Origin of the sequence: Gracilibacillus alcaliphilus, from assembly GCF_016909015.1 — a bacterium.
GTDB classification, from domain to species: Bacteria; Bacillota; Bacilli; order Bacillales; family Amphibacillaceae; genus Gracilibacillus; species Gracilibacillus alcaliphilus.
On sequence record NZ_JAFBFA010000031.1, the window covers coordinates 1 to 57,671 of the forward strand.

The 57,671-nt window shown below is 40.9% G+C and carries 53 protein-coding genes and 2 pseudogenes (1 of these 55 running past the window's edge); 8 read left to right on the plus strand and 47 right to left on the minus strand.

Features of this window, described 5'->3' with window-relative positions:
- A partial coding sequence (locus JOD18_RS18355; RefSeq protein WP_204670580.1) for a hypothetical protein occupies positions 1-308 on the plus strand: 308 nt, incomplete at its 5' end.
- Positions 309-611: 303 nt separating this feature from the next.
- Here the strand turns inward: JOD18_RS18355 and rlmH are convergent.
- Positions 612-1,091: a 23S rRNA (pseudouridine(1915)-N(3))-methyltransferase RlmH gene (rlmH, locus tag JOD18_RS18365; RefSeq protein WP_204670582.1), complete on the minus strand. Its 480-nt coding sequence runs from the start codon at positions 1,089-1,091 to the stop codon at positions 612-614.
- A 142-nt stretch (positions 1,092-1,233) separates the two neighbouring features.
- On the opposite strand from rlmH, the gene JOD18_RS18370 reads away from it, so the two are divergent.
- Positions 1,234-1,593 (plus strand): Lin0512 family protein, encoded by a 360-nt coding sequence (locus JOD18_RS18370; protein ID WP_204670583.1) that lies wholly within the window; start codon positions 1,234-1,236, stop codon positions 1,591-1,593.
- Positions 1,594-1,617: 24 nt separating this feature from the next.
- Entirely contained in the window at positions 1,618-2,610 is a 993-nt protein-coding gene (mgrA, locus tag JOD18_RS18375; protein WP_204670584.1) for an L-glyceraldehyde 3-phosphate reductase, read from the plus strand.
- Between the two features lie 51 nt (positions 2,611-2,661).
- Here the strand turns inward: mgrA and JOD18_RS18380 are convergent, their stop codons facing one another.
- The 17 genes from JOD18_RS18380 to JOD18_RS18460 form a co-directional block, all read right to left on the minus strand.
- Positions 2,662-3,840, minus strand: coding sequence for a Gfo/Idh/MocA family protein (locus JOD18_RS18380; protein ID WP_239588214.1), 1,179 nt, complete (start codon positions 3,838-3,840; stop codon positions 2,662-2,664).
- Positions 3,828-4,796, minus strand: a complete 969-nt coding sequence (locus JOD18_RS18385; RefSeq protein WP_204670585.1) for a sugar phosphate isomerase/epimerase family protein — start codon at positions 4,794-4,796, stop codon at positions 3,828-3,830. The genes JOD18_RS18380 and JOD18_RS18385 overlap by 13 nt, the downstream gene beginning before the upstream one ends.
- 220 nt (positions 4,797-5,016) lie before the next feature.
- On the minus strand, positions 5,017-6,117 hold the full coding sequence (locus JOD18_RS18390) for a Gfo/Idh/MocA family protein (protein WP_204670586.1): 1,101 nt from the start codon (positions 6,115-6,117) through the stop codon (positions 5,017-5,019).
- Between the two features lie 22 nt (positions 6,118-6,139).
- Positions 6,140-6,790: a ThuA domain-containing protein gene (locus JOD18_RS18395; RefSeq protein WP_204670587.1), complete on the minus strand. Its 651-nt coding sequence runs from the start codon at positions 6,788-6,790 to the stop codon at positions 6,140-6,142.
- A 136-nt stretch (positions 6,791-6,926) separates the two neighbouring features.
- Positions 6,927-7,580, minus strand: coding sequence for a YesL family protein (locus JOD18_RS18400; protein WP_204670588.1), 654 nt, complete (start codon positions 7,578-7,580; stop codon positions 6,927-6,929).
- Positions 7,581-7,634: 54 nt separating this feature from the next.
- Positions 7,635-8,504 carry a carbohydrate ABC transporter permease gene (locus JOD18_RS18405; protein WP_204670589.1) on the minus strand — a complete coding sequence of 290 codons (870 nt, stop codon included), beginning with the start codon at positions 8,502-8,504 and terminating at the stop codon, positions 7,635-7,637.
- A 14-nt stretch (positions 8,505-8,518) separates the two neighbouring features.
- Complete coding sequence (locus tag JOD18_RS18410) at positions 8,519-9,418, minus strand: carbohydrate ABC transporter permease (protein ID WP_204670590.1); 900 nt, start codon at positions 9,416-9,418, stop codon at positions 8,519-8,521.
- 38 nt (positions 9,419-9,456) lie between these two features.
- Positions 9,457-10,731: an ABC transporter substrate-binding protein gene (locus JOD18_RS18415; RefSeq protein ID WP_239588215.1), complete on the minus strand. Its 1,275-nt coding sequence runs from the start codon at positions 10,729-10,731 to the stop codon at positions 9,457-9,459.
- An 833-nt stretch (positions 10,732-11,564) separates the two neighbouring features.
- Entirely contained in the window at positions 11,565-12,521 is a 957-nt protein-coding gene (manA, locus tag JOD18_RS18420; RefSeq protein WP_204670591.1) for a mannose-6-phosphate isomerase, class I, read from the minus strand.
- A 338-nt stretch (positions 12,522-12,859) separates the two neighbouring features.
- Positions 12,860-14,089 (minus strand): S1C family serine protease, encoded by a 1,230-nt coding sequence (locus JOD18_RS18425; protein ID WP_204670592.1) that lies wholly within the window; start codon positions 14,087-14,089, stop codon positions 12,860-12,862.
- A gap of 336 nt (positions 14,090-14,425) precedes the next feature.
- Positions 14,426-15,223 carry an MBL fold metallo-hydrolase gene (locus JOD18_RS18430; protein WP_204670593.1) on the minus strand — a complete coding sequence of 266 codons (798 nt, stop codon included), beginning with the start codon at positions 15,221-15,223 and terminating at the stop codon, positions 14,426-14,428.
- A 2-nt stretch (positions 15,224-15,225) separates the two neighbouring features.
- Complete coding sequence (gene yycI / locus JOD18_RS18435) at positions 15,226-16,161, minus strand: two-component system regulatory protein YycI (RefSeq protein ID WP_204670594.1); 936 nt, start codon at positions 16,159-16,161, stop codon at positions 15,226-15,228.
- Positions 16,142-17,506 carry a YycH family regulatory protein gene (locus JOD18_RS18440; RefSeq protein WP_204670595.1) on the minus strand — a complete coding sequence of 455 codons (1,365 nt, stop codon included), beginning with the start codon at positions 17,504-17,506 and terminating at the stop codon, positions 16,142-16,144. The genes yycI and JOD18_RS18440 overlap by 20 nt, the downstream gene beginning before the upstream one ends.
- The gene (walK, locus tag JOD18_RS18445; protein WP_204670596.1) at positions 17,503-19,332 is read right to left on the minus strand and encodes a cell wall metabolism sensor histidine kinase WalK; all 1,830 of its coding nucleotides are present in this window, start codon (positions 19,330-19,332) and stop codon (positions 17,503-17,505) included. Before walK ends, JOD18_RS18440 begins: the two co-directional genes overlap by 4 nt.
- 5 nt (positions 19,333-19,337) lie before the next feature.
- On the minus strand, positions 19,338-20,042 hold the full coding sequence (yycF, locus tag JOD18_RS18450) for a response regulator YycF (RefSeq protein ID WP_204670597.1): 705 nt from the start codon (positions 20,040-20,042) through the stop codon (positions 19,338-19,340).
- 312 nt (positions 20,043-20,354) lie between these two features.
- Positions 20,355-21,758 (minus strand): peptidoglycan DD-metalloendopeptidase family protein, encoded by a 1,404-nt coding sequence (locus JOD18_RS18455; protein ID WP_204670598.1) that lies wholly within the window; start codon positions 21,756-21,758, stop codon positions 20,355-20,357.
- A 448-nt stretch (positions 21,759-22,206) separates the two neighbouring features.
- Positions 22,207-23,121, minus strand: a complete 915-nt coding sequence (locus JOD18_RS18460) for an SDR family oxidoreductase (protein WP_204670599.1) — start codon at positions 23,119-23,121, stop codon at positions 22,207-22,209.
- A 101-nt stretch (positions 23,122-23,222) separates the two neighbouring features.
- Between JOD18_RS18460 and JOD18_RS18465 the strand changes: the two genes are divergently transcribed.
- Together JOD18_RS18465 and JOD18_RS24370 are read left to right on the plus strand one after the other, a co-directional pair.
- Positions 23,223-23,723, plus strand: coding sequence for a helix-turn-helix transcriptional regulator (locus tag JOD18_RS18465; RefSeq protein WP_239588216.1), 501 nt, complete (start codon positions 23,223-23,225; stop codon positions 23,721-23,723).
- Between the two features lie 387 nt (positions 23,724-24,110).
- Positions 24,111-24,218: pseudogene (locus JOD18_RS24370) on the plus strand (recombinase family protein); the annotation flags it as partial.
- A 154-nt stretch (positions 24,219-24,372) separates the two neighbouring features.
- On the opposite strand, the gene ade reads toward JOD18_RS24370, so the two are convergent.
- Together ade and JOD18_RS18475 are read right to left on the minus strand one after the other, a co-directional pair.
- Positions 24,373-26,139: an adenine deaminase gene (gene ade, locus JOD18_RS18470; protein ID WP_204670600.1), complete on the minus strand. Its 1,767-nt coding sequence runs from the start codon at positions 26,137-26,139 to the stop codon at positions 24,373-24,375.
- 19 nt (positions 26,140-26,158) lie between these two features.
- Entirely contained in the window at positions 26,159-27,472 is a 1,314-nt protein-coding gene (locus JOD18_RS18475) for an NCS2 family permease (protein WP_204670601.1), read from the minus strand.
- A 428-nt stretch (positions 27,473-27,900) separates the two neighbouring features.
- Here JOD18_RS18475 and JOD18_RS18480 point away from each other — a divergent pair, with 428 nt between their 5' ends.
- A complete protein-coding gene (locus tag JOD18_RS18480; protein WP_204670602.1) occupies positions 27,901-28,176 on the plus strand; it encodes a hypothetical protein in 276 nt (91 codons plus the stop codon).
- Positions 28,177-28,304: 128 nt separating this feature from the next.
- Here JOD18_RS18480 and JOD18_RS18485 read toward each other — a convergent pair whose 3' ends face one another.
- The 5 genes from JOD18_RS18485 to JOD18_RS18505 all read right to left on the minus strand — a co-directional run bounded on the left by JOD18_RS18485 (position 28,305) and on the right by JOD18_RS18505 (position 34,595).
- Positions 28,305-29,594, minus strand: coding sequence for an adenylosuccinate synthase (locus JOD18_RS18485; protein WP_204670603.1), 1,290 nt, complete (start codon positions 29,592-29,594; stop codon positions 28,305-28,307).
- 152 nt (positions 29,595-29,746) lie between these two features.
- Positions 29,747-31,108: a replicative DNA helicase gene (dnaB, locus tag JOD18_RS18490; RefSeq protein ID WP_204670604.1), complete on the minus strand. Its 1,362-nt coding sequence runs from the start codon at positions 31,106-31,108 to the stop codon at positions 29,747-29,749.
- A gap of 86 nt (positions 31,109-31,194) precedes the next feature.
- The gene (gene rplI / locus JOD18_RS18495; protein WP_204670605.1) at positions 31,195-31,641 is read right to left on the minus strand and encodes a 50S ribosomal protein L9; all 447 of its coding nucleotides are present in this window, start codon (positions 31,639-31,641) and stop codon (positions 31,195-31,197) included.
- Positions 31,638-33,617, minus strand: a complete 1,980-nt coding sequence (locus JOD18_RS18500) for a DHH family phosphoesterase (protein WP_204670606.1) — start codon at positions 33,615-33,617, stop codon at positions 31,638-31,640. The genes rplI and JOD18_RS18500 overlap by 4 nt, the downstream gene beginning before the upstream one ends.
- Before the next feature lie 42 nt (positions 33,618-33,659).
- Positions 33,660-34,595 carry a YybS family protein gene (locus JOD18_RS18505; protein ID WP_204670607.1) on the minus strand — a complete coding sequence of 312 codons (936 nt, stop codon included), beginning with the start codon at positions 34,593-34,595 and terminating at the stop codon, positions 33,660-33,662.
- Between the two features lie 245 nt (positions 34,596-34,840).
- Here JOD18_RS18505 and JOD18_RS18510 point away from each other — a divergent pair, with 245 nt between their 5' ends.
- Complete coding sequence (locus JOD18_RS18510; protein WP_204670608.1) at positions 34,841-35,620, plus strand: HAD family hydrolase; 780 nt, start codon at positions 34,841-34,843, stop codon at positions 35,618-35,620.
- Between the two features lie 219 nt (positions 35,621-35,839).
- Here the strand turns inward: JOD18_RS18510 and serA are convergent, their stop codons facing one another.
- The 17 genes from serA to JOD18_RS18595 all read right to left on the minus strand — a co-directional run bounded on the left by serA (position 35,840) and on the right by JOD18_RS18595 (position 53,860).
- On the minus strand, positions 35,840-37,426 hold the full coding sequence (gene serA, locus JOD18_RS18515) for a phosphoglycerate dehydrogenase (RefSeq protein WP_204670609.1): 1,587 nt from the start codon (positions 37,424-37,426) through the stop codon (positions 35,840-35,842).
- Between the two features lie 210 nt (positions 37,427-37,636).
- On the minus strand, positions 37,637-38,059 hold the full coding sequence (locus tag JOD18_RS18520; RefSeq protein ID WP_204670610.1) for an NUDIX domain-containing protein: 423 nt from the start codon (positions 38,057-38,059) through the stop codon (positions 37,637-37,639).
- A gap of 273 nt (positions 38,060-38,332) precedes the next feature.
- On the minus strand, positions 38,333-38,563 hold the full coding sequence (rpsR, locus tag JOD18_RS18525) for a 30S ribosomal protein S18 (RefSeq protein WP_054788569.1): 231 nt from the start codon (positions 38,561-38,563) through the stop codon (positions 38,333-38,335).
- A gap of 20 nt (positions 38,564-38,583) precedes the next feature.
- Positions 38,584-39,111, minus strand: a complete 528-nt coding sequence (gene ssb, locus JOD18_RS18530; protein ID WP_204670611.1) for a single-stranded DNA-binding protein — start codon at positions 39,109-39,111, stop codon at positions 38,584-38,586.
- Positions 39,112-39,126: 15 nt separating this feature from the next.
- Positions 39,127-39,417 (minus strand): 30S ribosomal protein S6, encoded by a 291-nt coding sequence (gene rpsF / locus JOD18_RS18535; protein WP_204670612.1) that lies wholly within the window; start codon positions 39,415-39,417, stop codon positions 39,127-39,129.
- A 293-nt stretch (positions 39,418-39,710) separates the two neighbouring features.
- Positions 39,711-40,811 carry a redox-regulated ATPase YchF gene (gene ychF / locus JOD18_RS18540; RefSeq protein ID WP_204670613.1) on the minus strand — a complete coding sequence of 367 codons (1,101 nt, stop codon included), beginning with the start codon at positions 40,809-40,811 and terminating at the stop codon, positions 39,711-39,713.
- A 205-nt stretch (positions 40,812-41,016) separates the two neighbouring features.
- Positions 41,017-41,211, minus strand: a complete 195-nt coding sequence (locus JOD18_RS18545; RefSeq protein ID WP_204670614.1) for a DUF951 domain-containing protein — start codon at positions 41,209-41,211, stop codon at positions 41,017-41,019.
- A gap of 41 nt (positions 41,212-41,252) precedes the next feature.
- Positions 41,253-42,263: a YkvI family membrane protein gene (locus tag JOD18_RS18550; protein ID WP_204670615.1), complete on the minus strand. Its 1,011-nt coding sequence runs from the start codon at positions 42,261-42,263 to the stop codon at positions 41,253-41,255.
- Between the two features lie 100 nt (positions 42,264-42,363).
- The gene (locus JOD18_RS18555) at positions 42,364-43,071 is read right to left on the minus strand and encodes a DUF554 domain-containing protein (RefSeq protein ID WP_204670616.1); all 708 of its coding nucleotides are present in this window, start codon (positions 43,069-43,071) and stop codon (positions 42,364-42,366) included.
- A 361-nt stretch (positions 43,072-43,432) separates the two neighbouring features.
- Positions 43,433-44,266, minus strand: a complete 834-nt coding sequence (locus JOD18_RS18560) for a ParB/RepB/Spo0J family partition protein (RefSeq protein ID WP_204670617.1) — start codon at positions 44,264-44,266, stop codon at positions 43,433-43,435.
- Positions 44,259-45,020 (minus strand): ParA family protein, encoded by a 762-nt coding sequence (locus tag JOD18_RS18565; protein WP_204670618.1) that lies wholly within the window; start codon positions 45,018-45,020, stop codon positions 44,259-44,261. Before JOD18_RS18565 ends, JOD18_RS18560 begins: the two co-directional genes overlap by 8 nt.
- 251 nt (positions 45,021-45,271) lie before the next feature.
- Positions 45,272-46,132 (minus strand): nucleoid occlusion protein, encoded by an 861-nt coding sequence (gene noc, locus JOD18_RS18570; RefSeq protein ID WP_204670619.1) that lies wholly within the window; start codon positions 46,130-46,132, stop codon positions 45,272-45,274.
- A gap of 510 nt (positions 46,133-46,642) precedes the next feature.
- Positions 46,643-47,356 (minus strand): 16S rRNA (guanine(527)-N(7))-methyltransferase RsmG, encoded by a 714-nt coding sequence (gene rsmG, locus JOD18_RS18575; RefSeq protein WP_204670620.1) that lies wholly within the window; start codon positions 47,354-47,356, stop codon positions 46,643-46,645.
- A 16-nt stretch (positions 47,357-47,372) separates the two neighbouring features.
- Positions 47,373-49,265 carry a tRNA uridine-5-carboxymethylaminomethyl(34) synthesis enzyme MnmG gene (gene mnmG / locus JOD18_RS18580; RefSeq protein WP_204670621.1) on the minus strand — a complete coding sequence of 631 codons (1,893 nt, stop codon included), beginning with the start codon at positions 49,263-49,265 and terminating at the stop codon, positions 47,373-47,375.
- Positions 49,266-49,300: 35 nt separating this feature from the next.
- On the minus strand, positions 49,301-50,677 hold the full coding sequence (gene mnmE, locus JOD18_RS18585) for a tRNA uridine-5-carboxymethylaminomethyl(34) synthesis GTPase MnmE (protein ID WP_204670622.1): 1,377 nt from the start codon (positions 50,675-50,677) through the stop codon (positions 49,301-49,303).
- A 504-nt stretch (positions 50,678-51,181) separates the two neighbouring features.
- Positions 51,182-53,482 (minus strand): glycoside hydrolase family 3 N-terminal domain-containing protein, encoded by a 2,301-nt coding sequence (locus JOD18_RS18590; RefSeq protein ID WP_204670623.1) that lies wholly within the window; start codon positions 53,480-53,482, stop codon positions 51,182-51,184.
- An 81-nt stretch (positions 53,483-53,563) separates the two neighbouring features.
- Positions 53,564-53,860 (minus strand): DUF3502 domain-containing protein, encoded by a 297-nt coding sequence (locus JOD18_RS18595; protein WP_204670624.1) that lies wholly within the window; start codon positions 53,858-53,860, stop codon positions 53,564-53,566.
- Between JOD18_RS18595 and JOD18_RS18600 the strand changes: the two are divergent.
- A pseudogene (locus JOD18_RS18600) lies at positions 53,853-54,308 on the plus strand (carbohydrate ABC transporter permease); the annotation flags it as partial. The gene JOD18_RS18595 and the pseudogene JOD18_RS18600 overlap by 8 nt on opposite strands.
- Positions 54,309-54,831: 523 nt before the next feature.
- Here the strand turns inward: JOD18_RS18600 and JOD18_RS18605 are convergent.
- From JOD18_RS18605 to rpmH, 5 genes are all read right to left on the minus strand, one after another.
- The gene (locus JOD18_RS18605) at positions 54,832-55,470 is read right to left on the minus strand and encodes a sugar O-acetyltransferase (protein WP_204670625.1); all 639 of its coding nucleotides are present in this window, start codon (positions 55,468-55,470) and stop codon (positions 54,832-54,834) included.
- A 180-nt stretch (positions 55,471-55,650) separates the two neighbouring features.
- Positions 55,651-56,268 carry an RNA-binding cell elongation regulator Jag/EloR gene (gene jag, locus JOD18_RS18610; RefSeq protein ID WP_204670626.1) on the minus strand — a complete coding sequence of 206 codons (618 nt, stop codon included), beginning with the start codon at positions 56,266-56,268 and terminating at the stop codon, positions 55,651-55,653.
- A complete protein-coding gene (gene spoIIIJ, locus JOD18_RS18615) occupies positions 56,268-57,056 on the minus strand; it encodes a YidC family membrane integrase SpoIIIJ (protein WP_204670627.1) in 789 nt (262 codons plus the stop codon). The genes jag and spoIIIJ overlap by 1 nt, the downstream gene beginning before the upstream one ends.
- Before the next feature lie 150 nt (positions 57,057-57,206).
- Entirely contained in the window at positions 57,207-57,551 is a 345-nt protein-coding gene (gene rnpA / locus JOD18_RS18620) for a ribonuclease P protein component (RefSeq protein WP_204670628.1), read from the minus strand.
- An 89-nt stretch (positions 57,552-57,640) separates the two neighbouring features.
- Positions 57,641-57,671 carry the 3' portion of a 50S ribosomal protein L34 gene (rpmH, locus tag JOD18_RS18625; protein WP_114353920.1) on the minus strand. The gene runs 104 nt beyond the window's last position, so only the last 31 of its 135 coding nucleotides appear in the window; the start codon falls outside the window, past its right edge — the gene reads right to left on this strand; its stop codon occupies positions 57,641-57,643.

Genomic DNA, 57,671 nt, shown 5'->3' on the forward strand with positions numbered 1-57,671 from the left:
TTGAAACAGCATTTAACTTCCTTATCCCCCCTAACAAACTTTCATCATATAATGTTGATATAGAAGAAATGCTGGGTTCCATTGATCGTATACCCTCCATAATACTTTCTGTTGAAACAGCATTTAACTTCCTTATCCCCCCTAACAAACTTTCATCATATAATGTTGATATAGAAGAAATGCTGGGTTCCATTGATCGTATACCCCTCATAATATTTTCTGTTGGATCAATATTTAACTTTCTTATCCCCCCTAGCAAACTTTCATCATATAATGTTGATATAGCTTGGAAATTGGGTTTTATATAATTTAAATGTTTTATTTCATACCATCTTGAAAAATTAGTAACCGATTCAATAGTAAGAGGAAACATCAGCCCACTTTTAGTTTTTTTTATTCAAATTATGTTTCATTCCTTTCATATGCTTAAGATTGAACCTAAGTTGACAGGTTCATTGTAAAATCTCACCTAGACACCTAAATAGCGCGAATTTATGTATCTAGGTGAGAACTTACACGATAGCCAATAGCGATAATCATTGCGAGATTGTAATGCTTTGTTTTATAAATCTTTCCATCGCTAGCATTTTCATTATTTATCCTGATTACCCTCACTTATGATACGGTTCCCCCTTAACAATCCTAAACCCCCGATAAACCTGCTCCACCAACACCAGCCGCATTAACTGATGCGGAAACGTCATCTTAGAAAACGACAACGCATAATCACTCCGCTCCATCACCTCTTTACTCAATCCCAACGACCCGCCAATCACAAAGGCGATCTTGCTCTTGCCATGGATCATTAAATTCTCTATTTTTTTGGCAAATTTCTCGGAGCTGATCATTTCGCCCATTATTTCCAGGGAAATAACGTAGGTGTCTGGGGAAATTTTCGACAGGATTCGTTCGCCTTCTTTTCGCCTTACCTCCTCTTGTTCGGCTTCACTCATATTCTCTGGCGCCTTCTCATCAGGCAGTTCGATAATCTCCATATTAGCGTAGGCGCTTAGGCGTTTCATATATTCCTGTATACCTTGCTTTAAATATTTCTCTTTTAATTTCCCGACTGCTATAATCGAAATTTTCACGGTGTTTGTCATCCTTCCTGCAACCCTCATACTAACTATTATACCAAATTCTTCATTTTTCGATAAGTCTTTTACAATTGATTTTAGCGCTTTATTCCAGTAATCTATTAAAGAGAGCAGTCATCTGATTGGAGGTGAGCAGATGGAGAAAATCATCTTCATTGAAACAGGAACAGGGATTGATGTACACGGCCAGAATATTACCAAGGCTTGTCAGCGGGCGGTTGAGAATGCGATTCACTATAACTCGATGCCGGGAATCAAAGATTACTTGCCAGAGCAAGATTTACATAATATGAAAGTCAACGTCAAACTGGCGGTACCTACAGATAAAGAACAGGTAGATATCGAACTGGTAAAACAGGAGATTCCCTATGGCACGGTTACGGTCGAGATCATTGACGGCGGGATGGCGACTACCTCTGGTATTATTCTCGAAGAAAAAGATGATAAGAATGACTTGATGTACATCGTCAATGCGGCTGTGGAAGTAGGCTATTAAACCATTTTTTGAGGAGGAATCAGTATGACTTATCAAGCAAGTTCAAATCGTTATGACAGTATGGTATTTAACCGTTGCGGCAATTCTGGTATTCAGTTACCTGCAATTTCTTTTGGTCTGTGGAACAATTTCGGGGATGAGGATACACTGAATAACCAGCGCAGGATGTTAATGAAAGCGTTCGATCTGGGTATTACACACTTTGACCTTGCCAATAATTATGGCCCGCCTGCTGGGGCAGCTGAATCGAATTTCGGACGTATCCTGAAGGAGAGCTTTGCCCACTATCGTGATGAATTAATTATCTCCACGAAGGCTGGTTTTCGTATGTGGGACGGTCCTTATGGCGACTGGGGATCTCGTAAGTATCTGATTTCCAGCTTGGATCAAAGCCTTAAACGCATGGGCTTGGACTATGTTGATATTTTCTATCATCATCGTGCAGATCCAAATACACCTCTGGAAGAAACGATGGGAGCCTTAGATCAAGTAGTACGCCAAGGGAAGGCGCTTTATGTTGGTATTTCTAACTATGATGCCGAACAAACTCAGCAGGCTGCGGAAATCTTGCAGAAGCAGGGGACACCGTTTATTATTCATCAGGCAGCCTATTCGATGCTGGATCGTAAGGTGGAAGAAGGATTAAGCGATGTTTTAGTGGACAATGGGGTTGGCTGTATTGCCTATGTGCCGTTAGCACAAGGGCTGTTGACTAATAAATATTTAAATGGGATTCCTAAGGATTCTCGTGCGGCAAAAGAGTTTATCCCATTCCTTAATGAGCGGGATATTACGTCTGATAAGCTACAGAAGCTTAAGGTGCTTAATGAAGTGGCTTTTGAGCGTGGACAGTCGCTTGCACAGATGGCGCTTGCTTGGGTGCTGCAGGAAAAATCCGTTGTCTCTGCCTTGATCGGTGCCAGCCGTGTCAGCCAGATTGAAGAGAATGTAAAGGCATTGGATAATCTCGAGTTTAGTGAGGACGAATTAAAGGCGATTAATAATATTTTGAAGTAATCAACACAGAGAAGGCAGTACGCTAGCTATCAGCGTCTGCCTTCCTTTACTCTATTCTAGCTCCTGCTCAATCGTCACCCATGACTTCGCTTCGGCTGATTTCTCAACAGCGTCCAGCAATATTTGATTTCTTACACCATCCTCAAAATCCGGTTTCGGCTGATAATCCTCGGCAATCGCACGGAAAAATTCATCAACTAGATTGATAAAGGTATGCTCATAGCCGATAATATGCCCTGCTGGCCAATAAGCACCGGCATAAGGGTGAACTTCCTCTGTACAATTAATCAGGTGGAAGCCTTGTTCTCCTGGTGCATCATCGCTTAGATAGAGCTCCAGGTTATTCATATCTTCCATATCCCAGCGGATCGAGCCTTTTTCACCGTTGATCTCAAATTTGTTCTTATTGCGGTTACCATTGGCAAAGCGAGTTGCTTCGAATGTACCTAAGGCGCCGTTTTCAAAGCGGGCAATAATTGCCACAGCATCGTCAACCGTTACTTCGCCTTTTTGGTCGGAACTGCCTTTGGCGCTTAAACCGCCGGACATTTCGCCTAGTGGGCGTTCTTTAATAAAAGTTTCCATCGTGCTGGTTAATTCGGTAAACTCGCCGATTAAGAAGCGGGCCAAGTCTAAGCTATGTGCGCCGATATCGCCTAAGGCGCCGGATCCAGCAATTTCCTTCTTGAGGCGCCAGACTAATGGAAAGTCGGGATCGATAATAAAGTCTTGTAAATAGTTGGCGCGATAATGGAATACCCGTCCGATTTTGCCTTGATCAATTAATTGTTTGGCAAATTGAATCGCAGGGGCAAAGCGGTAATTATGGCAGATCATATGCTTAACTCCGCTTGCTTTGGCGGCCTGATACATCTCTTTGGCGTCCTCCACTGTTAAGGCCAGTGGTTTTTCAATAATAATATGTTTACCTGCCTTGATTGCGGCAAGGGCAATCTCCTTATGGGTGTGATTTGGTGTGACGATATCAATCACATCAATATCATCGCGTTCAATCACTTTACGCCAGTCTGTTTCATAGGCTTCAAAACCAAATCTTTCTTGTGCCTCTTTGACAGCCTCCTCATCCCGGCCTGCAATTACTTTTAGCTCCGGCTTTAACGGAGTGTCAAAGTAAAACGGCAGATCACGGTAGGCATGGCTGTGTGCCTTGCCCATAAACTGATAACCGATCATTCCGATACGAATCGGCTTTTGCTTTACGCCCACCATACATCACCTACTTTCTCTTTAATTAAGGCTTCTTGCAATAGATCGACGGCTTTCTGGAAGCCTTCTTCAACTGACATTAAGCTGTCTTCATGCTCAATGCTGACGGCGCCTTCATAGCCAACCAGCTGCAGGGCACTGATAATTCGTTTCCACTCTTCGATGCCATGGCCAAAACCGACTGTACGGAAAATCCATGAACGGTTTAATTCATCGGTATATGGCTTGGTATCAAGGACACCATTTGCTTCGGTATTCTGCTTGTCGATCGCGGTATCTTTGGCATGGAAGTGGAATAGTGCTCCTTCTCTACCTAATTCCTTAATACTGACAACAGGGTCCATCTGCTGCCAGAACAGGTGGCTTGGGTCAAAGTTAACACCGATTTGCTCGCCGCACGCTCGTCTCAGCTTTAAGGCTGTTTCATTGTTATAGACGACAAATCCCGGATGCGGTTCAATCGCTACACGTACATTATGTTTTGCCAAAAAGTCATTCTGCTCTTTCCAATATGGAATCACCCGCTCCTGCCACTGCCATGCTAAAATCTCAGGATGGTCTTCCGGCCATGCCGCCGTAACCCAAACTGGATATTTGGAATGTTCTGATTCTCCCGGACAGCCGGAAAAGGTAACCACGGTATCTACGCCCAGCTTCTCTGCCAGCAATACCGTTTGTTCAAATTGATGGTGATGCTGTTGTGAAATTTCCGGATTCGGGTGAATCGGGTTTCCATGACAGCTGAGTGCACTGATCGTTAAACCGCGGGAATCAATTGCCTGTTTAAAGGCGTTCAGCTTTGCCTCATCCGCTAACAGCTCTTCTGGGTTACAATGGGCATCGCCCGGATAACCGCCAGTACCGATTTCTACCGCTTCTAATCCGGCTTGCTGTACAGTGTCTAACGCATCTTCCAATGGTTTGTCTCCAAACAATACAAGAAATGTTCCTAATTTCATGCTTATCATCCTGCCTTTCTGATTTTATTAAAAATGTAAAACTAGTTTCACTGACCATCCCAGCGGATGGACGTTTTCTTTTATCCCGGTGCAATCGTCCGTAACTCCCCACTTCCAGACTTGGAGCTAGATCGAACCAGTCTCAGTGGGGGTTAACGGACGCTAACACCCGATAAGTCTCGCTACCCATCAGTGGGGCCCCATTGATGGCAGTCTCACTTTATTTAAAATCTATTTCATTAAAGCCTATCGGCAGTGCCTCTGGTTTCGCACAACGGCTGACGGTTTCATAATGTCTGCCGGATTGGGAGGATTCATGAATACCATGCATAATATCGAGGACATGGTAAGCAAGTTCGCCGTCAATCCGTGATTTCCGGCTGGTTAAAATCGCATCGGCCATTTCGGCAACACCTAAACCGCGGCTGTTGTCGGCAAAGCCTTGTAAGAGCGGAATCTCGCTCCATTCGGCACTGTCTTTTCTGCGGACATAGACGGGACCGCCGAATGTATTAGGGTCCGGCACCATAAGACTGCCCTCGGTTCCGTATATTTCGATATTTGGCAGATGGTGATGCCATGTATCAAAACTGGTAATAATCGAACACACGGCACCTGACTCAAAATCCAGCACCCCGTTAATCTGGGTCGGGGTTTCGACGGTTATTGTTTCGCCATACTTCGGTTCGCTGGTAATGGTTCGCTCGGAATAGGTAGTCTGTGCTGAACCTGTTACTCGTTTAATCGGCCCCATTAAGGCAATCAGCGCCGTTAAATAATACGGTCCCATATCAAACATCGGCCCGCCGCCTTTTTTATAATAAAAGGCTGGATCTGGGTGCCACCGTTCATGGCCGGGAACCATCATAAAGGCTGTTGCGGAAACAGGCTTTCCGATCCAGCCGTCTTCAATCAGCCGCTGACATGTCTGAATCCCGGCGCCTAAAAAGGTGTCCGGGGCATTGCCGACATAGAGCCCTTGCTGTTTGGCAAACTCCAGTATGCGCTGACCTTCTTCCCTTTCGACGGCTAGCGGCTTCTCTCCATAGACATGCTTGCCATTCTCTAGTGCCTTGATGGCAATCTCTGCATGAACGGCAGGTATCGTTAAGTTGATCACTAAATCAATCTCTGGATCCTGTAATAATTCATCGGTGGTATAGGCCTTGGGAATATCGAATTCCTCGGCCCGCTCCTGTGCTCTTTCCAGCAGTAAATCTGCCACCGCTTCAATCGTATAATTGCTAAAGCGTTGATTATTTTCTAAGTAAATTTTGCTGATATTGCCGCAGCCGACAATACCGACTTTCAGCTGTTCCATTCTTCGCCATCTCCTCTATTCATTATCTGCTTGCCCATACCATTCCTTTTTTCATTAGTTCGAGCACCTCTGGCATTCTTACAACCTCGGCAACATGTCCTAAGGAACAGTAATAGACCTTGCCTTTGCCCCATTTCTTCGTCCATACAACCGGCATATCCACTTCACCATTGGCCTGATAAGGGCCTTCTGCGTTAGGAAAACGTGTAGTGGCATGAACGTTAACTGCGGGATCGACATGCATATAATATTGTTCCGAAACAACGGTAAAGTCGGACATCCCTTCTGTTAATGGATGGTCTGGATCAAGGATATGCACCTGGTATTCCACCCCGTCATTTCCCGGGTGTGCCACCCATTGTCCGCCAACCATAAATTGATAATCTACTTCCATCCGGAAGGAATCTCCCATCCCGCCGTGTAAACCAGCCAATCCTGTACCGGCTGCAACTGCCTTCAACAATGGCTGTAATTGTTCCTGTTCAATCGTTCCCTGTGTCCAGTTCGGTACAATTAAATCATACTGGGTTAGATCGTCTTGACGCAGTGTATCTAATGAATCGGTAATCTTCACATCAAAATCTGCCTCTTTCAGCAATCCTCCCAATATATCAGCTACCTCTTCTGGCTCGTGACCGTCCCATCCTCCTTGAAAAATTAATGCCTTTTTCATAGAATCACCTTCTCTTTTTTTGTTATCTATCAAACGGTGTAAGCCGTCCGCTACTAACGGCGACCTATAACACCCTGATAAGCTTTATTAGACCTCCATGGGGAGTCTCACCCCTGGAGGCAAAGTCTTGTTTTCATTAGGCTCTTTCCATACGCTCGGCGGTATCTGTCTGCTGCTGTGCATATTCGATATTTTTGAAGGCACGATAGCCAAACCACATCAGGTTCAGGCCGAACAAGCTGACACACAGTAACGGTATTAAGCCGGAGAAGAACCAATAGAGGCAGAACACCGCCACCCCTCCCAACACCATCATTATCGTGATCGGGAGCTGGGAAAGACCGATAATCAATGCATATTTAAAATATTGGAATATCGAAACATTAAAATGTACATACACCGAGAAAAAGTACAGCAGAACAACAAAATACAAAACACCGAGACAAAGCGTAATGCCCAGCAGCAGCTGGAATACGATATGAGAGGACTCCTTTAAAAAGATAATGTCCACTCGTAACACAAAGCCGATCACCAGCAATATCAATCCACATAGATTGGAGCGGATAAACTCCTGCCGGAAATACTGCCAAAAGGCAGGAAATACGGCAAAATCCTCATTTCCATTGATCCACTGGCGCAATATTGCAAACAGGCTGACCGTCGCTGGCATTACTCCAAACACAACCAGTCCCAGCACAGTAAAAAGCAGCCATAAGATATTGAGATAAACCAGCCGGATCACCCACACACCGGCTTGGTAAAATACATTCATCAAACCATTTAATTGCATATCACATCATACCCTTTTCGATAGAGTAAGTTCTGCTGGGGAGAAAAATCCCCTCTAGCCTTTGACAGCACCGATCGCTACACTGCCGATAATTCGTTTTGAGAAAATCGCAAATACAATAATGATCGGCAGGACAGATAAGGCAACCCCCAGATACTGCACCCCGTAGTTGGTACCGTAATAGCCCTGCAGCAGCTGTACCAGCAGTGGCAGCGGGTATTTCTCATTTGAGAATAACAGCACCAATGGGCCGATAAAGTTGTTCCAGGAGCCGATAAAGGCGAAAATACCAAGTGCAGCTAAGGCAGGTGCCAGCATGGGCAGGATAATCCGGTTAAAGGTCTTAAATTCGCCGGCTCCGTCTACTCTGGCAGACTCAATTACTTCATTCGGTATCGTGCCGTCAATAAATTGTTTGACAAAAAAGACGGCAAAGGCATTGGCGGCAGCCGGTAAAATTAAGGCCAAATGGGTATCCAGCAGATTCAGCATGTACATAATCCGGAATGTCCCAACCAGACCTAACTGCTGGGGAACCATCATCGTTGCCAGCACAAACCAAAACAATACTTTATTTCCCCTGAACTTATATTTAGCAAACCCATAGGCATTGAGGGCTCCGAAATAAAGTGTTAAAGCCGTGGAACAGCCTGCAATAATAAAGCTGTTTAAGAACCCCCGCCAGATGTTAATATTCTCGGTCATGTACTGATAATTATCGGCCAATGCCTGCCCCGGCAGAATAATAAACTTGGAGGCAATATCGGCATTGGTATGTGTACCGTACACGATCATGATATAGAAAGGCACAATACAAATTAGCGCCAACAGAATCAACAGAATATGGATAATAATATGACTTGGTTTTACTTTCTTCGCTATCTTTTTCTCTTGTTGGATGGTTTCGGTTTTTACTTGAGACATAATCCGAGCCTCCCTTAATTTTGTTCGTTCTTCGTCCGCATGTTCATCATCGTGAAAGACAGAATGGAGAAGATGACAATAACAATAAATAAGCCAAAGGCAATTGCCGATCCATAACCATATTGATAACGTGTAAATGCCGTATCATATAAATACATGACACTGGTCAATGTCGCATTATCAGGCTGTCCAGAGCCGTTTGTTAACGTATATGGCTGATCGAAAATCTGCATACCGCCAATAATCGAGGTCACGACTTGGAACAAAATGATCGGCTTCAGCAAAGGCAAGGTAATACTGAAGAATACTCTTACCTTGGAAGCGCCGTCAATTTCTGCCGCTTCTAGCAAATCTCTTGAAATCCCTTGGAGACCGGCGATATAAATAATCATCGAATAGCCGAAATACTGCCAGAACAGAATCGAAGATACTAAGCCCCTCATAAAGTATGGCTTATCTGTCCAATGAACAGGATCATTAATAATGCCTAACCCCATCAGAAACTGATTGAAGCTTCCCGCTTGCCAGCTGAAGATTAAGGCTACTAATAATCCTAATGAGGCTGCCGTTACGATATTCGGAAAGAAAAAGACAGCCCGGAAAATACTTTTCCCTTTGACAAACTTTTCGTGCAGAACTACTGCTAATACCAAGCTGACCGTCAGCTGTGGAATAACCGAAACAATCCAGATTGCTAACGTATTAAACAGGGTCTTCCAGAAGAAAAAGTCGCCAAACAGTCTCAGATAATTCTCCAGACCGACACTGGCTGGAGTTGTGAAACCATCCCAATCGGTGAAACTTAAATAAAAGGAATACAAAATTGGATATAACCCAAACACAAGAAATATAATGAAAAACGGTGCGATAAAAAGATAACCGTAATTATCTTTTTGCAATGTCTTGGAAAACATCTTTTTTCCTCCTCCGCAGTATAGAATAAGGCAAGATTTTATTCATCTACTTCAATTTCCGGAAAATAATTACCGACTTCTGTCTTAAATGCTTGAATCATATCTTCTTTTGTTTGTAGTCTGCCGTTTAAATAATCATTTACTTTCTCGTCCCATATGCTGTTGATATCATTGTCATAGGGTGTTTGCGGGGCAGAAGGCACTTCTTCACCTGCCTCATTAAAGAATTCAAAGTATTTCTGGCCACCCAAAAAGTCAGAGGTTAACTCGTCGGCTAGTTCGATATTAATCTCTTGATTACTTAAAAAATACTGCTCACTCTCTGCTAAGTCTTTAAGAAAGTCTCTATCAGTGGTGTAAAATTTCATAAATTCCCACGCGATGTCTTTGTTCTCGCTGCCATTATACATAGCTAAGAAGGTACCGCCGCCGCTAAAGGCCTTTGGTCCATGGGCTAAACCCCATTCACCCGATGTATCCGGGGCATTGCTTTCAAAGATATGCGGAAGACCCCATGTCGGCTGGGGATAGAACATCACCGTTCCCTGCTGCATCGAAGCTGTCCAGGCAGGGCCCCAAGAGTCATAATCGGCAATTACCCTTCGCTCTCTGGCCTCTTTAGCAAGGTCTACAACATTCTCTCTGACCGGGTCAATCACTAGCTTCTCATCCACTACCCATGGTTCGTCGATACTCGAACCTTCTACCGTGCCAATATCATTCCAGTTTGATAAGGCATGAACTTGGCCATCGCTTTCCTCTAATACCCGTTCACCTATATCCATTATTTTGTCCCAGCTGGAGATATGCTGTGCTACTTCTTCCGGGTCATCTGTTCCCAAGTATTCTTGTGTCAGGTCACGGCGATAGAAGAAACCTCCCGGAGTCCCTTGATATCCTAATCCTCTTACAACGCCATCCTCGTCTTTCTCCTCCTCTTGAATATATGGATACTGTTGTTCCAGTATTTCACCAGCATTATAAGGTGCTTGTGATAAATTTTCCAATCTTGGGATTTGTCTAATCTGAGGCCAATAACTTCTTTCAACAAAAAACACATCTGGCACGTTTTTTTCTACCTGCAGCACAGAAATTAGTTTTTGTACATAGTTATCATTGGTTATAAAAAGGAGGTCTACATCAATCTCTGGGTGTCTTTCTTGAAACTTCTCCACGGCATAATTTGCTTCGTCCGTGAAGGTCCAAATTCTCAGTTGTTTCTTCTCCTCGGCCGATGAAGATGAACAGCCGGCAAGTATAACCATTAGAGTTAGAAGTGTTAGAAAACTAAATAAAGCATACTTTTTTGTCATTTTCACTCCACCTTTTTGATTTTTATCACAGTGCTGACCATCTGTAAGCTCCTGTCTCTAAGTACAAGAAGAGTGGCATATCCTGATGAATTAAACATTTTCTCCTATCCATAAGAAAGGAATTTCCCTTTTAAGTAGACATCTTGCATTCTCCCAAAACCATATCTCAGCTCCTTTCTTCTCATAAAATCAAGAACCTTGGTAAACGCTTACAAATAAACTTATATAAATCAATATTTTCATATCCTATCTTGAGATCTACTTATGTGATTGCACACTTACTTTGTTCATTCGATAAACTTACTTTGACAAGTTTATCCTAATTTATAAACCTTGTCAAGTGAAATTGAAGACTTTATTTTGATTTCGAAATACCACTGACAAAACCTCCTTTCAATGGAGCTTGTACTTTTTCTAGTAATATATGTTGTTTTTTACTTATTATTAATGAATCTTTTATCATTATTTCTTCAGCAGATATCAGTGATTCTTATTCGGTTGGTAATAAAAGAAGAGAACTGACTAGTGCTCGTCCTAGCGAAAACATTAGCGAAGGCCGACCGTTTCGACTCCGGAGGGATTCACATGATCTGAAGATCCTTTTGCAAAGTGTTCTTCTTGGCAAAAGTTAGCTGAAGAGCATGCCCCTCGGCGGGTTAAAAACGCGGCGTCCTGCCGCAACACCTGCACTAGTAAGTCCTGTACGTCGAAAAACGAAACGGGCAGCCGCAGCGATTGCCTTACTCTCCATCTTAAATAAAATCGGGGACAGATCCTTGTGATGGATCTGTCCCCGATTATTATGATAATAATAAATAAGTTCGATACTGCAATTACGTATGAGAAACGATAAACTCAGCGTTCCCCTTTACTTCAAACTGGTCAATGGTTGCCGGAATAATAAAGTGATCGCCTTTTTTGATCTCGTTGGCGATACCATTGGTAACCACAGTACCATTCCCTTCTATCACACTTACTTGCAAAAAGTCTGCCTTGCGTTCTAGTGCAGCTTCTCCATCTAAATCCCAATGATAGACTGTAAAATATTGCTCTTCGACTAATTTTTTCTCTGTTAGTCCATGGTGCTTTGTCACTTGTTCATTTAAGACAGGTGTTTCATGTGGAACAGTCGTTACTTCCTTCGCTTGCTGTAAATGCAATTCACGGGTATTCCCCTGATCATCAGTACGGTCATAGTCATAGACACGGTAGGTAATATCAGAGCTTTGCTGTGTCTCCAGGATAACAATTCCTTTTCCAATCGCATGGATCGTACCGCTTGGTACATAAATGAAATCCCCTGCCTGTACTTTCACCTTGCGAAGCAATTGATCCCATTCACCTTGATCAATCCATTGTTCCAGCTGTTCACGAGTTTGAGCATGGTGGCCCACAATTAATTCGGCGTCTTCTTCTGCACTTACGACATACCAGCATTCTGTTTTACCGTAAGCTTCATTCGCAACTTCTCTGGCATATTGATCATCTGGATGAACTTGCACAGATAAATTATCATTGGCATCCAATATTTTTATCAACAGTGGATAAGCTTCTTGGTTATCCACAGATTTGTTAAATAATTCTCCATGATGGCTCCAAGCTGTTAATAACGATTCACCTTTCAGTTCTCCATTATTAATTTTGCTCGGCCCATTTTCGTGTGCAGATATCGCCCATGCCTCTCCTGTATGCTTATAAGGAATAGTATAGCGAAACTCCGTGTGGAGCTTCTCTCCGCCCCATATTCTTTCTTTAAAAATCGGCTGTAAAAAAATTGGCTCTGTGTACATAAAAATAAGCTCTCCCTTATTATCTAGTCTATTAAAAGATACTATGTTATCCTGTCAAAATCAACAGGTTCAGCTTGCCTTTATCTTGTAGTTATCCACAAAGTTATGTGAACAGCCTGTGGTTTATCGAATTATACACATGTTAATATCTATTTGAGACAGGTTATTCACAAAGTTATCCACATACTCACATTTTTTGTACGTATCTCGTATCGGAATTTACGTTCTCCACCAGATATAGTAGATCCACTTTACAAATATCCACAATATGTGCATAACTATTTTAAAATGTGGACAACCATGAAAATATGCTTGTCCACACGTTGAAACATTGTTTTTTAATTATTTGGTATTGCCGTTAATTGGACAGTTACTTCTTCCAGCTCTCCATCTCGATAATAACTGATCGTTAAGGCGTCGCCTACCGATTTATCGGAATAGAGGTGCTGACGCAGATCGACTACATCCTCGATTGGATTACCGTCTAACTCTACAATTACATCATAAGCGCGAATACCGCCTGTGTCAGCTGGTGAGCCCGGTTCCACACTGCGTACATAAATACCGCCTTCCACCGACCGCGGCAGATTTAAACTTCGGCGCCATTCAATCTGAGAAACCTCTTCTAAGGAGTAAGCCTCTACACCAAGGTAAGCCCTTGTTACTTCTCCATTTTGTTCTAATTCCTCCATGACTGGGATAGCGTCATCAATTGGTATGGCAAAGCCAATCCCTTCTACGGCAGACTGAGCAATTTTCATCGAGTTAATGCCAATAAGCTGACCTTCCATATTCAAAAGCGCACCACCGCTGTTACCAGGGTTAATCGCTGCATCTGTCTGGATAACTTCGGACTGCCAATCGGCTCGGCCGTCCATATCAAAGTCTTGGGGAATCGTGCGCTGTTTTCCGCTGATAATCCCTTGGGTAACGGAACCAGATAAATGCATACCGAGCGGATTACCTATCGCTATCGCCGGTTCCCCAACATGAACATCACTGGAACTTCCAAATTCAATCGCACTGCTGGCATGTTGTGCATCCATTTCCAACACGGCCAGATCAGTATATAGATCACTGCCGACAATACTGGCCTCGACCCTTGTTTCGTCTGAAAGCACCACTTCTACTTGATCCGCTCCTTGAATTACATGGTCATTGGTTACTATATAAGCCGTATCACCCTCGATCTTATAAATAACCCCTGAGCCTGTTCCTTCTTCCCCGTCACCATTCTGTTCCCAGAGATTAAATTGATTCTGAATATTGATAACGCCGACCACGGTTGGCGCTACCTCTTGGACAATATCCGTAACCGCCGTCGAAATATCAACCTGCACTTGCCGTACATCTCCTGGAACGGTCTGCTGTTCTGAAGACTCATTTGCAGTAGAGGCACCTTGTTCGCCTGTAATAATCGTATAAGGCAGGAGATTATTATTCACTAAAGATGGTAAAAGTACGGCAAATAGAAAGGCACCAAGGACAATGCCCACAATAAACGGCATCAGCCATCTTGTTCGCCTTGGCCTTGACGGGGGTGGAGAGTGATCATCATAATAGCCCATTGCATCACCTTCTATCTCGTTTATTTAAGAGGTTTTCAAAAAGTCATCAAATGATAAGCGGCGAATCTCCTTGTTGGCTTGCTCACGTATCTAAATGCCACACGTTCGGCACTCGCAACTTCACCGCCTCGACCTTCTTGCTTTTCATTTGGCAAGTTTTTGAACATCCATTTTAAAGAATCCACTACAATAGATTAGCACAAAAGCCTGTCTCACAAATGAACATGATCCAGCCGGTCTGTTGGCGGAAAGCAAATCGAGGGCACCAGCAGACCAAGACTACCAGATTCTTTACACCTATGTAGAGCAGCGTTTATGGTGTGGTTAAGATGGGATTTACACCACTTCGTAAAGAGGGGTCGGCACTTTTGGATCGGTGTCATGTAAAGTAAAATCCATGCCGACGGTAAAACCATAATCATGCAGCCCATTCTCAACGGACATTCTCGCCAGATCCTTCATGTTATTATCTTTGCTTAAATGTGCCAAATAAATACGTTTTGTTTGATTATCAATAATATCCTTCAGCGCAAGGGCGCAGTCATCATTTGAAACATGACCGCTGTCGCCAAGAATACGGCGTTTGACACTCCACGGATAACGCCCCATCCGTAACATCTCCACATCATGGTTCGCTTCAAATATCAAAGCATCAGCCGCTTCTACTGTTTTTTTAATACGTTCAGAAACATAGCCCAGATCAGTCACCAAGGCCACCTTCTTCCCATTATGATGAAAACTGTAGAACATGGGATCTGCCGCATCATGGGAAACAGCAAATGATTCCACATCGATATCACCAAACGTCTGGGTCTCTTCCCTATTAAAAATAAACTTTTGCTCTGATTCAATTCTGCCTAAGGCATGTTCCATCGCCTTCCATGTTTTTTCATTGGCATAGATCGGCAGATCATACTTCCTGGCAAAGATACCAAGCCCCTTAATATGATCGCTGTGCTCATGTGTCACCAGAATACGTGACAGGCTGTTTGGATCTACATTAATCTCCTTAAAAAGCCGTGTCATTTCCTTACCGCTCAAACCAGCATCAACTAGGATCTTCTCTTTCTCGGTGCCTATATAAAAAGCATTCCCCGTACTGCCGGAAGCTAGTACACTAAATTGCATTGTCATCTTTACTCCACTCCATTAAGTTCTGTAAATTGATTGATCAAATCTTCGATAAAATCCTCCACCTGTTCTCTATCCCACGAGTCATTTACTGCTTCGATATCTGCTCCGCTTCGATCAGTGAAATATTGATCTGCTGTTGTTCGCATTTCTTCAATAAACTCAGAAGTATTCCTTGTCGTGACATGGCTCTCAATAGCATTCACATAAAAATAGTCCTTCTCATTAATCTCAAACTCCCACGTTGGAGCAAGCACCTGCACACCATTCGGTAAAGGCAGCAAGTTATGGTAGCCTAATTGCACTTCACTTGTAATTTCATCCCCAGAACTAATATAGCTTCCGCTAAAATATAAACCACTGAGTTCATCAAACGGCTGGTTGATTTCTTCTTCTTCTGGCTGTTCTTCTGCCTTAATCAGACTAGTTTGCAGATAATTTACTAACTCGCCCTGCCCATTCTCCTGCACCAAGATCACCGCACTATAGTTAAAATAGATCGGGCGCTCGATCGTTTGAAAGAAAATATGGGTATTCGTTTCTTCATTCTTGCCGAAGTATTCATACTCAGAAAAGCTCCAAATATAGCTTGCAACCGCCTCTGGATTCTCTTCCAAGTCCAGGTCTAGCGGATCATTGAACATCGAGACAATCATATTACCTTCAATCACAATACTTGATTGTTCCGGTAAAGCTGCAATTTCTTCCAAATCCGCTGCACTTAATTCCCTTCTTTCAGCATAGAGCATTGCCTCTTGGGCCGGAGGATTCTCGGGCAAGTTAGACAATCCATTTACATTATTACGGACATCATCTTCCCGAGGGAATTCCTCTGTATACTCATAATCTGTTTTCGGGTTATTAATAAAATGATGCAAGAGGAAAATATCCAAAATAAGAAAACAGAGAATGAATAAGGTTTTAATTTGACCCCACTGCATTTGGATTCCCTCCTTGGTTTACCGGCTTTGTCTCACGTGTGACATACTCCCAGCCACTATATGTTTCAATACACCAAGTCGGAATTAAATCGAATATCTGCCCGCCAGGCTGCTGCTCTAATTTATAACCGATCTGGATATCTAATATATCTTCCCAGTTGAATTGATCTGATTGATCCAGATATTTCACCAGCTGTTTGCCTGTCATTAAGTCGGTCGGCGCTCGATCGTAGGATAACGTCAACTTCATCAATGGCCGATTATATTGGTAAACATTCTGGTTCTGATACGTTACACTCATACTAGACAGTCCTTGCGATGAGAAGATTGGATAATTCTCATGAATTAAACGAAATTCCACCGAACTGGTCACATCATTTAATCTGGACAAGCGGTAATTCATGTCTTGCTCGACCAGCCACCCATTATGCGAGTTAATATATTCCACCGAATTGTTTAACAAATAATCGGCATAGCTGCCTTCTATATCATCTTCTAAATCAGTTTGGCTGTCTGGAATCGAAAAGTTGTTATATTCCATCGCATAGCCATTTACATTCACCTCGCGCTGTCCGTCACTAAAGACTTGACCGCTCTCATCGTTTGGCGAGCTGGCAATAGAAGAAGGATTACGGAAAAAGATATTCAAAAAATTCGTAGAGCTGGCATTAATCGTCTCATAGCGGTATTTTCGTCCTTGAATATCCGTTTCCTCCGGTATATAAACCGTACGGTCGCTGTAGATGGTCTTGGTTAAATATTCCGTTAAAGAATGATTGTCGCGCTTCTCGGCAAAGAAATCAATGATTTGATTCATGTTATGCACACCCGCCCAGATGTCAATGCCATCTGGGTTACCATCATCAAAAATAATTTGATGATCTGTCTGCTCCTCATCCAAGATAATGTATACCCGCTTAAACTTACCATCAAAACGCATCGTATCATCTGTAGAAAAGATTTCATTAATCAACGAAAACGGCATACTGGCAGGAAAAACGATTTCAATCACCTGGTTATAATTCTCTTTTTGGAAAGCTGTTTCCTCTGACATAATCTGAAAATCATATAAATTCCAAGTAGTTAGTTCCGTAAAGATATCTTGTTCTACATGCTTATCAACAAAACCGAAAGGAGCATCCCCATCATGAATAATGAGCTGAGAAGGCTGAATCAGATCCCGCTTGGTTGCATCTGTTCCGTCCAGCTGAGCCTCAGCGGCTAAATCACGACTGGCTGTTTCATAATCACCTTGATACGTCCATAACCCTAGAGTTAACAACAGACTCAATCCAACTAAGAAAACAAGTAATATCGTTTTTAGAAATTCAATATTAAATTTCATCGGTTATTACCTCGCTTTCTGTTCGGTAAAGGCAACGTGAAATATACAGTCGTTCCTTTACCCTCTTGACTGGTAGCCCAAATCTTCCCGTGGTGTGCATCAATTATTTCCTTGGAAATAGCCAAACCTAATCCAGTTCCGCCTAATTCACGTGAACGAGCCTTATCTGCCCGATAGAAACGATCAAAGATTTTATCTACTTTTTCACGCGGAATTCCTAAACCTTGGTCACTGATACTTACTCTGACTTGATGGTATCCTTTTACTGCTTGGAAAGTAATTGTTCCGCCTTCTGGCGAGTATTTAATCGCATTGGATATAATATTATCCATCACCTGTGTAATCTTATCCTGATCCATCCACACATAGATTTGTTCATCTGAGATTTTTCGCTCAAAATGAATCGTATCTCCCGTATTCATTTCAAAACGGTCTAAAACAAGATGGAAGACAGGAGTGATATCGATAATCTTCTTATACATGACTTTCTCTTTATGATCCATCTTCGATAATTGCAGTAAATCATTAACCAGACGGATCATTCGCTCTGTCTCATTCTGTGTCACCTGTAAGAACTTAGGTGCAAGCTCCTTATCCCCTAATGCGCCGCCATCTGTCAATGCTTCCAAATAACTGCGCATCGTGGTTAACGGCGTGCGCAATTCATGGGATACATTAGAGACAAATTCCTTTCGTTCACGTTCGACTTTCTCTTGCTCAGTCACATCACTAATCACAGTAATTAACCCGCCGAACTTGCCCTCTTCGTCTTGTACGACAGAAAAGTTTGCCTTAATCAGGAACAGTTCCTCATCATCACTAAAATCAATTGTAACGGAACCCGTTTCTTCTAATTCTTCAACATCAATCGCTGTTTTATCTTCTATTTGCAGGACATCTACCAGCAATTTGCCCTTGGCTTCATATAAGGACATACCAATCAACTGGGTGGCAGGAGCATTCATCAAGGTAATCCGGCCGTGCTCGTCCGCAGCGATAACACCATCTGACATATTGGAAAGCACGGAGCTAAGCTTACGCCGTTCTTCTTCTGTCGTTTGGTTTGCCAGCTTTAATCTGTCATTCATATCATTGAAGGTTGAGGCAAGCTGGCCGATCTCATCCTGACCATAGACATTTACCTTTCTGGAAAAATCACCGCGCGCCATCCCCATGGCCTGCTTCCGCATTTCAGTAATTGGCTTGGTGATCGACCTTGCCACCAGCATACCGAGAATAATCGAGATAACAATCGCCAGAATCGTTCCATTTAGGAAAATTTGGTTAATTTCTTGCAGCTGATTATACACTTCCTCCACCGATGCCTCGGCATAGACAGCCCCAACTGACACATCTCCATCCATAATCGGCAGTGTCCGCACCAATACACGATCTGAACTATGTGTATTTCTGCGGATATCTTCATCAGGATACCCATATAATAAGGCACCGCGAATGCTGTTATTGCCAGATGTCTTCTTACCAATCATATCTGACTGGTTGGCACCTAGAACACGAAACTGCGAGTCAATCACCTGCAGATTGGAAAAAATCTCACTCGAATAACGCGAGGTAATATAGCGCACCTCTTCGGCCAGTGTCATGTCCTCAGATTCCTCTGAGCGTTCTTTGCGAAAGGCCTCTTCCAGATTAGTTACTAATACTTGAAGGCGCTCCTCTACAGTCTGTTTATGATTCTCTAATAGGTTGTCCTCTAATTTCTGGCCAAAATAGGCACCAATTACCTGGATCGCTAATAAGATAAACAAGGTTAAAATGACAATAATTTTTAAACGGATCGATTGAAAAAAACTAACCGTGTTCATCCAATTTACTCCTGTTCAGGGTTCCGCAAGTAATAGCCTACACCTCTTCTAGTTACAATCCATAATGGATTACTAGGGTTATCTTCAATCTTTTCCCTTAGACGCCGAACGGTCACATCAACCGTTCGAACATCCCCGTAATAATCATAACCCCACACGGTCTCCAATAAGTGCTCACGGGTCATTACCTGGCCGATATGACGTGCCAAATAATGTAATAATTCGAATTCGCGGTGGGTCAATTCGATATACTCGCCCTCTCTTGTTACCGTATAGGCATCAGGGTGAATCACCAGTGAACCAATCTCAATATCACTTGTATCGCGCTTCTGATTAGCCGGTTCAGCCTGCAGTCTGCGCAAATTCGCCTTCACTCTAGCAATTAACTCTCGATTACTAAAAGGTTTAGTCACATAGTCATCTGCCCCCAGCTCCAGCCCTAGTACCTTATCAATCTCAGCATCTTTGGCTGTCAGCATAATAATTGGCATACTATGTGTCTTACGGATTTCGCGGCAAACTTCATTCCCATCTTTATTCGGCAGCATGATATCTAATAATACGAGATCCGGATCTTCTGACGTCGCAAGTGCGATTGCCTCATCCCCATCATGTGCCATCAAGACATCGTATCCTTCCTTCTCTAAATTAAATTTCAATATATCTGCAATTGGCTTTTCATCGTCTACTACTAATATTTTCTGACTCATCCAAGCACGTCCTTTTTTCTATAAATTTATTCTTTGTTCCTATTCTAACCGAAAATGCTGTAAATGTCTTATTCCTTCTATTGTATGAAGTGTCTATTTTTGCAATATCAGCGGGATCGATCTTTATTTTTCTAATAAAGCGAGACTTATCAAGTCTGTTCTTCACTAAGAAAGAGAGCTGTACCTCTTGACCCAATCTATACTGGTAAAAAACCCTTGCTACGTTTCGGTAACAAGGGTTTGATCTAGGCTGCAACAAACTGGCATTCTATCTAGCGACAGAGGTTTTACATCCGTCTCTTACTATCTAGTTTAAAGGATTTCAGCTGGATTTACCAATGATCCGTTTTTATATACTTCAAAGTGTAAATGTACACCAGTAGAATCACCGGTAGATCCCATGACACCGATCTTCTGCCCCTGTTCCACTACTTGTCCAGGAGAGACATTAATGGATTCCATATGGGCATAAATAGTGCGGTAGCCGTTATTATGCTCAATCACGATTTTATTGCCATAACCGCCATCATTCCAGCCCGCAGAGATAACCGTGCCATTATCGGCAGCCAAAATGGATCGGTCACTTACACCAGCAATATCAATTCCTTTATGCTGTTTACCCCAGCGTTCCCCCATATGACTGGTAATCGTGCCGCCAACTGCCGGCCAGGCAAGATCTCCTGTACCTTGAGCAGAAACGACTTTGGTTCCTTTGATAATGACCTTATCGGTCGGCTTCTTGATTACTTGCTTATCCGTTACTTCTTGGTTGGTTTCTTTACCATTAATGGTTGTTGTTTGATATGTTTTTTCGATTTTTCCTTGCTTGCCTTCTTGCTTTACCTCTTCTTCGCCTTTATACAGCTTGTCCGATTCCTTCGTTTTGGTCTTGAAGTCTAGTTTCTCTTCTTTTAATTCTGCTTCGATAACCTTCACTTCTACATATGGTTCATATACGGTTACCTGTAGCTCATCCCCGGCTTTAATCACAGAATCTTCATCCAGATCTGGATTGAGGCTTAATAACTTATCAGTGGACAGATCGTACTGATCTGCAATAGCGCCTAATACTTCGCCATCCTTGACAACATGTGTCTTTTCCTCCAACGCCCCTTTCTTAAGCAGGCTCAGGCCTTCTTCTACCGTAAGGATTTCTTTATCCGGAACTTTTTTCTCAGAAGTTGAAACCTTTTCTGTTAGAGATACGTCTATAATAGCAGATTCCCCTTTGGATAATGGCTCGGCATCAGCTGAGCTGTTATCGATTTTTTTTAATATATCTTTATCGACATACTGCTCTTTATACCGCTGCAGCACTTCTTCTGCCTCCTCTTGATTAGCAAAATAACCGATGGTCTGGTTATTAATCGTGAGGGCGGTCGCCTCTGCTTGTAACGTTAATTCTTTATCTAACTGATCCAATACGGCCTGCTGGTCCACTTCCGGAGTAAACACCGTCTCGGTGATATAGTCTACATCTTCCGCGAAGGAATAGGTATATGAATGCTGTTCCTCTTGTTCGGCAATCTTATTGTCTATATAGGCTTCCACTGTTTCTTTATCTTGTATGACTCCCAGATGTTTATCATCCACATATACGTGATATACTTCCTTTAATTTGAGCTCATCCGCAAATACGGCTTGTGCTGACAGACCTGCAGCTACAATGGCTGTAACCGTTAAGCCTTTTACGAACTTCCCCAGTCTTGCTTGCATGGTATACTTCCTCCTGTACTCCCTGATTGGCTGAATGCTTTTTCTATATATATTCAACGAATTATCTCTATTTCAAAATAAAATTTTCCTCCACTAATCTATCATAAAAAGAGTGGGAAAAAGGATTTTTAATCAGATTGTAATCAAAATGTAGTACAGTTGAAAAAACAAAGCCTGGTTTCGTGGGGATTTTTTGATAAACAAAAAAGAGGCTGTTGCACAATGATGTCACTTTGACCGATAATTTGCGCTGATTTTAAGTGTTACTTTGCACATTCAACTTAAAAAAACCAGCTATCTCCACATAAGGAGATTAGCTGGGCTTCTTAATATTTACATCCAATCTTTTATAGAACAATTCGAATCTTCCTAGTAAAAAATTGTTGAACACTGATAAACTTAACCATCGATGCTACTCTCAAATAGTCTAATATAGTATGTGAGTTTTTTAACGATAACCGGTAGCATCTGCTTGCTTGCCAGCATCCTGCACTTCTACGGCATAACGCCAACAATCAGGCTGAGAACCATCTAGATCAGTGAAACCATAGATTTGTGCAAGCTTTCCGCTTGACAGAGATTGACCGTTCCAACATGAGACTTCGGGATCTCCAGCAAGGGCTGCAACAGCTCGCCCCACATAACGTGGCGTTTCCGAGATGACGAAATGAGGTTCCTTCTCAGTAGCGTCATGCCAGTTTTCTTCTTTGACACCATAATGATCGAGCATGATTTCGGATCGCATCCAGCCTGGGGTTAAGGAGACAGCTGTGCAATGATGCTGTTCTAATTCGTGAGCGAGCCCTTCTGCTATACGGATGACTGAGCTTTTAGCTAGATCATAAAACATTGATGAGCGATAGTTCTCATTATTATACTCTTTTGTGCCATCGGTCATTTCTATGACAAGTCCACCCTCGTTTTTGATGAGCAAAGGTAATGCGTAATGGCTCGTAATCAAATGAGTATCAATCGCTAAACGAAGCATTCTTAAGCCATTTTCAAGCGAATGCTCCCATACTCTCGTATTCCACCAGTCAACAAGATATTCACCTCCCCAAATATCATTTACAAGTATATCTAACCTTCCATGTTCTTTCTCAATTCTTTCAATTAAGGACTGTACTTGTTCATGAATAAGATGGTCAACTTGAACAGCAATTCCGATTCCACCTAAGTTATTTACTAGATCAGCTGTTTCTTCAATAGTTTCATGGCGCCCGTATTCAGAAATCTCGTGTCGTGTCGTACGCCCAGTGATATAGACAGTAGCTCCTGCGGCACCTAACTCCATAGCAATACCACGGCCGGCTCCTCTTGTTCCACCAGCTACCAAAGCTACTTTTCCCTTTAAAGATTTCATTTTTATCTACCTCCCATTTGTAATATCTATAGTATAATCTATAATGATGACACCTTATGTCATATTAAGCCTATTAAAATATTTTTGTTAGGTGGTTATCCATGCGGGCAGACAGACTTATTAGCATAATATTGTTGTTACAAAATAACGAAAAATTAACAACCAAAGCATTGGCGAATGAATTGGAAGTGACCGAACGTACCATTCATCGGGACATGGAAGCCTTGAGCAGAACAGGAATTCCAGTTTTCGCAAAGCGTGGAAAAAATGGAGGCTGGTCTTTACTGGAAGGCTATCGAACAAATATAACAGGTTTAAAAGATAATGAAATTAAGTCTTTGTTTATTTCACCATCACCCCGGTTACTAAATGACCTAGGTTTAACAACCGATTGGAATAAAGCACGTCAAAAACTTATTGCTTCTATTCCACGTTTCTTGCAGAAAAATGCCAATGTTGTTTGGAATCGAATTCATGTTGATACGAGTACATGGAGACAGTCAACTGAAAAGATTGAGTTTTTTAAAATTCTACAACAAGCAATTTGGAGTGAAAGAAAACTACAAATGAAATATAAACGGGCAGGGTCGTTCATCCTATAACTTTAAGACAAAATATTTATGATATGGCAAGAGCTTTAGTGAATTTTTATGAGCAAGATAATTTTTAGTTGATATTGAAATAGATGTACACTGATCCATACCCAAGATTTCTAGGAAAGTATTTAGAATGCTGTGATGAGATCCTAAAAGTTCCTGCTTTGTTCAACAATCTGAACCGTATTCTGAACAAAGTTAAAAAGCACACATTTGATTATTTGTTCCAAAACTCGTCCTTTTCTGAACACGCTCCTTTTTAATTCATAAGGGGCGTTTTTTACCGTTTGTAATGTGACAAAACTCCGTCCATCAATCTATGTTCATTAACTATATATTTAACATCTTATGTTTCAATGAAATCAAAGGGAAAATGAGGAAAGAGTGATTTTGGTGTTAATTGGATATGCACGTGTATCAACAGGATTACAATTAACGCAACATGGTTGTACAAAAATTTTCCACGATAAAATAAGTGGAACAAAAAAACAACGTCCCGGATAGAAAAACTTGGCTTATCGCCAAGTCTTTATGGCGAAAGCCTTCGTTTTACTTATACTATAATCCATATATTTTTATACTCCCTTTCCTAGGGTGCAAAAAAACTGCCACAAAATGCAACATGTACATTTTGCAACAGCCCCTCTTATCTATCTTATTCCTCGATAAATAATGGTAAGAATTCCTGTGTAGCCACATCTACTAAACCTAAATCAGATAAACGGATCTCCGGAATAACGGTTAAGGTTAGCGAAGAAAATGCCATAGCTGGCGAGCGTCGTCCTACTTGTACTCCCATCTCCTTAGCCACTTCACAGAACTGGTCAACCTTTACAGCAAGGCTCTCAATTGGTTCTGGAGACATAAGTCCGGCAAGCGGTAATTCGATTTGGGCACGCACCTCACCATTTTCAACAAGGCATAACCCGCCGCCAATCGCTTGCACTTGTTTCACAGCAGCCAGCATATCAGCTGCATTGGTGCCTGCAACGACTAAGTTATGACTGTCATGTGCCACTGTGGTGGCATAGGCTCCATTGCGCAAGCCTGAATTTTTTAAGACGCCAACAAAAGGTTTGCTGTTTTGTCCGTGTCTTCCTATCACTGTTACAAACACATAATCTGCTGGCAGGGAGGCAATGACACCGTCCTGTACGGTTAATTCGAGCTCACCCTTTGCCGTTGTACCGTTCTTGCGCATCTCCATGGTTTGCAGCTTTACCTTGCCAGAGCCAGCCGGTGCTGTAATCACAAAATCTTGCTCGGTTAAGTCTGGGATATTAACTGTATTTCTCAATATAGGTGCCACATCACTGGAGATTTCTTCCTTCAGTATACCATTACACACTTGCTGTTTACCGGCCACAAATACATCTTGCACATCCATGGCCTCCAATGAACCAACTAAAGAGAAGTCTGCCCGGAAACCTGCGGCAATCGCCCCGCGGTCACGCAAACCATAGCGAACGGCTCCATTTAGAGAGGCATAACGAATGGCCAGTGGAGCTGGAATGCCTTCTTCAATACAGCGGCGTACCACGCGGTTCATTTGTCCGTTTTTCAACATATCACTCGGTTCAACATCATCCGTACACATAGCAATATTGCTGACATGAGGAACCTCTCTCCAAGCCTCTGTCGCAATATCAGCAAACTGGCTGATACTGGACTCCCGAATATAGATCAGCATGCCGGCACGTAATTTTTCTAAGATTTCATCAGCTGAACGGCTCTCATGATCTGTATCTACACCAGCAGCCAGATAAGCAGCCAAATCAGATCCATATACCCTTGGCAGATGCCCCTCATTTCTTACACCTGCATTCAGGCCTTTCTGGACGATCCCTGCCATTCTCGGACTTTGATTAATCACACCGACATAATCCATCAATTCTGCAATCCCAACCACATTTGGCAGTTTCAGCATCGCTTCCACATCTTCTGGATGAAATTCCGCTCCTGCCGTTTCCATTCCCGGCACTGCTGGTACACAAGATGGAATTGTTGTAAGGATTTCTACCGGCAAGTCTTTGCTGGCATCAATCATATATTGGACACCTTCTGCCCCCATCACATTTCCGATTTCATGCGGATCAATTACCGCTACAGTGGTACCGTGACGAAGTACTGCCCGTGCAAACATATCAGGGGTAATCATCGTGCTCTCGATATGTACATGACAATCAATCAGTCCTGGGATGGCATATCTGCCGCTTCCTTCTATTTCTTCTTTTCCTGTTATAGAAAAAGCAGGTTTGCCGTCTCGATAAGCGGCTACCGCTGCAAAGCGATCCTCTTTTACCCCGATATCTGCCTGATAGATTTCTGCGGTGAAGACATTGACGAGCTGGACATTACGAATAACCAGATCCATCGGCTCGTCGCCTCTGGCAGCCGCTACAATATGTTTCCTTTCATACATGCTAACTCCTCCTCTTTGCTTAGTGTGCTAATGAAACGAAATAAAGAATGAGCGGAATAATGACAATATATAATCCCCAGTGGAAGTCTTTGTGTCTTCCTGAAAACAATTTTACCAGTACATAAATAATAATCCCAGCTGCAATCCCATTACCAAAGTTAAACGTAAAGATGGTAATAACGATGGTCATAAATGCGGGCAATGATTCTGTCACATCACCGAAATTAATATTCTTCACGGCAGATAACATCGTTAATCCAACCAAAATTAAGGCCGGTGCCGTTGCTTCTGTCGGAATAATAAAAATAAGTGGTGTAATAAACAGGGTTAATAGAAACAAGAAACCTGTTGTGACAGAGGTTAAGCCTGTTCGGCCGCCGGTCTCTACTCCTGCTGCTGATTCCACGTATGTCGACATAACCGGCACCGAGAACAGTGACCCCAATACCGTACCACCCGCATCGACAATAAACGGCTTATCGATTTGCGGTAAGTTTCCGTTCTTATCCAGCATATTCCCTTTGCTCGCTACCCCTAGCATCGTTCCTAAGGTGGAAAAGAAATCTGGAATAAAGAAAGCTAATAAAAATGGAAAATAGGAAATCTTCAATGCCTCTTTGATATCTAATTCAAAGGCAACTGGTGCCACACTTTCCGGCAGAGAAAAGATTTTGTCCGGTAACGTGGTCACTCCCATTGGAATACCGATAATCGTGACCAGAATAATTCCAATCAGCAAGTGTCCGCGCACATTTCTTGCTAATAACACACTCATAATCAGAAATCCCACCAACGCCAGAATCGCATTAGGTGAACCGATATCACCTAATTGTAAGGAGTTCGATTCTTCACTGGCAACGACAAGACCCGCATTTCGAAAACCAATCAACGCAATAAATAAACCTACACCCGCCCCAATCGACAGCTTAATAGCCGGCGGCATTAATTTAACAATAATCTGACGCAGTCCTAAGATCGTAAATATGACAAATGCTATCCCTGAAATAAATACCATCCCCATGCCAACCTGCCAAGGAATCCCTTCAGAAACGGATAGGGTAATGGCAAGGAAGCCAACTGAACCAAGCCCTGGCGCAAGGGCAAATGGCCGGTTGCTATATAGCCCCATGATAATGGTAATTATACCTGTCATCAAAATAACAGCTACTGTGACAGGACCTAATGGCATACCTGCTTCTTCCAGCATATTTGGAACAACGATCAATGCATACAGCATCGTCATAAAGGTTGTTAATCCTGCAATTAGCTCAGTCCTTACGTTGGTCTGATTCGATTGCAGCCGAAATAATCTTTCTGTTACTTTATCCTTCATTGTTTTAACCTCGCTCACACGTTAAAATACGAACGTTCTACCATAAAAATAGAAAATTGTTCGAATTTGATTATATTACCCCGACCTTTAAAAAAAGTCAAGAACAGAAATTGACAAATTTCCCACCTTGCAGGGTTATTCCCTAAGGATATTGCTTTTAGCTGTTGAATATATGGATGGGACTGCCTCTGTAGTTTCTTTTTTCAGATTGTTTTATCATTCAGCGGAGAACTTATCGATGATGGCATCAAAAAAAGAATAACTAATCCTTAGTTATTCGAGTATTCGTTATAAATTATGCTAAGTCCCTCCACATTTTTTGAACAACCGCTGCAAATCCCAAATTAAAAACTAACTTTGTCAAACAGAAACGATTATTATATAATGGAAAACAATCCAAATTGACACTTAAAAAAGGTGGAGATATATTGAAGAATTTCTTTACTAGTCTATCCGTAATCAGTATCATCCTTGTCTGTTTGATGATGATGTACTCTTCCCAAGATTGGAACAATGGCTTATTTGCCTACCTGTTTGACATCAGTATGTATGCACCTCTTTTTATAAGTGTAATAGGAATGATCAGTGCTTGTTTCCTTTCCGAAGGAGGGACTCGGAAAGCTCTCGTTACTGTAAATAGCTTGCTGTTTATCATTGTTGGCCTGCTTTATTTGGTCGCTTCGATTGGGTTCCTCGAGCCTTAATACATAGCTGGTATTTTTTAAGAAACTTTATTAAACAGTGGTATCAGAATAAAAGTTGTTTTTATCCTGTTCCATTTTATACGGCCAAAAACCGCCCTTTCCATCAAGGAAAGGGCGGTTGATTCAAATTAGTTACTATATACACTGCGAACAACATTTGTTTGTGAGCGGTCAGGTCCAACGGAGAAGATCGATAATGGAATACCTGTCAATTGAGAAATACGCTCTAAATAATGGCGTGCATTGTCAGGCAGCTCATGCAAGCTCTTTACCCCGGTAATATCTTCTGTCCAGCCTGGCAGTTCTTCATATACTGGCTCACATTCTGCCAATGCCTTTAAACTGGCTGGGAATTCTTCAATAATTTCCCCTCTATACTTATAAGCGGTACAGATCTTTAATGTTTCGATACCTGTTAATACATCAATAGAGTTTAGAGATAGATCGGTAATACCACTTACACGACGGGCATGACGCACAACCACACTGTCAAACCAGCCAACACGACGCGGACGGCCTGTTGTGGTGCCATATTCTCGGCCCACCTCACGAATTTGATCACCAATCTCATCATGCAGTTCCGTTGGGAATGGGCCATCACCAACACGTGTCGTATATGCCTTTGATACACCAACAACATGGTCAATCTTAGAAGGCCCTACACCAGAACCAATTGTTACCCCGCCTGCAATTGGGTTTGAAGACGTAACGAATGGATATGTTCCTTGGTCAATATCCAGCATAACCCCTTGCGCACCTTCAAACAGCACACGACGGCCTGCATCTAATGCATCATTTAAGACAACAGATGTATCAACAACATATTGCTTTAACTGCTGACCGTACTCATAGTATTCTTCTAAGATGTCCTCTACCTCAATACGGTCTGTTTCATATACTTTTTCAAATAAACGATTTTTCTCTTCAAGGTTGCTTTCCAGCTTCTCACGAAAGGCATCCTTATCTAGTAAATCAGCGATACGAATACCGACACGAGCGGCTTTATCCATATAGGCTGGACCAATCCCTTTACCAGTTGTACCGATTTTATTTACACCTTTAGATTCTTCTTGTAAAAGGTCTAATTTCAGGTGATAAGGAAGAATAACATGGGCGCGGTTACTGATGCGCAAGTTATCTGTGTTTACTTCGCGATCATGTAAATACTTGATTTCCTCTACCATGGCTTTTGGATCAATCACCATCCCATTCCCCAATACACATACTTTTTCTTTAAAAAAGATTCCCGAAGGTATGAGATGTAACTTATATGTAATACCATCAAATTTAATTGTATGACCTGCATTGTTACCACCTTGGTAACGTGCTACTACTTCTGCATTTTGTGAAAGAAAGTCTGTAATTTTGCCTTTCCCTTCGTCTCCCCATTGTGTTCCAACAACGACTACTGAAGACATAAACGGCACCTCCGCCTTATTTATTTATTTCATTCCGAACTAATTTTATCAATCTTGTGCAATAATGTCAATTTAATTACGAACATTATTAACAAAAGGACTGATTATCGTTCGTAAAAATAGCTATTATACCAGGATAAGGAATCCTACTCCTATCCTGGCGGTATATCACCATCTTGATAACGGTGATCAAGATCGACGAATTTATTATACTCCTTTACAAAGGCCAGTTCCACAGTACCTACTGGACCATTACGCTGTTTGGCAATAATAATTTCAATAATGTTCTGTTTCTCTGATTCTTGATCATAATAATCATCACGATACAAGAAGCCTACGATGTCGGCATCCTGCTCGATACTTCCCGACTCACGCAAGTCGGACATCATCGGACGTTTATCCTGTCTGGATTCCACCCCCCGTGACAGCTGTGACAAGGCGATAAGGGGCACTTCCAGCTCTCTGGCCAAACCTTTGAGGGAACGAGAGATCTCTGATACTTCTTGTTGACGGTTATCGGTAGTACCTAGACTTCCCTGAATCAATTGCAGGTAATCAATCAAGATCATGCCCAGTCCGTGTTCTTGTTTTAAACGACGGCATTTAGAGCGGATTTCACTGACACGAATCCCCGGGGTATCGTCAATATAGATACCGGCATTCGATAGACTTCCCATCGCCATCGATAATCTGCTCCAGTCTTCTTCTTCCAGCGATCCGGTCCGCAAGCGCTGGGCATCGATATTTCCTTCGGCACAAAGCATCCTGGATACTAACTGATCAGCCCCCATCTCCAAACTAAAAATAGCAACATTTTCATTCGTTTTGATGGCAACGTTTTGAGCAATATTTAAGGCAAAGGCTGTCTTCCCTACAGAAGGACGGGCAGCCACAATAATCAAATCATTGCGCTGAAAACCGGAAGTAATCCGGTCTAAATCGCGAAAGCCAGAGGCAATACCTGTTACTTCCCCGCTGTTCTTGTGCAATTGATCGATTTTGTCATACACTTCAATTAATACATCCTTAATATTCTTAAAAGCAGAGGCATTCTTGCGGTTTGATACTTCTAAGATCCTTTTCTCCGATTCGTTGAGTACCTCTGCCACTTCATCCTCTTTGTCATAACTGTCCGTCACAATATCGGTCGCTGTCCGTATCAGCCTTCGGAGGATCGATTTCTCTTCTACAATCCGGCAATAATACGTAATATTAGCAGCTGTCGGTACAGCATTGGCTAAATCACTTAAATAGGACACACCGCCTACATCATCTAATTGCTGGCGGTTAGCCAATGTGGTCGTCGTTGTTACGATATCAATCGGCTCTGACTTATCGGCCAGTTCCAGCATGACACGAAAAATAATTTGGTGGCTGGCACGATAGAAATCTTCTGGCACTAACAACTCAGAGGCACTGGAGATAGCCTCAGGCTCTAAGAAAATAGCACCCAGTACGGCTTGTTCTGCCTCCATATTATGTGGCGGCTGCCGCCCTTGCACCATATCTGTCATCACATACACACCCCTTTAGAAAAGCGACAACAAGCGCCGGTATTGGCGCTTGTTACTCGATGATTTCTTTGGTTCACCACTGATTATCAGGCTTCTACTACATGTACCCGAATCGTACCTGTTACTTCGTTATGAAGCTTCACTGGCACATCGGTATATCCTAATGCTCGAATAGGCTGGTCCAGCTCTATTTTGCGCTTATCCATTTTGATATTATGTTCCTTCTTTAATGCTTCTGCAATCTGCTTGCTGGTAATCGATCCGAATAAGCGGCCGGCATCACCAGACTTAGCGGTTATCTTTACTTCCATATTCGCTAGTTGTTCCTTAAGCTGCTTGGCGTCTTCTACTTCTTGCGCTTCTAACTGCTTTGCTTTGTTTTTCTTGGCTTCTAATGCCTTCAGATTAGCTGAATTAGCTTCCACTGCCATATTATTTTTTAATAGAAAATTACGGGCATATCCGTCTGATACATTCTTCACTTCGCCTTTTTTCCCTTTTCCTTTTACATCTTGTGTAAAAATTACTCTCATTTCTCTTCTCCTCCTTTACAATACTCATCAATGATCTCCTTCAGCCATTCATAGGCCTCAATCACTGATATTTCATCTAATTGGGTAGCGGCATTGGTTAAATGTCCGCCGCCATTCATTCTCTCCATAATGATTTGTACATTTACATTGCCTAAGGAACGGGCACTGATACCAATACGGCCGTCTTCCCGCTCTGAAATAACGAAGGATGCCTCAATCCCTGACATGGTCAGCAGGATATCAGCTGCTTGTGCAATAATGACAGGTCCATAGGTTTCACGAGAATTTCCCACTGATATAGCAATATTACTACGATAAATATTCGTGTTTTCAATTAATCTGCTTCGTTTGACATAAGTATCTAAATCTTCTTTTAAGAATTTCTGGACTAATATCGTATCTGCACCCTTGGATCGTAAATAAGAAGCGGCCTCAAAGGTCCTTGAACCTGTTCGAAGTGCAAAGCTTTTCGTATCGACAATAATTCCAGCTAAAAGTGAAGTTGCTTCTAACATACTTAAGTGCAGCTTAGCAGGCTGGTATTCTAATAATTCGGTAATTAATTCCGATGCCGATGAAGCATATGGCTCCATATATACTAGGGTTGGATAATCGATAAACTCCTCCCCGCGGCGATGATGATCAATAATAACCACATGATCTGTCTTCGAGATGAGCCGCTCTTCCTGTACAAGTGACGGCTTATGTGTGTCGACAATGACTAGCAAGGTGTCCTTCGTAATCATTTCCAGCGCCGAATCAGGATTAATAAAATGATACCAAAGCTCTTCTTCCTCTTTAATTTCCTCCACTAACCGCTGTACACCTGTATTAATGTTATCTTTATCCAAGACGATAAATCCCTCGGTATCATTTGCCTGTGCAATTTTCAAGACACCTATCGATGCCCCAATCGAATCCATATCCGGCGATTTATGGCCCATAATAATTACGCGGCTGCTTTCCTTAACTAATTCCTTCAACGCGTGAGAGATCACTCTTGCCCTTACTCTCGTTCGTTTCTCGATTGGATTCGTTTTCCCTCCGTAGAAGCGTACTTTACCTGTTTCACCATTTTTAATAACTACCTGATCCCCCCCGCGGCCTAAGGCCAAATCAAGACTGGACTGTGATAATTCGCCGAGCTCCGGCAGGTTCTCGCTAGCTGTACCTATTCCAATACTTAGTGTAAGCGGGACATTATTATCTGAAAGTAATTCACGAACCTCATCTAAGATCTCAAACTTCGTCCTTTCTAACTCTGTTAAAATCGCTTGATTCATCACGGCCATAAAGCGTTCTTGTGACGTACGCTTTAAATATATCCCGTGTTCATTCGCCCATTTATTCAGAATCGAAGTCACTTGGGAATTAATACGGCTCTTCGGTGTATCATCCATGTTCTGTGTGATTTCTTCATAGTTATCGAGGAAAATCGTAGCAAGAATGGTTTTCTCATTAAGATAAAGATTCTGGATTTCGATTTGTTTCGTGCGGTCAAACAAGTATAATAATCGCTCATCTTTCTTGTGATAAACATGAAAATCATAATCCGCAATGGTTACCCAGAAGTTTTCCTTATCCTCCTTCAAATAAACAGGAATTTCAGCCGCCAATTCCCCTAAATCCATTCCTGCTAAAGATTTAGCATCAGAGAACTGCCACATGTAAGGATTTGTCCACTGTATCTTATCTTCCTCACTATATAAGATAATACCCAGAGGCATTTCTAAAAGGGCTTCCTCGCCGACTTTTTTGACCCGATAGGAAAGCATCGATATATATTTCTCTGTCTGATTCTCCAGCTGCCGTTCCCGTTCAATACTATAATATAGCGATGCGGCAAAGATAACAGCCATTACAATCCCAGTTATCCAGTTGTAATAAAAGAGAAATATAAGCAGAACGAAGGCAAGTATATAAAGACTAATAATATGCCAGCCCATCACTGCAAGCCTATCTTTCCATTTTGACATAAACGTCAACTCCTAACAAAATACCAAGCTTCGATTACATTTCTATTCTGTCATTCTTTTTCTTAATTCAAAACCTAAATCAATTATACCTAAGATTCTCAGCAAATAAAGACCCATTACTGGAAATAATATCGTTACAATGATTGCTACTACAGGTAACGCTAGGGACTTTTTCTTTGCATGGGCATAAAAATAAATAAATGATAATCCTTGCAGCGCCACTAGAAAGCCCGTCATATGGAATAAATTCCAAACGGCTACCTGCCCAATCGAGGTCATCTCAGGCCCGATAAAGAAAGTAAAGACTAACAAAATAAAATATATCCACAGCATTGCCTTAGGAAATTTTAATTGACGGAAAGCTGGAAAGACATACAGGTTATCTATTCTATTTCCCCGATTCAGCCACTTAAATGTAAGCCATTGTGTTACAAAAGCATACACCATCGACACAACTGCTAAGATAACCGGCAATAGCTGGATTAAGGCATTCACTTGTTCTTTGACAAGCTCCAAGCTCTCTGTATCTGCCCCAACTGCTCCAAAAATTCTCTCGGTCATTGCTAATGACTCATCCATCGACGCCATAAAAGAATCAATAATCGAAATATTTAAAACAGCCTCTACAAACAAATAGATAAAAGCGAAGCCTAACACAAATCCAGCAGCCCCGTTCGCCCATATCTCATAAGGATGGCGGTCCTTCTTTAACGGCCAGCCAATCATCCCGCCGCTAAGCAGTGCAAATACAGTAACAGGGATGGACAATGCCGGCACGATCACAGAGGCAAGCAGTAACATAACTGCCATCGCAATACTGATATATTTGATCGGATAGTTTTTTACAATAAGTATAATCGGAATTGGTAAAAGGAAAAGCATGACTACCTGCAGAGGCAAAAAAATTGTGGCAAGCAGCATGGCGATGAAAATACCTATACAGATAAAGAAATCCTTCTTTATCGTTTGTTGCTCCATTTTGTAACCACCTTTAACACTGATTTTCGTGTGGAAAAAAGCACAGCGTTAAAGCGCTGTGCTACTTTTGCTATTCCTATTATATACGAACTGGATAGCTGCTACAAATAAAGTGAGACGTCCACCCAAGAGATTTTTCCGATACTAACTTAAACACGTGACAACTATACATGCTGGAATGAGGTTTGTTCAAATGGAAATTATTCAGTATAATAGAGGGAGAAGCACCAGAGGGAGGCAGAATGTTGATTAAAACCATTATTTTTGACTTAGATGATACCCTGTTATGGGACAAAAAAAGCGTCAAAACCGCATTTGAGAAAACTTGTCAATTAGCGAAAGACAAATTTGATATCGATCCAGAACAACTGGAAGAGACCACTCGTGAACAGGCACGCCATTTATATCAAGGTTATGAAACCTATCCATTCACGCAAATGATTGGTATCAACCCGTTTGAAGGACTGTGGGGCAATTTCTTAGATGAAGATGATAGCGATTTTCAAAAAATGGCTGCCCTTGCTCCTGATTACCGCAAACAATCATGGATCAACGGACTGAAACAGCTTGGCATAGAAGACGAAGCCTTCGGTGCGTATTTGGCAGAACAATTCCCGAAAAAACGCAAAGAAAGTCCTTTTGTATACGAAGAAACGTTTCGCGTATTAGAGAAATTACAGCCTGATTATCAATTAATTATGCTTACCAACGGCTCACCAGATTTACAAAATACGAAATTAACGATAACTCCTGAATTACGGCCCTATTTCGATCATATTATTATTTCTGGAGATTTTGGAAAAGGCAAACCTGATCCAAGTATCTTTGAACATGTCTTAGAAACTGCCGGCATCAAGTGTGACGAAGCCTTAATGGTCGGTGACAATCTGATGACAGATATCCTAGGTGCTAATCGTACAGGGATTAAGAGCGTATGGATTAATCGCGAAGGAAAGACAGCCGATGAGGTAGAGCCAACCTATGAAATTAAACATCTGGAAGAATTATTCGATATTCTTTCGTAAAGCAGATGACTGGGTGCATATTTTTTGACTGCTTGCACGTGGTTAAATGGCCACTCGATGTGACTTACTGGTCACTCATCGACTGTTACTGGTCACTCATCGACTGTTACTGGCCACTTGATATGACTTACTGGCCACTCGGCGATTATGTAAACTAGATTCCAGTCAAAAAAGCGCTCTTGCTTGGGTATAGCCCCCAAGGCAAGAGCGCTTTTGTTTTTACAGCTGCATAGCAGTTAGTTTTTCGATTTCTTCTACTTGTTTCAATGCTTCGATTTCATCATCTTCTAAATATTTATCAATGGTGAGAATCATGATCGCTTCACCGCCAACATCAGATCGGCCTACCTGCATCGCCCCGATGTTGATGTTTTTCTCTGCAAACATGTTCCCGACCTTACCGATTACTCCAGGACGGTCGTTGTGCTTAATCACAACCAGGTTGCCTTCCGGTACGACATCGACACTATAAGCATCCACTTGTACAAGGCGAGGGCCTAGACCGTTTAATAATGTACCAGATACAGAACGAGTCACATTCTTCGTTTTTACTTCAACTGTCAACAGGTTGGTAAAGCCTTTTGTGACAGAAGATTTATTTTCATTCACGCGGATACCTCTTTTTTCTGCCAAATAAGAGGCATTCACATCATTGACATGATCACCTAAATGACGCTTTAATAAGCCCTTGATTGTATTACGGGTTAATGGCGCTACCTCTAGCTCATTTAGATCACCTGAATAAGAGATATTGATTTCTTCTATTACTCCATTAGTTAAGTAGGTTAAGAATGTACCTAGTTTCTCGGATAAATGGAAATACGGTTCAATCTTATTCATAATTTCTTTCGGTACAGCCGGTAAATTGACAGGGTTCTTGGCAATACCTTCGGTTAAATAACGAACAACATCATGGCTGACATCAATTGCTACCGATTCTTGCGCCTCAATCGTACTTGCCCCTAAGTGTGGGGTAGCAATTACTTCCGGTAATTCTAACAAACGATGATCAGTTGCCGGCTCTTCCTCAAATACGTCTAAAGCAGCTCCAGCTACTTTTCCAGATTTAATCGCTTCATATAGAGCATCTTCATCAATAATACCACCGCGGGCACAATTGACAATGCGCACACCATCTTTCATTTTGGCGAAAGCTTCTTTATTAATTAAATGCTTTGTTTCCTTAATAAGCGGGGTATGCACCGTGATAAAGTCTGCTGCCAAAATCACATCTTCCACAGATCCAAAGTCTATCCCCAGTTTAGCTGCACGATCTTTTGTTAAAAAAGGATCATAGGCAATGACATTCATACGCTGACCTTTGGCACGAGTAGCTACCTCTGCACCAATTCGTCCCATACCAATGACGCCTAATGTTTTTCCTTTCAGCTCTACCCCAACATAGGTTTTACGATCCCATTTACCCTGTTTTAATGCATAGTAAGCTTGAGGAATCTTACGAGCTAGTGACGTTAACATCGCAATTGTATGCTCTGCCGCTGAGTTAGTATTCCCGTCAGGGGCATTCACAACAATAATACCGCGTTCGGTTGCTGCACTTATATCGATATTATCTACACCAACACCTGCACGACCAATAATCTTTAATTTAGAAGCCTTGCTAATAATATCTCTCGTTACTTTTGTCTGGCTTCTTACTAACAAAGCATCATATTCTCCAATGCGATCAGTTAGCTCGTCCACAGACAAATTAGTTTCTACATCTACTTGAATATCTTTTGCTTCTCTTAATGGCTGGATACCCTCTTCACTTAAAGGGTCGCTGATTAGTACCTTAAATGTCACACTTGTCCCCTCCAAAACATATATTTTTGAAAAAAAAACACCACTTATTCGTGAAGTTTTTCACTTATAAACCATTTTTCTAACAGCTATGTCTTATTATAGCACCTTTTGCTTTCTATACATAGAATGAAATTACTGAATGTTACTATGATAGCAAATTAGCAGTTATTGTCAATACAAAATCAGCGGATTTTCCTGCTTTATATCCAGCTAAAACTCTATGCAAAATGGCTGTTTCGCTTCATCCAGACAACACTCTATCCTTTCTCTAAAATTACGATGAGTAACCATTTCCAAGGCTCGATCTATCGGAAAAAAGTCCACCTCTAAACTTTCTGGCGAGGTAGTCAATTTACCTCCAACTGGTATAGCTAAGAATAACGTATTGCAAATAGATTGTTTAACATTTTGATAAACACCGCAAAACTTTACAATCTCTATCTCTATACCGGATTCTTCTTTTGTTTCCCGTATAGCTGCATCTCTCAACGACTCTCCTTCTTCAACCTGACCTCCTGGCATTTCCCAACCTCTTCTCGGTCCTTTAATCAATAAGATTTCCTGCTGCTCATTGATCACAATCGCAGCTGCAGAAACGATATGTTTTGGCGGTGAATGATGCTTTTGGATCACTTGATTCTCCTCCTGTTTTTATAGTTTTTCATGCTCTTTTATGTTCAATCCTCTGTCAGAACTTCTTGGAAAAATTGAAATGTTCATAAATTGAATTCATTACTTACATGATCTGTCTATATAGCAGAATAATTCTATCATTTTTGACTGTAGGTTTCAAAAGGCAGCCCCTTCATCGAGGCTTAAAGAATATATACAATCCGAAACAAATTACTGATGACAAATTATCTAACAATAAAAAAACCTAGGTACATAAGCACCTAGGTTTCTTTATTATTCACTTACGTAAGGCAATAATGCCATTTGACGAGCGCGTTTGATTGCTCTTGTCAATTTACGTTGGTATTTTGCAGAAGTTCCAGTTACACGACGTGGAAGAATTTTTCCACGTTCAGAAACGAAACGTCTTAGCAATTCTACATCTTTATAGTCGATGTGTGTAATTCCGTTCGCTGTAAAATAACACACCTTACGACGCTTTGCACGACCGCGACGAGCTGCCATAAGTATAACCTCCTTTTATATTAGAATGGTAAGTCATCATCAGAAATATCAATAGGTTCTCCACTGTCTTGGAATGGATTATCGTTACTGTTATTGTTATTTCCTTGGTTATTGTTATTAAAGTTAGAATTATATTGATTTTGGTTTTGATTATATTGAGATTGTTGCTGGTTCTGATTATAGCCTTGAGATCCGCCTTGGGAAGAAGGTTGTCCTCCACCAGATCCACCCCTTGATTCCAAGAACTGAATCGATTCAGCCATTACCTCTGTAATGAATACCCTCTTACCTTCTTGATCATCAAAACTACGAGTCTGGATTCGACCGTCTACACCGATAAGACTCCCTTTACTCATATAATTAGCAAAATTTTCCGCTTGCTTTCTCCAAACTACACAGTTAATGAAGTCAGCTTCACGTTCTCCTTGCTGATTTGAAAAAGGTCGATTACAAGCAACAGTAAAGTTTGCAACGGCAACGCCATTTGGTGTGTAACGTAAATCAGGATCTCTCGTCAGCCTGCCGACAAGTACGACACGGTTTAGCATCAGAACCACTCCTTATTATTGATCATCTTCACGAATTGCCATATAACGAATAATGTCACTCGAGAAATTCGCTTGACGGTTGAATTCATTAATAGCAGCTTCATCACCAGCGAAGTTAATAATTACATAGTATCCGTCTCGGTGATCTTCGATTTCATAAGCAAGACGTTTCTTGCCTACTTCTTCTACTTTTTCAATCTCCGCTCCATTATCTGTAAGGATGCCGTTGAAACGCTCAATTAGAGCAGTTTGTGCTTCCTCTTCGATATTTGGGCGGATGATATACATGATTTCATATTTAGTCATCCGTTTGCACCTCCTTTTGGACTTAGCGGCTCTTCGATTGGTCAAAGAGCAAGGAGTAATAATTTCATTACTCACAATACAACATTATACCAATTCTCCACCTATATTGCAAACTTTATTTGGACAAATCATGGAAGTTTTCCCCTAGTGTCATTAAAGCGAGACTGCCATCAGTGAGGTTTTCTTTGTCCCCGTTGATGGGTAGTGAGACTTATCCCACTTAGACTGCTCGTTGACATCTCTCCAAGTATGGAAATGTGGAGATACAGATGAAAACCCCATCCAAGTCTTTCTTATACATTAAAACGGAAGTGCATTACATCTCCGTCTTTTACTACGTAATCTTTACCCTCTAATCTTACTCTTCCCTTTTCTTTTGCTGCTTGTTCGGAGCCAGCTTCCACTAAATCATCATATGATACCGTTTCTGCCCGGATAAAACCTTTCTCAAAGTCACTGTGAATAATTCCAGCTGCTTGAGGTGCCTTCATTCCTTTTCTAAAGGTCCAGGCACGCACCTCTTGTACACCAGCTGTAAAATAAGTGCCTAATCCTAATAATTGATAAGCTGCTTTAATTAACTGGTCTAAGCCTGATTCAGCAATACCCAGCTCCTCAAGGAACATTTCTTTCTCTTCCCCATCCAGCTCTGCAATCTCTGATTCCACTTTAGCACTGATCACAATCACTTCTGCCTGATCATTTTGGGCAAATTCTTTTACCAGTTTTACATATGGATTGTCTTCTATATCTAACAACTCATCTTCTCCAACATTTGCTACATATAGTACAGATTTACTAGTCAGCAAATGCAGCCCTTTTACAAGCTTCTGTTGTTCATCGTTAAAAGATACCGCACGTGCTGGTTTTTCCTCTTCAAATGCATCACGAAGTTTGTCTAATACTTCAAATTCTGCCACTGCTTCTTTATCTTTTTGCTTAGCCAATTTCTCTACACGCTGTAAACGTTTAGTTACCGTTTCTAAATCGGCAAGGATTAATTCCAAGTTAATTGTCTCAATATCAGAAATCGGATCCACCTTACCAGACACATGTGTAATATTATCATCTTGAAAACAACGCACCACATGACAGATCGCATCCACCTGCCGAATATGAGATAGAAATTGGTTGCCTAACCCTTCTCCCTTGCTCGCCCCTTTTACAATTCCGGCGATATCAGTAAATTCAAAGGCTGTTGGGATCGTTTTCTTTGGTTTTACTAATTCCGTTAATTTCTGCAGTCTGTGATCTGGTACTTCCACAATACCTACATTTGGATCTATGGTACAAAAAGGATAGTTTGCTGATTCTGCTCCTGCTTGCGTTATTGCGTTAAATAACGTTGATTTACCCACGTTAGGTAAACCAACAATTCCTGCTGTTAATGCCATTAACCTTCACTCCTTAAGGATTGCGTTCATATGAACGTATCAGTCATACCAATTATAGTGATAGTTTCACTAATTGACAAGTTATTCAAAATAAAAAACCAAGGGTATTTCCCCCTTGATTTACGCATTTTCATGTCACCAAAAACATATTTTCGACTGTCTTGTCTGTATTAAAAAACGAAAATGTTTCACGTGGAACAAATTTCTAATTAGCCGGTTCGATAACCTTTTTCAACTTCTGCTCAAACTGTTTGCGCGGAATCATTACACTATGTCCACAGCCTTCACACTTAATACGGATATCCATTCCCATTCGAATAATTTTCCATTTGTTTTCTCCGCAAGGGTGTGGTTTCTTCATTTCCACGACATCATTTAGTTGAAATTGTTTCCGTTCCATTCTATCACCTCAGTCTTACACAAACTCATATTTCTATTATATTAGATTTTTTTATAAAAAGGAAATAGTAAAATCGCACAAAATAAATATAAGTTCACAATCCCATACAACGGGTATAAAAAGCCAATCAATGCAGAAAAACCAATACTGGTTAATGGCAGTAAACAGAGAAAAAGTACTAACGCTATCTTCCACATCGGAAAAGGAAAATAAGGTTTTAATCTGGTTACTAATGCCAGCATACCGGAAACTGCCGTTGTAAAGATGGCAAACCATAATAGAATCGACATCAAAATATTGGTATAGACCGAATAATTTTGCAAAATTGCAAATAACGGAATTTCATAGAAATTAATCATATCAGCAATATGTACCAGACTATTATTGTAAAGAAAGGACGTCGCACCTAAGATTAATCCACTCCCAATACTAGCTATCCATATCTCACCATTGGAGCGAATTTGATCACCAATTGCCCCTAGTACGGCTAGTATCGATAAAATATTGAGCGCAGTAAAGGTAAATGCTGCCATCCAATTCGACTGGCGTTCCCAAGCAAGATCCCATGTTATCTGTTCATCCATTGAATAGAGCAGCAGCATAGCAACCAAGCCTACCATTAATACTGGCATCACAAATGAATTGAATTGCAGCACACCTTGCAATCCTTTGATAAACAAGATAACCGATAAGACGGCAAGAAAAAGGATCCCTGCCCACTTCGGCATGGAAAAAGCCTCAAATGTTGCCCCACTCCCAGCAGTCATGATCACCGTTGTAGACAGCAGATAGAAAAAAATCAAGAAATCATAAAAACGTGCCATCTGCTTTCCTAGCATTATCGTTAATAAATCAAAATAATTCGTTGTTTGAAACCGATAGCTCGCCTTCATCACAATGGCAATACAAAAGATAAAGAAGAGCGTAAACAAGATAATAGCTAGTCCACTTTCATGACCAAAAAATTGCCACAATTCCCTGCCAGAAGTATAACCAGCGCCTACCATTATACCTAAAATTAAAAAAATCCATTTGAACCCCGCTCTCCACATACTATTCCTCCTGCTATAACCGTTAATTGCTCTATAGTCTAACGTATGCGTGAAACAGCGCTAGTATGAAGGAAATCAGCACTTCATTCAAAAAGATCTTCTAATATATGATATAGGCATAACCAAAATAAAAGATAATAAAGAGAAAAATAGCAGGAAGAAAGTCTCCTATTTTAAACTTAGTAATTTGTAGTATATTGAGCCCAATCGCCAAAATTAATAATCCACCGATGGCAGTAACCTCGGATATAAAACCAGTTAACACTTGCTCTGGGAATATTCGATTAATTTGAACAGCCAACAAAGCAATACTTCCTTGATATAAGACAACTGGAATCACAGAGAAAACAACACCATAACCTAAAGTAGTTGTCAATACCATAGCCATAAAACCATCTAAGAATGCTTTAGTAAATAAAACCTCATGATCCCCTCGGAGTCCTCCGTCCAAGGCACCTACAATCGCCATGGCACCAATCACAAAGATAAGACTGGCAGTGATAAACCCCTCGGTTACATTACCTTTTCTTCCTTTACTCACCCTCTCTTCTAATCGCTGCCCTATTCTGTTTAAATTATCCTCCAAATGAACAGCCGTCCCGACCATGCCTCCTAATAATAAGCTTAAGAGGATCATTATCACATTATCGGCTTGTATTGCCATTTGTATACCAATTAAGGTCACAACCAAACCGATTCCTTGTAAGGCAACATGTTTTATACGTTCTGGAATATTGGTAAAGATAAGTCCGATGATCGTACCAATAATTATACATAATCCATTAACAAGTGTACCTAATAAAACCATTTACTTTCCTCCCAATAACTTAACAATAGGTCTGACTAGCTCTTTTTTAGAATAGAAAGCTGCCACATTTTACAACTGCTCATTCCTAAACTGTGTTTGGTACTCCCCTGCTTTTTTAGGAACGAAAAGCGCCCTTTTAAAAACGTAGTGATTGGAGCGTCACAACGGAGATAAAGGAAACACGACGACGGAAGGAGTCGATGTGGACTTATCGTAGGGCGTGACGTGCAATCTCTAAAGTTTGGCACTTGGAGCTGGACATGGCTATTCTTGAATAAGAATGAACGCATGAAAAATTATATACTTTCTGATCTTACCAGTAAAAAGCCTGGTTGTTTCACGTGAAACAATCAGGCTCGTTTTAATCCATCATATCTAGAATACGATTTAGATCATCATCAGAAAAAAATTCTATTTCAATTTTTCCTTTGCGTTTCCCCTTACTAATCGAGACATTGGTGCCAAAATACTCTTTCAAATGATTTTCGCGTTCCGTAATAAAGATATCTTTCTTTTCCTTCTTCGGCTTCTTCGGCTGGTTATTATTTAGCTGATTAATCAATGCCTCCACTTGGCGAACGTTTAGTTTTTCTTTCATAATTCGTTGAACTACTGGCTTGAGTTTATGTTTGTCTTTTAATCCTAGTAAAGCTCTGCCATGTCCCATTGATATCGATCCATTATTTATCAAAACTACTATATCATCTGGTAAGCTTAATAAACGAACTAAGTTGGCAATATGCGAGCGACTCTTGCCTAATCGTTTAGCAAGCTGATCCTGTGTCATGCCTAATTCATTCATTAATCGATCATAAGCTGTCGCCTCTTCAATCGGCGTTAGGTCTTCACGCTGAATATTCTCCAGCAGCGCTAATTCCATCATTTGTTCATCTGATAATTCCTTGATAATAACAGGAATAACATCCAAATTAGCTTCTTTCGCCGCTCTAAATCGGCGCTCCCCTACTACAATCTCATATCCTCTTATACTTTTTCGCACAATTAATGGTTGTAAAATACCATGCTCTAGAATGGATTCCTTTAATTCCTCAATTGCATCTGCCTCAAAAACTTGACGAGGCTGATATGGATTGGGACGGCATTTCTTTAATTCAATTTCCTCAATTTTCTCAAAGTCTTCTTCTTCCACCTCTGGAAAAAAAGCATCTAATCCTTTTCCTAATCCTCTAGCCACCTGCAATCACTTCCTTTGCTAAATCAAGATATACTTCGGCTCCTCTTGATCTAGAATCATATGATATTATTGGTTTTCCATGACTTGGTGCTTCACTCAAACGAACATTTCTAGGGATAATCGTGTTGTATACTTTATCCTGGAAATACTTTTTGACCTCATCGATGACTTGGATTCCTAAGTTGGTTCTTGCATCTAACATAGTTAATAACACACCCTCAATCATGAGGTGCTTATTTAAGTGCTTTTGTACCAGTCTAATCGTATTTAAGAGCTGACTTAATCCTTCCAAGGCATAATATTCACATTGTACAGGAATTAAGACTGTATCTGACGCCGTTAATGCATTAATCGTGAGTAAACCTAATGATGGCGGACAATCAATAATGATATAATCATACTCATCTTTCACACTGTCCAAGGCTTTCTTCAGGCGAACTTCCCGTGACATAGTGGAAACCAGTTCAATTTCCGCCCCGGACAGATGAATAGTTGCCGGTATAATTTCTAAATGCTGAACAGTTGTTTGCATTCGCACCTCATTTACCTCTGCATCATCTACTAGAACGTCATAAATACATTTATTAACATCGGCCTTATTAACTCCTACCCCACTCGTAGCATTTCCTTGTGGATCTATATCGACGATTAGGATTTTTTTATTTAGATCTGCTAAGCAAGCACTCAAATTAACGGAAGACGTGGTTTTTCCAACACCGCCCTTTTGATTTGCGACGGCAATTATTTTCCCCATGATGTCACCTACCTCTTGCAATTGTCTCTTATATTCTACCACTAAATTGATATTTTTCAGAAATAAAATACCTTTCCAGTGATAAATGATTCAAATGGTTTAATCTTTTTCCAAATGAACTCACATACTCCACTTGTTGCCTATGGCTTCTTTCCTTGATTTTTCATAGTTTATCAATCTTTCATGTAATTAGGCCTAAGATACAAAAAAACAACCCATCTTCCTTGCTAGTAAAGATGGGCAGCGTACAGTTATTTTTTCTTAGGAATTTTGATGGTAATTTGATAGTAGTCATCATGTTCTTGTTCATTCGTTTCTAAATCAATGCCAGTATCAGAGACCATATTCAATGATTGTCTAATCGTATTCATCGCAATTCGCATGTCTTTATTGATACCCTTCAAGCGCGGTTTCTTTGGTGTCTTCTTATCTGCCAGCTGTCGTTCAATGAGGGCCTCTGTTTGCTTCACATTCAGTTCCTTTTCAATGATTTGCAGCAATATTTTTAATTGTTGTTCTTCATTTTTCAAGGCAATCAAGGCCCTTGCATGACGTTCCGTAATAGTCTTCTTTAAAATGGCCTCTTTGACCTCTTCTGGCAGCTTCAACAGCCGCATTTTATTGGCAATGGTGGATTGGCTTTTTCCTAATCGCTGTGCTAGTGCCTCTTGTGTTAAGTTATGCATCTCAATCAGCTTCTCATAGGCTGCCGCCTCTTCAATAACGGTAAGCTCCTCACGCTGTAAATTCTCAATAAGGGCTACGGAGGCCGTTTCCTTATCCGTCATCTCACGAATAATAGCAGGAACCTTGTCCCATTCTAAGCTTTTTGCAGCACGCCAGCGTCTCTCACCTGCTATGATCTCATAAGTTGCTTCCTCATTTTCTGCTTTACGTACGACAATAGGTTGTATTAAACCATGTGTATGTAAGGTTTGAGCCAACTCATTAATTTTCTCTTCGTCAAAGATAGATCGAGGCTGATAGCGGTTTGGTACTATATTATCCGTTTCAATATATATTACCTCATCTTGTAGTTTCTCGAGATCCTCTGCTGACTCTTCACTCGATTTATCCCCTAATCCAAAAATTTTACCAAATGGGTGTAACACAACAAGCACCACCTTCTTCTACTTCACATCATTCTATCATTTATCCGTAAACTAGATGATCACGCTTTCCGCGGGTATTCTTCATCTACTTACAAAATTAACAAACAAAATTAAACATACTATCTTTAACAGCTAAAAAAGAGAGAGAAACAAAAGGGAAAACTTGCTTAATAAACGAGTTAAGCAAGTAAAACGAAACCGTTAGATATTCCTCGTTTCACGTGGAACATCCTCCATCATTCAATACTTCTATTTTATCACAAAAATCTCTTAAGCGATAAAAAATCTCACTAATTTTCCATAAATATATTTCTTAGCACCTAAATAGTCCCTCTACCTTAATAAGAAATATTTCCCCTTAAAGGTTGTTCCAAAAGTCCAACAAACATGACACGGCGGATGTCGAATTTGCCTTGAGCTTTCAACGCACACGATGCGCTCGTATCGGTGTTGCAACACGATATTGCGAACTCAATCGATAATGGTCCTTTTATCAACCTTTACATATATTTATAACGGGTTCTTATTAGGGACACCTGGTTTTCTTGGATATTTCTTCGGTGTCTTACGTTTTTTATCAATAAATACAATATTTCGTTCCCCGTTATCCTCTGGCAAGGAAAAGGTTTCTAGCCTGTTCACTGCTCCTCCTAATATTTCAATGCCATCTTGTGCTTCCGTTAATTCCTCTTCTGCCTGAGAGCCCTTCATTGCAATAAACGTGCCACCTGTCCGTAATAATGGTAAACACAACTCCGATAAAACAGAAGTTCTTGCAACAGCCCTCGCCATTACCACATCAAAATAATGTCTGAATTGTTCATTCCTTCCAAACAATTCAGCCCTGTCATGGTAGAAGCTTACGCCTTCTATCCCCAGCTTAACAGCTAAATGGTTAAGAAAGGTAATCCGTTTTTGCAAGGAATCTACAATGGTTACTTGAATGTCTGGAAATAGAATTTTGAGCGGGATACTGGGGAACCCAGCCCCAGCACCCACATCACAAATATGCACTTGATTGGTAAAGTCGAAATAGAAGGCAGCGGTAATCGAATCATAGAAATGCTTGACATACACTTCTTCCTTATCGGTAATCGCTGTTAAATTCATCTTCTCGTTCCATTCCACCAAAATCTGATAGTATTGTTCAAATTGTTGTAGCTGATGATCGGTTACTTGAATGTTATGTGCTTGTATATGGGCTTGAAAGGATTGAAGATCCAATTACACCACTCCCCTACTATTCATTCGACACTTTCGCAACATTTCCTTGCTCAATATACACTAGCAAGATAGAGACATCCGCAGGATTTACCCCAGAGATTCTGGAAGCTTGACCAACTGATAATGGCCGTACTTCTTTCAATTTCTCCCTTGCTTCGGTAGCAATACCGCTAATATCATCATAATTGATATGATCTGGGATTAATTTATTTTCCATTTTTTTCATACGTTCTACTTGTTGATTGGATTTCGAAATATATCCTTCATATTTAATTTGGATTTCCACCTGTTCTTTCACATCATCGGCCAATTCCTTTTCAGCAGGAGCAACTTGTTCCATCACGGCATAGGTTACTTCTGGACGTTTCATCAGATCATACGCCAAGATACCGTCTTTCAATCTAGTTCCACCGACATCCTCCATCAATTGTTGTAATTGCTCGGTTGGTTTCAGACGAACGGTGCTTAATCGTTCTTTTTCCTCCGCAATTAAGCGTTTCTTCTCTTCAAAACGAGCAAAGCGCTCATCCGAAATCAAACCAAGTCGATGACCAATTTCTGTCAAACGCAAATCGGCATTATCATGACGCAAAAGTAAACGGTATTCTGCTCTTGAAGTCAGCAAACGATATGGTTCATTGGTTCCTTTTGTTACTAAGTCATCAATCAGTACCCCGATATAAGCCTGAGAACGATCCAAGATACATTTTTCTTGATCTAATATTTTGGCGGCGGCATTAATCCCGGCCATTAAACCTTGCGCGGCAGCCTCTTCATAACCAGATGTACCATTGATTTGCCCAGCTGTAAATAAACCATCAATCGCTTTGACTTCTAATGTTGGCCATAATTGAGTCGGTACTACAGCATCATATTCAATCGCATATCCAGCACGCATAATGTCGGCATTCTCTAAACCTGGAATAGTTTTCAAGATTTCTCGCTGAATATACTCAGGTAAAGAAGTAGATAAACCTTGGACATATACTTCTTCCGTATTACGTCCCTCTGGCTCTAGAAAGACTTGATGACGTGATTTATCATGGAAACGGACAATTTTATCTTCTACAGACGGACAATATCTTGGTCCCCTTCCTCTGACGGCTCCAGAGTACATCGCTGACAGCTTGAGATTATCATTAATCAATTGATGTGTCTCCGCATTGGTGTAGGTTAACCAGCATGGGATCTGATCCACAATTTCTTCGGTTGTTTCATAAGAAAAGTGTTGTGGATGCTCATCTCCTGGCTGAATTTCTGTCTTATCATAATCAATCGTACGATTATTCACCCTTGGTGGTGTACCTGTCTTGAAACGAACAATTTCAAAGCCTAATTCTTCTAAATTCTCTGCTAATTTAATAGTTGGGCGTTGGTTATTTGGTCCGCTCTCATAAGCAACATCACCGATTAACACACGTCCGCGCATAAAGGTTCCGGTTGTAATAATAACGGCTGGGGCGCGATAAATCCCTTTTGTTTCTGTAATAACCCCTTGGACTTTACCATCTTTGACAATTAGTTCTTCCACCATTCCTTGACGCAAGGTCAGGTTAGGTTCTTCTTCTAATAATCGTTTCATTTCTTGAATATATAACGGCTTGTCTGCTTGTGCACGTAAGGCTCTGACTGCAGGACCTTTACCGGTATTCAACATTCGCATCTGAATGTATGTTTTATCTATTACTTTCCCCATTAAACCGCCTAATGCATCGATTTCTCTAACGACGATCCCTTTTGCCGGACCTCCGATTGATGGATTACATGGCATAAAGGCGATCAAGTCTAAATTTAATGTTAATATTAATGTTTTTGCGCCGCGTTTGGCAGCGGCATGGGCGGCTTCTGCACCGGCATGGCCTGCTCCAATGACAATTACATCATATTGACCAGCTTCATAAGTTGACATGGCTGATCCTCCTTCTATCTCCTATATAATAATAGTTATTTCCCTAAACAAAACTGTGAAAACAATTGATCAATCAAACTTTCCTGTACTGTATCTCCGACTATTTCACCTAATAATTCCCATGCACGAGTAACATCAATTTGTACTAAGTCAATCGGCATACCCGCTTCCATTGCCTCTCTTGCGTCATCCAATGCCAGTAGGGTTTGGCGCAATAATTGAATATGGCGGACATTCGATACATACGTAAGATCTCCTGTATCCAACTCACCTGCAAAAAAGGTATCTGCAATCGCCGCTTCTAATGCGTCCATTCCTTTATCTTCAATCAGTGCCGTCGTAATGACCCGCTGACCGCCAGCTAACCGCTGAACTTCTTCTATATCTAACTGAGGCTCTAGATCTGTCTTATTCACAATTACAATATATTCAAGACCTGCTGCTGCCTTAAACAAGTTACGATCTTCTTCTGATAAAGGTTCACCATAATTTAATACAAGTAAGATCAAATCTGATTCTTTTAAGGCCTTATGAGAGCGTTCGACACCGATACGTTCCACAATATCTTCTGTTTCCCGAATTCCTGCTGTATCCACTAAACGCAAAGGAACACCGCGTACATTAACATATTCTTCAATAATATCTCTCGTTGTACCAGGAATATCCGTGACAATCGCCTTTGTTTCCTGAACAAAGGCGTTTAATAACGAGGATTTACCAACATTCGGCCGTCCAATAATAGCCGTTGAAATACCTTCCCGCAGAATTTTTCCTTGTTTAGCCATACTCAATAACCGTTCCACTTCTTGATATACCTCATCTGTCCGTTCCCGCAGCATTTGATGAGACATCTCTTCCACATCATCATATTCCGGGTAATCGATATTCACTTCTACATGAGCTACCGTCTCAATCAATTTCTGACGAAGATCTTGTACCAGTTTAGACAGCTTACCATCTAATTGTTTCAAAGCAACATTCATCGCCTTATCGGTCTTGGCACGAATCAAATCCATTACTGCCTCTGCTTGTGATAAATCAATTCTTCCATTTAGAAATGCCCGCTTGGTAAATTCACCTGGTTCAGCCAGACGCGCACCTTGACTCAATACATGCTCTAATAAGCGATTGACCGAGGCAAGCCCGCCGTGGCAATTAATCTCCACCACATCTTCTTTTGTAAATGTCTTCGGCGCCCGCATTACTGTAACCATTACCTCTTCAATCATTTCACCGCTAGACGGATCGGCCATTTTTCCATAATGGATGGTATGGGAATCTACTTGTGTTAGGTCTTTCCCAACAAATAGCTGATTGCTAATAGCTAGTGCCTCTTCCCCACTTAAACGCACAATAGCAATTGCACCTTCACCAATTGGCGTGGAGATAGCTGCTATGGTATCTTGTTCCACTTTTCTCACCTCCATTTTACACTTTTTTTAGGATCTATATCTAAACAATTATTTTTAGTATCACTAACTTATTAGAATATCACAAAACTATATCATTTGAAAAGATATCCACACCCAGTTTTTGTAGATTTCCTCAGAAAATTTATCCACATGTGGGTAATTCAACAACACACACCGTTAAATAGTTATCCACAAGATAGTATTTATTACACTTACATCCTGCTTAAAGTGTGTGATTTATGCAAAGACTCATTCTTTTCAGATGGTTGACTTATATCTAGGGCGTGACGTGAAATCTCTAAAGTTTGGCGCTTGGAGCTGGACATGGGTATTCTTGAATAAGAATAAACTCATGAAAATTATATATTTGCTGACCTTACAAGAAAAAGCTGTTGCAAAATGTAAATGTAGCATTTTGCAACAGCTTCTTTTTCCTATTAAAGTAACTAAATAACATAATATATGTGTACATGTAATGAGGTGTGCTCGGTACCACACGATTAACTAAATTAACTTAAGCATAATATGTTTATTTTTAATGGAATTGGTTCCAACAAATATTTTTACATTGCCGCGTTCCACTTCAAATTCCATATTGGAGTTCCAGACAGCAAGTTCGTCACTTCCTAACTGAAAGGATATTGTTTTACTTTCATCCGGCTCTAGCCATACTTTTTGAAAGCCTTTTAGCTCTAAAATCCGCCTTACAATACTAGATTCCATATCCCTTATATATAATTGAGCCACTTCTGCACCCGCTACTGAACCAGTATTCGTCACTGTTACTTTAACTTCTGCTTTTTTTCCTTTTTTCAAATCTTCGATTGATAATTCCGATTCTACAAGATGAAGATTACTATAATCAAACTTGGTATAACTCAATCCATAGCCAAATGGGTATAATGGATTCGCCTTCATATCTGTGTAGGAAAGTTCACGTCCCTGATCCTTATGGTTGTAGAAAACAGGGAGTTGTGCTGATGTATGCGGGAGAGACACAGATAATTTCCCACTCGGATTTGCTAAACCATACAACAACTCAGCTATAGCCTGACCACCTTCTTGACCAGGATACCAGCCACAAAGGACCGCATTCGAATGCTCCATCACTTCTGGGATAGCATGTGGTCTGCCTTGAATAATAACAGTAACAACCTTTGTACCTGTTGCTGCAACTTTTTTAAGCAACTCAACTTGCTTCCCGCCAAGCTGTAAATCAGCTAAATCGACTCCTTCCCCACAATCCATTTCAGTCGGAATATCCGATACAATCGCTGCTCCATTTGTATCAAAATCAATATCAAAGTTGCGTGTACTGCTTCCTCCCAGTACTACAATCGCTACGTCGGACTGTTTTGCGTAAGCAATCGCTTCATCAAACCCGGCCTCGGTTTGATCACGAATACCGCAACCCTTCGCATAAAGAATTTCTGTTTCATTGGAAGCTGCTTTTTTTATTCCAGCAAGCACCGACATCCCTTTTCCTTCAGGTTGGATAGCTGTGTAATCACCTAATTGGTTATAAATTGAATCTGCGTTTGGACCAATGACAGCAACCTTCTTCAACTGATTACTTAACGGCAGCATATTACCATCATTTTTTAGAAGTACTGCAGATTCCCTTGCTACTTGAAGATTAATTTTTTGGAACTCCTTACTTCCAACCGAATCAAGATATTTATTTTCATCCGTAAAAGGTTGGTCAAACAAACCTAACGAAAACTTTAAGTTCAATACACGACGAACAGCCCGATCGATAAAAGATTCTTCAACTTTTCCTTCTTCCACTGCTTTTTCTAACGTGGTAAAAGCAGTATCCCACAAGCTCAAATCTACTCCTGCAAACAGTGCTAAACTTGCTGCTGATTCATGATCACCTACTTGCATCAACAACCTATCAATCGCACCGCCATCAGCCATGACTATTCCGTCAAATCCCCATTCTCCTCTTAGAATGTCTGTTAAAAGTTTTGAATTTGCATGACATGGAATTCCATCTATTTCATTATAAGCAGCCATACAACCAGCTGCACCAGCGGACACCCCCGCTTTCATGCCAGGTAAGTGAATCTCTCTTAATTCCCTCTCTCCAATAGAAGCTGGACCTGCGTTAAGGCCGCCTTCTCCAGAGCCTTGAGCTGCAAAATGCTTTAATATTGCCGCAACTTTATCCGGGCCCTTCAAATCGTCATGAGACCTGCCTTGAAGACCTCGGACAGCTGCTACTGTCATTTGGGACGCTAGGTATGGATCTTCACTGAAACATTCCTCTGATCTTCCCCACCTAGGTTCACGTAATATATCTAACGTTGAAATTAAGCCAAGATGTCCGCCACGTGCTCTCACTTCTTTAGCCACGTGTCCATAAGCCTCTTCCAGAAGATCTGGATTCCAAGTGGAGCCAGCACCAATATTTGTCGGTAACATTGTCCCATCTAAAGCTTGATGACCATGCGGACACTCTTCTGAAAAAAGGACTGGAATGCCCAAGCGAGTATTCTCTATCACATATCGCTGAATCTGATTCGCTACCTTTGCATTTTGCTCAAGAGGTATCCCATTTTCATAAGTAACACCAGACCATGGATCTGATCGGAAAAGCCCGTAAAGTGCCCCCATACCATCACTAAGTGCTACTTGTTCTTTAAACTCATCTGTAAGCTCGAATCCTTCATCTGTTTTCTTATAAGCATTCCAACCAAACATTTTTTGGTTTAGCTGGCCAACCTTTTCCTTCAGGGTCATTCGCGATAACAAATCATCTACACGGTTTTCCACTGAAATTGATTTATCTTTATAATCCATCCATCATTCACTCTCCAGCATTCTATTTGATAAATAAAACCTACAGAGCAAGTAAGTAAATCTACTCTGTAGCAAGGTATGTTATTGTTGATTTGCTAACCATTCTGAAAATTGTTTTTCATACTCGGCAACCACTGCATCCAGACCAGCAGCTTTCATCTGCTCTAACGCATTAGGGAATGCCTCATCATATTCTACCATACCTAGTTTAATTGGGTAAATACTAGTTTCGAGTTCTGCTAAACTATTCGAATATTCAGTCCCTACTGCACTTGCGTCAAAGTTAAAACCCAATGTAATACTATTAACTGCGTCATCATCAACTGTTGTATGTGTTTCCACATAAGACGGATGAGTTTCAGGAGTCCATCTGCTCATTTCAATATTACTGTTTAATCCGTTTAACTTATTTCTGGTGAGAAACTTTATGAAACAAATTCCTGATTCACTTATTGAAGCCGTAAGAATCGATGGAGCAAATGATATTTATATTGCGTTTCGAATTTTCTTACCATTATGTATGCCTTTCTTGGCAGCGATTACACTGTTTTATGGAATCGCTTATTGGAATAACTGGTTCAATGCGATTATGTTAGTAGATAATCCGGATTTATATCCGCTCCAATACTTATTATTTAAGTTAAACTCGGAAATTAGTATGATTCAAGATATACAAAGTACCTCTATAGGTTCAACGGCAACACTTCCTAGTGAATCTGTAAAAATGGCAACAGCTATTGTTACAATCGGACCAATTATTTTATTTTATCCATTTTTGCAGCGTTATTTTATTAAAGGTTTATTGATTGGTTCTGTAAAGGAATAGAGGTAATTAGAGTAGGCTTCTCAGAGACGAAAGGTCTATTTTACTATAAGTGCGTATTCAAAAAGTTCGATAAAAGGACCAAGGAGTTCAAGGCGGGGTGTTTTCCGATACTCGAAGCTACAAAAAAAGAGCAATTATGAAATTGATCCACATGTGTATAATTCAACGAAAATATCTGCTTCAGCAGTTATCCACATCACTCTTTTATTCCATTTCTGTGGATATCCAAACAATATGATATTAGAAAAACCAAGAAGAGCATTTGTTCCTTTATCTTTTAGCCAAGATAGATATCCGCTACGAGAAGTCGCTTTCCGCAGGCCTGGCTTCCATACCTTCTACGGAGGTTATTTCTGAAATAGCTAATAATAGCTAGCATAGGATATACTTTCTTACCTTTTAAAAAAGTGGATGTCTACTTTGATATTGTAGACATCCACTTTTTCTGTTTTTACTAAGTTTTTGGAAACATATTGTTGGACGCATAATCGTATCTGGCCGTTACTGACTCGAATAAACGCTTCTATTCTTCAATTCGGCAATCTGCTAATATATCTGATTTAAATCGCATGCTATCCGCCTCGGTTATAGGACGAATGACCTTACACGGAACACCGGCAGCAAAGGAATTTGCTGGAATATCGTGAGTTACCACGCTTCCAGCACCAATAACACAGCCATCACCAATGGTAACACCGCCACAAACCGTTACATTGGCTGCCAGCCATACATTGCTGCCAATACTTACTGGCTTTGCGTAACATAAAGACTTAGCCTCTCCATTTTGGTCGATCATTTGTTTCCGCTCTGAAGCAATAAAGGGGTGGATTGGTGTAACAATGGTCACATTAGGTCCAAAAAGAGTATCATTTCCAATGGTAACTTTTGCATCATCTTGAACAGTTAGATTGTAATTAGCAAAGAAATGATCGCCGATTTCGGTGTGTGTTCCATAATGAAAAAAGACCGGCCCTTGCATGTAACAACCCTTCCCTACATGTCCAAGCAATTGCTTGAGTATGCTTTCACGTTCTTCTTTCTGTTCCTCGTAAGTATCGCTGTATTGACGACTTAGCTTATGAGCATGCTGTTTTATCAATCTCAATTCAGGATGTGCCGGGCTAAATAACATTCCTTTAAAAATGCGTTCTTCTTCTTTCATATTTATCAGCTCCTCATTTTCGTTTGTAATCAAATTACATGTTTATCCTTTGAAGATTATGCCCCAATCCAACCAGATAAATGAAAATCCGAACTAGTTCTAACTAACTAGTTCGGATTTTTCTAATAAACCACTTCTATCCATCATCATTCGTCTTTAGATGCTTGATTTTTAAATTTCTTATTTCGGCAGAATCACTACATAGCGGTTCGGTTCATTTCCTTGTGAATCTGTCGTAAGATCGTCACGATGCTGCAGTGCTGTGTGAATCACTTTTCGCTCATAGGATGGCATTGGGTCAATCTTCACTGGCTTACCAATTTTGATAGCCCGATCTGCCTTTTTCTCTGCCAACGAAATGAGCGTTTCTCTTCTTCTTTCACGGTAACCTTCTGCATCCACTATAACGGCATAATATTTGTCTGCATATTGCTGCATAGCTAATTGGGCTAAATACTGAATCGCATTTAATGTCTGACCGCGTTTCCCAATTAAGACGGCAATCTTTTCACCTGACAAATCTATCGTCACTTGGTTCTGATCTACTCTTGTTTCTATTTCTATATTGATATCAAATTCTGCAATAATATTCGTTATATACTTTTCCAGTTTTTCCACTGGATCTTCCTGCTTGATAACTTTGACAATCGCTGGCTTGGAGCCGAATAAACCTAGTAAACCTTTCTTACCTTCGTCTATTACTTCTACTGTCGCCTGATCCTCTGTGATGTTTAACTGCCTTAGTGCTGATTGGATCGCGTCTTCAACAGTTTGTCCCGTAGCAGTTACTTGTCTCACTATTTTTTGCCTCCTGTACTTGCCTCTTTATTGTCCATCATTGGATTTCTAATAAGCAGCGTCTGTGCTATCATAAAGATATTACCTACTACCCAGTATAGTGGTAACGCTGCAGGTAGGAAAATAGCAAATACCCCAATCATAATTGGCATTAAGTAAAGCATCATTGTCATCTGTGGCATCATCGCATTTTGTTGCATTGTTGTTCCTGCCATCATTAACTTCTGCTGCAAGAAGGTAAAACCTGCCGTTACTATGGGAAGTATAAAGAATGGATCTGGTTGTCCTAATTCAAACCATAAAAACGGGTGATCTCTTAGTTCTTCGGTTCTCATAATTGCATGATAGAATGCAATCAAGATTGGCATTTGTACAATAATCGGTAAACATCCTGCCAGCGGATTTACTCCATTTTTCTGGAACAATTCCATCGTTTCTTGCTGCAGCTTCTGCTGAGTTTGCTGATCTTTCGAACTGTATTTTTCACGAATCTCCTGCAATTGCGGCTGAATCGCCTGCATTGCCTTTGAACTTCTTAATTGCTTAATATTCAATGGTAATAAAACTAAACGAATTAAAATCGTTACAATAATAATCGATAGCCCATACCCATACTCTGCCTGAAATACTTCTGCTACATTGACCATTAACCAAGATAATGGGTAAACAAAGAAACTGTTCCAAATCCCTTCACTTTCTGAGGTAATATCTTGATCAATTTGAGTACATCCTGCTAATACAACTAACAAACTGACTAAGCCCAGTACGATTAAGAGCTTCTTACGCATCCTGATCCTCCTTAATTCTTCCACAATCACTTTTCATCGTTCCTATTCTATCATTACTAACTAATATTAGGCTAGTCATAATAAAAAAGAGGAAATCAAGTATAGGTCCTTGATCATCTACCAGGACAAGTTATACCATTTCTCGACATGTTACCGGTTAATCAACAGACCTGTCTTATACAATAAATGATTGACACTTTTTTTTATTTGATGGAAATCAATGTCTTTCGCGGGTTGTCTTGCTATAATGATTATATCATATTCTTGCTTCACATTTTTGTCTAATTCAACAAAAGCCTGTCTGATGTAGCGCTTAATTTGATTCCGCACAACGGCGTTGCCAATTTTCTTGCTCACAGATAGACCTACTCGATAATGCTTTTGTTGATCTTTATGTAAATAGTAGATAACCAGTTGTCTATTTGCAAAAGAAGCGCCCTTCTTAAATACCTCTTGAAATTCCTTATCCTTCTTAATTCGCCATTCCTTCTTCATTCTATCGCGCGCCTCCAAAAAAATGGTTTCCATGCATGTTAATTCAATTATATCATACATGGAAAAAGACCACTGAGTCTGTCAGTGGCCTATGCAGATAATACTTTTCTACCTTTCTTA

Excerpts from the sequence above, each read along its gene's own strand:
- JOD18_RS18595 (WP_204670624.1), bottom strand. The coding sequence starts at position 53,860 with ATGAGCAGATGGACTCCTGAAACTCATCCGTCTTATGTGGAAACACAT.
- dnaB (WP_204670604.1), bottom strand. The coding sequence starts at position 31,108 with ATGACAGATATGGTGCAAGGGCGGCAGCCGCCACATAATATGGAGGCA.
- JOD18_RS18485 (WP_204670603.1), bottom strand. The coding sequence starts at position 29,594 with ATGTCTTCAGTAGTCGTTGTTGGAACACAATGGGGAGACGAAGGGAAA.
- JOD18_RS18425 (WP_204670592.1), bottom strand. The coding sequence starts at position 14,089 with ATGGGCTATTATGATGATCACTCTCCACCCCCGTCAAGGCCAAGGCGA.
- JOD18_RS18500 (WP_204670606.1), bottom strand. The coding sequence starts at position 33,617 with ATGTCAAAATGGAAAGATAGGCTTGCAGTGATGGGCTGGCATATTATT.
- mgrA (WP_204670584.1), top strand. The coding sequence starts at position 1,618 with ATGACTTATCAAGCAAGTTCAAATCGTTATGACAGTATGGTATTTAAC.
- JOD18_RS18400 (WP_204670588.1), bottom strand. The coding sequence starts at position 7,580 with ATGCAATTAAATGGTTTGATGAATGTATTTTACCAAGCCGGTGTGTGG.
- JOD18_RS18590 (WP_204670623.1), bottom strand. The coding sequence starts at position 53,482 with ATGGATTATAAAGATAAATCAATTTCAGTGGAAAACCGTGTAGATGAT.
- JOD18_RS18455 (WP_204670598.1), bottom strand. The coding sequence starts at position 21,758 with ATGCAAGCAAGACTGGGGAAGTTCGTAAAAGGCTTAACGGTTACAGCC.
- rpsF (WP_204670612.1), bottom strand. The coding sequence starts at position 39,417 with ATGACTAAATATGAAATCATGTATATCATCCGCCCAAATATCGAAGAG.
- JOD18_RS18380 (WP_239588214.1), bottom strand. The coding sequence starts at position 3,840 with ATGGTGGGCGTAAAGCAAAAGCCGATTCGTATCGGAATGATCGGTTAT.
- JOD18_RS18605 (WP_204670625.1), bottom strand. The coding sequence starts at position 55,470 with ATGAAAGAAGAAGAACGCATTTTTAAAGGAATGTTATTTAGCCCGGCA.
- JOD18_RS18555 (WP_204670616.1), bottom strand. The coding sequence starts at position 43,071 with ATGGTTTTATTAGGTACACTTGTTAATGGATTATGTATAATTATTGGT.
- JOD18_RS18465 (WP_239588216.1), top strand. The coding sequence starts at position 23,223 with ATGCGGGCAGACAGACTTATTAGCATAATATTGTTGTTACAAAATAAC.
- JOD18_RS18410 (WP_204670590.1), bottom strand. The coding sequence starts at position 9,418 with ATGTTTTCCAAGACATTGCAAAAAGATAATTACGGTTATCTTTTTATC.
- yycI (WP_204670594.1), bottom strand. The coding sequence starts at position 16,161 with ATGCAGTGGGGTCAAATTAAAACCTTATTCATTCTCTGTTTTCTTATT.
- JOD18_RS18505 (WP_204670607.1), bottom strand. The coding sequence starts at position 34,595 with ATGGAGCAACAAACGATAAAGAAGGATTTCTTTATCTGTATAGGTATT.
- JOD18_RS18395 (WP_204670587.1), bottom strand. The coding sequence starts at position 6,790 with ATGAAAAAGGCATTAATTTTTCAAGGAGGATGGGACGGTCACGAGCCA.
- rpsR (WP_054788569.1), bottom strand. The coding sequence starts at position 38,563 with ATGGCAGCTCGTCGCGGTCGTGCAAAGCGTCGTAAGGTGTGTTATTTT.
- JOD18_RS18565 (WP_204670618.1), bottom strand. The coding sequence starts at position 45,020 with ATGGGGAAAATAATTGCCGTCGCAAATCAAAAGGGCGGTGTTGGAAAA.
- ade (WP_204670600.1), bottom strand. The coding sequence starts at position 26,139 with ATGTATGAAAGGAAACATATTGTAGCGGCTGCCAGAGGCGACGAGCCG.
- yycF (WP_204670597.1), bottom strand. The coding sequence starts at position 20,042 with ATGAGTCAGAAAATATTAGTAGTAGACGATGAAAAGCCAATTGCAGAT.
- JOD18_RS18460 (WP_204670599.1), bottom strand. The coding sequence starts at position 23,121 with ATGAAATCTTTAAAGGGAAAAGTAGCTTTGGTAGCTGGTGGAACAAGA.
- spoIIIJ (WP_204670627.1), bottom strand. The coding sequence starts at position 57,056 with ATGCGTAAGAAGCTCTTAATCGTACTGGGCTTAGTCAGTTTGTTAGTT.
- manA (WP_204670591.1), bottom strand. The coding sequence starts at position 12,521 with ATGTACACAGAGCCAATTTTTTTACAGCCGATTTTTAAAGAAAGAATA.
- JOD18_RS18430 (WP_204670593.1), bottom strand. The coding sequence starts at position 15,223 with ATGACAATGCAATTTAGTGTACTAGCTTCCGGCAGTACGGGGAATGCT.
- mnmG (WP_204670621.1), bottom strand. The coding sequence starts at position 49,265 with ATGTCAACTTATGAAGCTGGTCAATATGATGTAATTGTCATTGGAGCA.
- JOD18_RS18370 (WP_204670583.1), top strand. The coding sequence starts at position 1,234 with ATGGAGAAAATCATCTTCATTGAAACAGGAACAGGGATTGATGTACAC.
- ychF (WP_204670613.1), bottom strand. The coding sequence starts at position 40,811 with ATGGCATTAACAGCAGGAATTGTTGGTTTACCTAACGTGGGTAAATCA.
- JOD18_RS18545 (WP_204670614.1), bottom strand. The coding sequence starts at position 41,211 with ATGGAACGGAAACAATTTCAACTAAATGATGTCGTGGAAATGAAGAAA.
- JOD18_RS18440 (WP_204670595.1), bottom strand. The coding sequence starts at position 17,506 with ATGAAATTTAATATTGAATTTCTAAAAACGATATTACTTGTTTTCTTA.
- rnpA (WP_204670628.1), bottom strand. The coding sequence starts at position 57,551 with ATGAAGAAGGAATGGCGAATTAAGAAGGATAAGGAATTTCAAGAGGTA.
- JOD18_RS18385 (WP_204670585.1), bottom strand. The coding sequence starts at position 4,796 with ATGAAATTAGGAACATTTCTTGTATTGTTTGGAGACAAACCATTGGAA.
- ssb (WP_204670611.1), bottom strand. The coding sequence starts at position 39,111 with ATGCTAAACCGTGTCGTACTTGTCGGCAGGCTGACGAGAGATCCTGAT.
- JOD18_RS18390 (WP_204670586.1), bottom strand. The coding sequence starts at position 6,117 with ATGGAACAGCTGAAAGTCGGTATTGTCGGCTGCGGCAATATCAGCAAA.
- JOD18_RS18475 (WP_204670601.1), bottom strand. The coding sequence starts at position 27,472 with ATGAAGGATAAAGTAACAGAAAGATTATTTCGGCTGCAATCGAATCAG.
- JOD18_RS18405 (WP_204670589.1), bottom strand. The coding sequence starts at position 8,504 with ATGTCTCAAGTAAAAACCGAAACCATCCAACAAGAGAAAAAGATAGCG.
- JOD18_RS18415 (WP_239588215.1), bottom strand. The coding sequence starts at position 10,731 with ATGACAAAAAAGTATGCTTTATTTAGTTTTCTAACACTTCTAACTCTA.
- walK (WP_204670596.1), bottom strand. The coding sequence starts at position 19,332 with ATGAACACGGTTAGTTTTTTTCAATCGATCCGTTTAAAAATTATTGTC.
- rplI (WP_204670605.1), bottom strand. The coding sequence starts at position 31,641 with ATGAGAGTAATTTTTACACAAGATGTAAAAGGAAAAGGGAAAAAAGGC.
- JOD18_RS18550 (WP_204670615.1), bottom strand. The coding sequence starts at position 42,263 with ATGTGGAGAGCGGGGTTCAAATGGATTTTTTTAATTTTAGGTATAATG.